This is a genomic window from Anaeromassilibacillus sp. An200 (assembly GCF_002160025.1).
Lineage (GTDB): Bacteria > Bacillota > Clostridia > Oscillospirales > Acutalibacteraceae > Caccousia > Caccousia stercoris.
On sequence record NZ_NFJU01000015.1, the window covers coordinates 1 to 57,671 of the forward strand.

The 57,671-nt window shown below is 55.8% G+C and carries 52 protein-coding genes, 1 tRNA gene and 1 other annotated feature (1 of these 54 running past the window's edge); of the genes, 20 read left to right on the forward strand and 33 right to left on the reverse strand.

From position 1 onward, the window contains the following. The first annotated feature begins 645 nt into the window (after positions 1-645). The 3 genes from B5F35_RS08845 to B5F35_RS08855 all read left to right on the forward strand — a co-directional run bounded on the left by B5F35_RS08845 (position 646) and on the right by B5F35_RS08855 (position 2,701). Positions 646-1,182 (forward strand): type II toxin-antitoxin system PemK/MazF family toxin, encoded by a 537-nt coding sequence (locus B5F35_RS08845; RefSeq protein WP_087240117.1) that lies wholly within the window; start codon positions 646-648, stop codon positions 1,180-1,182. Then, positions 1,179-1,397, forward strand: coding sequence for a helix-turn-helix domain-containing protein (locus tag B5F35_RS08850; RefSeq protein ID WP_087240119.1), 219 nt, complete (start codon positions 1,179-1,181; stop codon positions 1,395-1,397). The genes B5F35_RS08845 and B5F35_RS08850 overlap by 4 nt, the downstream gene beginning before the upstream one ends. 98 nt (positions 1,398-1,495) lie before the next feature. Beyond that, positions 1,496-2,701: a tyrosine-type recombinase/integrase gene (locus B5F35_RS08855; protein ID WP_087240121.1), complete on the forward strand. Its 1,206-nt coding sequence runs from the start codon at positions 1,496-1,498 to the stop codon at positions 2,699-2,701. A gap of 149 nt (positions 2,702-2,850) precedes the next feature. Here B5F35_RS08855 and B5F35_RS08860 read toward each other — a convergent pair. From B5F35_RS08860 to B5F35_RS08875, 4 genes are all read right to left on the reverse strand, one after another. Then, positions 2,851-2,937, reverse strand: a tRNA-Leu gene (locus B5F35_RS08860). Positions 2,938-3,297: 360 nt separating this feature from the next. Beyond that, positions 3,298-3,726 carry a DUF2871 domain-containing protein gene (locus tag B5F35_RS08865; RefSeq protein ID WP_087240123.1) on the reverse strand — a complete coding sequence of 143 codons (429 nt, stop codon included), beginning with the start codon at positions 3,724-3,726 and terminating at the stop codon, positions 3,298-3,300. Positions 3,727-3,958: 232 nt separating this feature from the next. Beyond that, on the reverse strand, positions 3,959-4,243 hold the full coding sequence (locus tag B5F35_RS08870; protein WP_087240125.1) for a DUF6171 family protein: 285 nt from the start codon (positions 4,241-4,243) through the stop codon (positions 3,959-3,961). Positions 4,244-4,248: 5 nt separating this feature from the next. Continuing rightward, positions 4,249-5,724 (reverse strand): alpha-N-arabinofuranosidase, encoded by a 1,476-nt coding sequence (locus tag B5F35_RS08875; protein WP_087240126.1) that lies wholly within the window; start codon positions 5,722-5,724, stop codon positions 4,249-4,251. A gap of 164 nt (positions 5,725-5,888) precedes the next feature. On the opposite strand from B5F35_RS08875, the gene B5F35_RS08880 reads away from it, so the two are divergent. Both B5F35_RS08880 and B5F35_RS08885 read left to right on the forward strand, forming a co-directional pair. Then, positions 5,889-6,659: a helix-turn-helix transcriptional regulator gene (locus tag B5F35_RS08880; protein ID WP_087240128.1), complete on the forward strand. Its 771-nt coding sequence runs from the start codon at positions 5,889-5,891 to the stop codon at positions 6,657-6,659. A gap of 99 nt (positions 6,660-6,758) precedes the next feature. Continuing rightward, positions 6,759-7,547, forward strand: a complete 789-nt coding sequence (locus B5F35_RS08885; protein WP_087240131.1) for a ZIP family metal transporter — start codon at positions 6,759-6,761, stop codon at positions 7,545-7,547. A 1-nt stretch (position 7,548) separates the two neighbouring features. On the opposite strand, the gene B5F35_RS08890 is transcribed toward B5F35_RS08885, so the two are convergent. From B5F35_RS08890 to B5F35_RS08925, 8 genes are all read right to left on the reverse strand, one after another. Next, entirely contained in the window at positions 7,549-8,082 is a 534-nt protein-coding gene (locus B5F35_RS08890; RefSeq protein WP_162611386.1) for a GNAT family N-acetyltransferase, read from the reverse strand. A 21-nt stretch (positions 8,083-8,103) separates the two neighbouring features. Beyond that, a complete protein-coding gene (locus tag B5F35_RS08895; RefSeq protein ID WP_162611387.1) occupies positions 8,104-8,742 on the reverse strand; it encodes a manganese efflux pump in 639 nt (212 codons plus the stop codon). A 58-nt stretch (positions 8,743-8,800) separates the two neighbouring features. After that, the gene (locus B5F35_RS08900; RefSeq protein WP_087240250.1) at positions 8,801-9,157 is read right to left on the reverse strand and encodes an arsenate reductase family protein; all 357 of its coding nucleotides are present in this window, start codon (positions 9,155-9,157) and stop codon (positions 8,801-8,803) included. Between the two features lie 17 nt (positions 9,158-9,174). Further along, entirely contained in the window at positions 9,175-9,516 is a 342-nt protein-coding gene (locus B5F35_RS08905) for an arsenate reductase family protein (protein WP_087240135.1), read from the reverse strand. A 7-nt stretch (positions 9,517-9,523) separates the two neighbouring features. Continuing rightward, positions 9,524-9,724 (reverse strand): DUF896 domain-containing protein, encoded by a 201-nt coding sequence (locus B5F35_RS08910; RefSeq protein WP_087240137.1) that lies wholly within the window; start codon positions 9,722-9,724, stop codon positions 9,524-9,526. A 432-nt stretch (positions 9,725-10,156) separates the two neighbouring features. Beyond that, positions 10,157-11,008, reverse strand: coding sequence for a helix-turn-helix domain-containing protein (locus tag B5F35_RS08915; protein ID WP_442856450.1), 852 nt, complete (start codon positions 11,006-11,008; stop codon positions 10,157-10,159). A 136-nt stretch (positions 11,009-11,144) separates the two neighbouring features. Beyond that, positions 11,145-11,684: a class I SAM-dependent methyltransferase gene (locus tag B5F35_RS08920; protein WP_162611388.1), complete on the reverse strand. Its 540-nt coding sequence runs from the start codon at positions 11,682-11,684 to the stop codon at positions 11,145-11,147. Between the two features lie 144 nt (positions 11,685-11,828). Then, a complete protein-coding gene (locus B5F35_RS08925) occupies positions 11,829-13,367 on the reverse strand; it encodes a glycogen synthase (protein WP_442856451.1) in 1,539 nt (512 codons plus the stop codon). 37 nt (positions 13,368-13,404) lie between these two features. On the opposite strand from B5F35_RS08925, the gene B5F35_RS19195 reads away from it, so the two are divergent. Further along, positions 13,405-14,205, forward strand: coding sequence for a hypothetical protein (locus tag B5F35_RS19195; protein WP_242969457.1), 801 nt, complete (start codon positions 13,405-13,407; stop codon positions 14,203-14,205). Here the strand turns inward: B5F35_RS19195 and B5F35_RS08930 are convergent. The 5 genes from B5F35_RS08930 to B5F35_RS08950 all read right to left on the reverse strand — a co-directional run bounded on the left by B5F35_RS08930 (position 14,177) and on the right by B5F35_RS08950 (position 19,276). Then, positions 14,177-14,638, reverse strand: a complete 462-nt coding sequence (locus tag B5F35_RS08930; protein WP_087240145.1) for a DUF3795 domain-containing protein — start codon at positions 14,636-14,638, stop codon at positions 14,177-14,179. The two genes, B5F35_RS19195 and B5F35_RS08930, sit on opposite strands and share 29 nt — an antisense overlap. 36 nt (positions 14,639-14,674) lie before the next feature. Next, a complete protein-coding gene (locus B5F35_RS08935) occupies positions 14,675-16,717 on the reverse strand; it encodes an FtsX-like permease family protein (protein WP_087240147.1) in 2,043 nt (680 codons plus the stop codon). Continuing rightward, a complete protein-coding gene (locus B5F35_RS08940; RefSeq protein ID WP_087240149.1) occupies positions 16,707-17,474 on the reverse strand; it encodes an ABC transporter ATP-binding protein in 768 nt (255 codons plus the stop codon). The genes B5F35_RS08935 and B5F35_RS08940 overlap by 11 nt, the downstream gene beginning before the upstream one ends. A gap of 105 nt (positions 17,475-17,579) precedes the next feature. Continuing rightward, on the reverse strand, positions 17,580-18,614 hold the full coding sequence (locus B5F35_RS08945) for a sensor histidine kinase (RefSeq protein WP_087240151.1): 1,035 nt from the start codon (positions 18,612-18,614) through the stop codon (positions 17,580-17,582). Beyond that, positions 18,611-19,276, reverse strand: coding sequence for a response regulator transcription factor (locus B5F35_RS08950; protein ID WP_442856453.1), 666 nt, complete (start codon positions 19,274-19,276; stop codon positions 18,611-18,613). Before B5F35_RS08950 ends, B5F35_RS08945 begins: the two co-directional genes overlap by 4 nt. Positions 19,277-19,444: 168 nt before the next feature. Between B5F35_RS08950 and B5F35_RS08955 the strand changes: the two genes are divergently transcribed. Beyond that, entirely contained in the window at positions 19,445-20,167 is a 723-nt protein-coding gene (locus B5F35_RS08955) for an SGNH/GDSL hydrolase family protein (protein WP_087240154.1), read from the forward strand. Between the two features lie 59 nt (positions 20,168-20,226). Here the strand turns inward: B5F35_RS08955 and B5F35_RS08960 are convergent, their stop codons facing one another. From B5F35_RS08960 to B5F35_RS08970, 3 genes are all read right to left on the reverse strand, one after another. After that, positions 20,227-20,994 carry an amino acid ABC transporter ATP-binding protein gene (locus B5F35_RS08960; RefSeq protein WP_087240156.1) on the reverse strand — a complete coding sequence of 256 codons (768 nt, stop codon included), beginning with the start codon at positions 20,992-20,994 and terminating at the stop codon, positions 20,227-20,229. A 13-nt stretch (positions 20,995-21,007) separates the two neighbouring features. Continuing rightward, positions 21,008-21,622 carry an amino acid ABC transporter permease gene (locus B5F35_RS08965; protein ID WP_087240252.1) on the reverse strand — a complete coding sequence of 205 codons (615 nt, stop codon included), beginning with the start codon at positions 21,620-21,622 and terminating at the stop codon, positions 21,008-21,010. A gap of 144 nt (positions 21,623-21,766) precedes the next feature. After that, the gene (locus B5F35_RS08970; protein WP_087240158.1) at positions 21,767-22,684 is read right to left on the reverse strand and encodes an amino acid ABC transporter substrate-binding protein; all 918 of its coding nucleotides are present in this window, start codon (positions 22,682-22,684) and stop codon (positions 21,767-21,769) included. Between the two features lie 241 nt (positions 22,685-22,925). Here B5F35_RS08970 and B5F35_RS08975 point away from each other — a divergent pair, with 241 nt between their 5' ends. From B5F35_RS08975 to B5F35_RS09015, 9 genes are all read left to right on the forward strand, one after another. Next, positions 22,926-23,300, forward strand: coding sequence for a GntR family transcriptional regulator (locus B5F35_RS08975; protein ID WP_087240160.1), 375 nt, complete (start codon positions 22,926-22,928; stop codon positions 23,298-23,300). Next, positions 23,297-24,196 carry an ABC transporter ATP-binding protein gene (locus B5F35_RS08980; RefSeq protein WP_087240162.1) on the forward strand — a complete coding sequence of 300 codons (900 nt, stop codon included), beginning with the start codon at positions 23,297-23,299 and terminating at the stop codon, positions 24,194-24,196. Before B5F35_RS08975 ends, B5F35_RS08980 begins: the two co-directional genes overlap by 4 nt. After that, complete coding sequence (locus tag B5F35_RS08985; protein ID WP_087240164.1) at positions 24,171-26,039, forward strand: hypothetical protein; 1,869 nt, start codon at positions 24,171-24,173, stop codon at positions 26,037-26,039. The genes B5F35_RS08980 and B5F35_RS08985 overlap by 26 nt, the downstream gene beginning before the upstream one ends. 126 nt (positions 26,040-26,165) lie before the next feature. After that, a complete protein-coding gene (locus B5F35_RS08990) occupies positions 26,166-26,726 on the forward strand; it encodes a glycerol-3-phosphate responsive antiterminator (protein WP_087240166.1) in 561 nt (186 codons plus the stop codon). A gap of 251 nt (positions 26,727-26,977) precedes the next feature. Next, positions 26,978-28,417, forward strand: a complete 1,440-nt coding sequence (locus B5F35_RS08995) for an NAD(P)/FAD-dependent oxidoreductase (RefSeq protein ID WP_087240168.1) — start codon at positions 26,978-26,980, stop codon at positions 28,415-28,417. Beyond that, positions 28,414-29,688, forward strand: coding sequence for an NAD(P)/FAD-dependent oxidoreductase (locus tag B5F35_RS09000; protein WP_087240170.1), 1,275 nt, complete (start codon positions 28,414-28,416; stop codon positions 29,686-29,688). The genes B5F35_RS08995 and B5F35_RS09000 overlap by 4 nt, the downstream gene beginning before the upstream one ends. After that, complete coding sequence (locus B5F35_RS09005; protein ID WP_087240172.1) at positions 29,685-30,038, forward strand: DUF1667 domain-containing protein; 354 nt, start codon at positions 29,685-29,687, stop codon at positions 30,036-30,038. Before B5F35_RS09000 ends, B5F35_RS09005 begins: the two co-directional genes overlap by 4 nt. 170 nt (positions 30,039-30,208) lie before the next feature. Continuing rightward, positions 30,209-31,609 (forward strand): MATE family efflux transporter, encoded by a 1,401-nt coding sequence (locus B5F35_RS09010; protein ID WP_242969454.1) that lies wholly within the window; start codon positions 30,209-30,211, stop codon positions 31,607-31,609. A gap of 51 nt (positions 31,610-31,660) precedes the next feature. Beyond that, complete coding sequence (locus B5F35_RS09015; RefSeq protein ID WP_087240174.1) at positions 31,661-33,568, forward strand: PTS fructose transporter subunit IIABC; 1,908 nt, start codon at positions 31,661-31,663, stop codon at positions 33,566-33,568. 100 nt (positions 33,569-33,668) lie between these two features. Here the strand turns inward: B5F35_RS09015 and B5F35_RS09020 are convergent, their stop codons facing one another. The 3 genes from B5F35_RS09020 to B5F35_RS09030 are packed head-to-tail and all read right to left on the reverse strand — an operon-like array spanning position 33,669 to position 38,226. Beyond that, complete coding sequence (locus B5F35_RS09020; RefSeq protein ID WP_087240176.1) at positions 33,669-36,137, reverse strand: transglutaminase TgpA family protein; 2,469 nt, start codon at positions 36,135-36,137, stop codon at positions 33,669-33,671. Between the two features lie 3 nt (positions 36,138-36,140). Continuing rightward, on the reverse strand, positions 36,141-37,268 hold the full coding sequence (locus B5F35_RS09025; protein WP_162611389.1) for a DUF58 domain-containing protein: 1,128 nt from the start codon (positions 37,266-37,268) through the stop codon (positions 36,141-36,143). A 19-nt stretch (positions 37,269-37,287) separates the two neighbouring features. Beyond that, positions 37,288-38,226: an AAA family ATPase gene (locus B5F35_RS09030; protein ID WP_087240256.1), complete on the reverse strand. Its 939-nt coding sequence runs from the start codon at positions 38,224-38,226 to the stop codon at positions 37,288-37,290. Positions 38,227-38,433: 207 nt separating this feature from the next. Between B5F35_RS09030 and B5F35_RS09035 the strand changes: the two genes are divergently transcribed. Both B5F35_RS09035 and B5F35_RS09040 read left to right on the forward strand, forming a co-directional pair. Further along, positions 38,434-39,804: an aldehyde dehydrogenase gene (locus B5F35_RS09035; RefSeq protein ID WP_087240180.1), complete on the forward strand. Its 1,371-nt coding sequence runs from the start codon at positions 38,434-38,436 to the stop codon at positions 39,802-39,804. A gap of 14 nt (positions 39,805-39,818) precedes the next feature. After that, positions 39,819-40,547, forward strand: a complete 729-nt coding sequence (locus B5F35_RS09040) for an NAD-dependent protein deacylase (protein WP_087240182.1) — start codon at positions 39,819-39,821, stop codon at positions 40,545-40,547. Between the two features lie 100 nt (positions 40,548-40,647). On the opposite strand, the gene B5F35_RS09045 is transcribed toward B5F35_RS09040, so the two are convergent. The 3 genes from B5F35_RS09045 to B5F35_RS09055 all read right to left on the reverse strand — a co-directional run bounded on the left by B5F35_RS09045 (position 40,648) and on the right by B5F35_RS09055 (position 46,835). After that, positions 40,648-42,399: an ABC transporter ATP-binding protein gene (locus tag B5F35_RS09045; protein WP_087240184.1), complete on the reverse strand. Its 1,752-nt coding sequence runs from the start codon at positions 42,397-42,399 to the stop codon at positions 40,648-40,650. Continuing rightward, positions 42,399-44,123 (reverse strand): ABC transporter ATP-binding protein, encoded by a 1,725-nt coding sequence (locus tag B5F35_RS09050; RefSeq protein WP_087240185.1) that lies wholly within the window; start codon positions 44,121-44,123, stop codon positions 42,399-42,401. The genes B5F35_RS09045 and B5F35_RS09050 overlap by 1 nt, the downstream gene beginning before the upstream one ends. Before the next feature lie 84 nt (positions 44,124-44,207). Next, positions 44,208-46,835: a valine--tRNA ligase gene (locus tag B5F35_RS09055; RefSeq protein ID WP_087240187.1), complete on the reverse strand. Its 2,628-nt coding sequence runs from the start codon at positions 46,833-46,835 to the stop codon at positions 44,208-44,210. Positions 46,836-46,918: 83 nt separating this feature from the next. Then, positions 46,919-47,150: a binding site (T-box leader), on the reverse strand. 220 nt (positions 47,151-47,370) lie between these two features. Here B5F35_RS09055 and B5F35_RS09060 point away from each other — a divergent pair. Next, positions 47,371-48,639, forward strand: coding sequence for a glycosyl hydrolase family 18 protein (locus B5F35_RS09060; RefSeq protein ID WP_087240189.1), 1,269 nt, complete (start codon positions 47,371-47,373; stop codon positions 48,637-48,639). A gap of 328 nt (positions 48,640-48,967) precedes the next feature. Here the strand turns inward: B5F35_RS09060 and argF are convergent, their stop codons facing one another. The 7 genes from argF to B5F35_RS09095 all read right to left on the reverse strand — a co-directional run bounded on the left by argF (position 48,968) and on the right by B5F35_RS09095 (position 57,090). Continuing rightward, a complete protein-coding gene (gene argF / locus B5F35_RS09065; RefSeq protein ID WP_087240191.1) occupies positions 48,968-49,879 on the reverse strand; it encodes an ornithine carbamoyltransferase in 912 nt (303 codons plus the stop codon). Between the two features lie 44 nt (positions 49,880-49,923). After that, complete coding sequence (locus B5F35_RS09070; protein ID WP_087240193.1) at positions 49,924-51,102, reverse strand: aspartate aminotransferase family protein; 1,179 nt, start codon at positions 51,100-51,102, stop codon at positions 49,924-49,926. A 16-nt stretch (positions 51,103-51,118) separates the two neighbouring features. Continuing rightward, the gene (argB, locus tag B5F35_RS09075) at positions 51,119-51,976 is read right to left on the reverse strand and encodes an acetylglutamate kinase (protein ID WP_087240195.1); all 858 of its coding nucleotides are present in this window, start codon (positions 51,974-51,976) and stop codon (positions 51,119-51,121) included. Positions 51,977-52,007: 31 nt separating this feature from the next. Further along, entirely contained in the window at positions 52,008-53,222 is a 1,215-nt protein-coding gene (gene argJ / locus B5F35_RS09080; RefSeq protein ID WP_087240197.1) for a bifunctional glutamate N-acetyltransferase/amino-acid acetyltransferase ArgJ, read from the reverse strand. 66 nt (positions 53,223-53,288) lie between these two features. Continuing rightward, the gene (argC, locus tag B5F35_RS09085) at positions 53,289-54,335 is read right to left on the reverse strand and encodes an N-acetyl-gamma-glutamyl-phosphate reductase (protein WP_087240199.1); all 1,047 of its coding nucleotides are present in this window, start codon (positions 54,333-54,335) and stop codon (positions 53,289-53,291) included. Next, on the reverse strand, positions 54,328-55,713 hold the full coding sequence (argH, locus tag B5F35_RS09090) for an argininosuccinate lyase (protein WP_087240201.1): 1,386 nt from the start codon (positions 55,711-55,713) through the stop codon (positions 54,328-54,330). Before argH ends, argC begins: the two co-directional genes overlap by 8 nt. 141 nt (positions 55,714-55,854) lie before the next feature. After that, the gene (locus B5F35_RS09095) at positions 55,855-57,090 is read right to left on the reverse strand and encodes an argininosuccinate synthase (protein WP_087240203.1); all 1,236 of its coding nucleotides are present in this window, start codon (positions 57,088-57,090) and stop codon (positions 55,855-55,857) included. 270 nt (positions 57,091-57,360) lie between these two features. Here B5F35_RS09095 and B5F35_RS09100 point away from each other — a divergent pair, with 270 nt between their 5' ends. Beyond that, positions 57,361-57,671, forward strand: the 5' portion of a protein-coding gene (locus B5F35_RS09100; RefSeq protein ID WP_087240205.1) for a flavin reductase family protein. The gene runs 196 nt beyond the window's last position; the window shows 311 of its 507 coding nt (coding positions 1-311); its start codon is at positions 57,361-57,363; its stop codon lies off the right edge, out of view.

The following is a 57,671-nucleotide window of genomic DNA, read 5'->3' on the forward strand; positions in this document are numbered from 1 at the left end:
GCAACCGGACTACGCCTGCTGACTTTAGTGTAGCAGATGCCGCCGTCCTATGCACTGCCTTTATTTTCATTCTCAGCTGTGATGGCATTTCATGAGGCGTTGAAAACTGCATACCCATTCATCAAGCACATTCCCGCTGCTTTGGCGAAAGCCAAAGCCCAGGTAGCGGCTGCGCGGCGATCTGCCGGGAGAAAACAACGAGACACCACCGAAAAAAGAAATTGTAGGTCTTTGGTTTGTTCTTCCCGGCAAGGAGCGAGAAACAGCAGGCTGCCAGTACCGGGCGGCTCCCGGTACGGCCATGACCAGCAGCGGGGACAATGATACTCCCGTCCAGCCTAATGTCCGAGCGTTGAAGCGGTTTACTGCCGTGATCCGTCGCAGGCAATGGGGGCGGTTGCGTGAGAACCACGCGAGGGGTGAGATTCCCCGTGGAGCTGGTGAGCCGCCAGCCGTTTGATGACTTCCCGCAGTGTTCCGGGGTGTCGAGGACAAATAGGAACACTTTGAAATATGGGCCGTACAGCAGGACGGGCCAATGAAAACAGAGGATTGTTTTATCTATCCCCGGCCTTCATTCTGTTCTGCTGTCCGGCTCTACATAGGCGGCACTTGCCGCCTGCATTTCAAAGGGAGGTCATAAGCATGAACAGAACATATCATCGCGGCGATATGTACTATGCCGATTTGGGCCGGGGAATCGGCTCCGAGCAGGAAGGCTATCGCCCTGTCCTTATTATTCAGAACGATACTGGAAACAAGCACAGCCCCACGGTCATTGTGGCGGCCATATCCAGCAAAGTGGACGCCAAGGCCAAGCTGCCCACCCATTACCTTCTCAAAGCAGAGAACGGCCTGGAGCTGCCTTCTCTGGTGCTGATGGAGCAGCTCCGCACCATTGATAAAAGGCGGCTGGAAACGTACATCGGACATCTGGAGGAACCGCATATCCGCCGGCTCAACCGCGCTCTGGCAGTCAGCGTGGGATTGATTGAAGAAACGCCGAAAAATTTAATCATGTGCCTTTGTCCGGCCTGTGCCAATAACTTCTACGGCACAGGCTCTTATTATTTGCGCCGGGTCCACCCTGGCCGGGTGGAAAAGGACATCTGCACCTACTGCGGCCAGCGGCCCGGTTTTGACTATGAAGTGATAAAGAGAAAACAGGAGGCTGAAAAATGACCATAGACAGCGCATATCAGCTTATGTTTTCGGAATATCCCGATATAGTTACGGTTCCGCAAATGTGTAAAATGCTTGGAGGAATCAGTCTAAAGACCGGATACCGGCTTCTTAAAAAAGGCGAGATCGAGTCGTTCTCTATCGGGCGAATCTACCGTATTCCCAAAATCAGCATTCTCCAATATTTGGGGTTGAACGAAGAATCCAATGCGTAAAACCTCGTCGCACATTTGCCGTGTTTAGAAACTCTTGCTACAATAAAAGGGTCAACGGCAGATGAATTGCGCTGCACCACCAAAGGAGGTTTTATTTTATGGTTGCAGGACATCTGCGTGAAAAAAGAGGATACTATCATATCGTCCTCAGTTATACAGACGAAAACGGAAAGCGTCAAACGCCTTCCAAATCCACAGGGCTGCCCGTCAAGGGCAATAAAAAGCGTGCCGAAGCCATGCTTCAGGAGGCGCGCCGCACGATGGAGGCTGAATTACAGCTCCGTCAGATGGAAAGGGAAAAAGGATACACCGACAACCCTGCGGACATTCTTTTTACCCGGTTCCTACTGGATTGGCTGGAAATGATGAAGGCCAGCGTGGAAATCACCACTTATGCGGCTTATTCATCCGGTATCAAGAATCGGATTGTCCCTTATTTTGAGGAACACCATCCAGGGCTTCGGCTGAGGCAGGTTACGCCTAAGCAGTTGCAGGACTACTACACTTACGAAATGAAGGTAAATGGAGTGTCGGCCAATACGGTGATCCACCGCCATGCCAACATCCGAAAGGCCCTGCAATATGCGTTTAAGACGGGGCTTCTGTCGAGCAATCCGGCGGATCGAATTGAACGCCCCAAAAAGCAGAAATTTGTGGGCAGCATTTACGATGAGCATGAGCTGGAAAAGTTATTCCAGATCGTGCGCGGCGATCCGATTGAACTGGGCGTCATACTGGCGGCTTTCTACGGGTTGCGCCGGAGCGAAGTCGTGGGTTTGAAATGGGACGCTATTGACTTTAAGAAAAAGACCATCACCATCCGCCATACCGTGACCCAGGTGACGCTCAACGGGAAAAGTACGATCATTGAAAAGGACCGTACCAAAACCAAGTCCAGCTACCGCACGTTGCCGCTGGTTCCACCCTTTGAGGAATTGCTGCACCGGTTAAAACTCCAACAGGAGCAAAACCGAAAGCTCTGCGGCAAGTCTTACAACACCGAAGCCGAAGGATATATCTATGTCAATGAAATTGGCGAACTTGTGAAGCCGGGTTATATCACACAGCACTTTCCGCTGATTTTAGAGAAGTATGGCCTACGAAAAATACGATTCCACGATCTCCGTCATAGCTGTGCGAGTCTGCTTTATGCCAACGGGGTCAGCCTGAAGGAAATACAAGAATGGCTGGGCCACAGCGATATTTCTACGACCTCTAATATCTATACTCATTTGGATTTCAATTCCAAAGTGGCGTCTGCCAACGCGATCATGGGGGTATATCCTACGGTGGTCCATGACTGAAATGGACCTCCAAATTTGCCTCAAAACAGGAGGTCCATTGTCAAAAAAGCCTGATTTTGCTGATGTGCATGGAGAAGAATCCAATGCGCCAAGCAAAAAAGAAAGCCCGCAAACCCTTGATTTTACTGGGTTTGCGAGCCATTGAATTCTGGTGCCGGTGGTGGGACTCGAACCCACACACCCTTGCGGATAACAGATTTTGAGTCTGTCTCGTCTGCCAATTCCGACACACCGGCATTTATATTTTTAAGTCTTACCCCGGATGGAGCCTCTGAGAAATCGGAGGTCCATCGTGGGGGGACATTAAAAATCACTTACATATTGAATTGTCAAATTTCCTTGAAAAATCAAGGGTTCCGGCCGAAGTGGTAACAATAGACGAACAAGATTTTGAGTCCACTACGTCTGCCAATTCCATCACACCGGCAAAAGAACGAAAATAATTATATCTGATTTTCCCTCAAAAAGCAAGAGGTTTTCAAAATATTTTACAGATTTGCAAACCGGTATTTTAAAAATCCGGAAGCGGCGGAAGCCGATCCGTGATCATGCAACAGGAGGCGTCTCAGCGTTTTTACGCCGCAGACGCCTCCTGTTTACTTTGCCGCCTTTTTGCCGCCGCACGCCGCTGATCGAATCCGGAGAAGCAGCAGAACGATACTCACACCCAACAAAATGTGGCCAATCCCCGCAAACCCGGAAATGGCCGCGCTTGCTCCACTTGACAAAGAGATTTCCAACGTCTGAACAATCCCCCTCACAACCAGCATCGCACTTGTCAGGTTCAGTCCCACATGGTAAACTGCCAGCACACGCTTTGTTTTTTCGGCGGTAAAAGAAAAATTCCGCTCCAACAAAAGCAGCATCAGAAACCACACCATTCCCAGCAGAAAATAATGCGTATGTACCATTGACAATGTGGTTCTGCCGGTAAAGCCATTGAATTTGGTAAATTCCTGGTAAAACACACCTCCCGCCATGGCAAGAATCGCATACACCAAAGCAGCATTACAATACCGTTTCATCGAATTCCTCCTTCTTAACCTCTCAAGCGCTGCCGCAAAACACATTGGTGCAGGCAGACGCTTCGCAATATGAACATTGTTCATTATAACAGATCCGGCATATCCTGTCAATTTTTCTTGCTAAATTCCCACCATATTACGCTCCTCCCTCACTCGGGGACGAAAGCATTAAAAAGCATGCTGTGGGAATGATCTCACAGCATGCTTTTTCTCAATTTGTATTGTACCGGGGCTACTGCACAGCGCTCCAGTGCGCGGGGACAGCGGGACAGGCGGAAGAGCGGCGGGCCGCCCGAATTTCCACATAGCATCCGCACAGATTACAGGTGGCGTTCACAAGTTCCGTGCACTCCTTACAGGCGGCAAGCCTTGCATCATACACATCGTCCGGTGTGCGCTCTTTCTCCGGCAAACGCGCGCGATAACGGCGGACGCTCTCCAGATAATCGCCTTCTCCCAGTTCCTCCAGCAAACAGCGTCGGCAAACGCGGCCGGATGCTCCAACTGTACGGTCCATCGCGGTTATTCCAACGCGATGGCAGCGACACTGCACGCGGGAAGTGTCATCTTCACACTGCCGCCGCAGCGCTCAAAGCCAGTGAAATTCTGCGGCTTGACCGTCTCGGGAGCCTCAAAGGTATTGTGGGCGCCCATCGCTCCTGCCAACAGGCGAACAGAAATGGATGCATTCTCTTTGCCCGACACACAAAGCTCAATCTCCTGACTCTCTGTCGCGGAGAGGTTTGCTACTGTGACGTGGATGCGGCCTTCGGCATCCATGGAAGCAGACTGGTGCAGTGAGGGAACCTTCTGATCGCCCACACCAATTTCATGCGCCTCCACATAGCTGTCAAGCAGCGTGGCGTCCTGATGCTCCTTGTACAGATCAAACACATGGTAGGTCGGCGTCAGCAGCATTTTCTCGCCCTCGGTAAGAACAACGGCCTGCAAAACGTTGACCATTTGGGCAATATTGGCCATAACGATTCCGTCGGCGTGGCTGTTGAAAATATTCAGTGTGACAGCAGCCAGAACAGCATCGCGCATGGTATTCTGCTGGTAGAGGAAGCCGGGATTGGTACCGGGCTCCACATCGTACCATGCACCCCACTCGTCCACAATCAAACCGACACGGCCTTCGGGATCGTGGCGGCGCATGATGCTCAGATGGTTGCTTACCAGTTCCTCCATCCGCAAACCCTTTTTCAGAGTACGGTAGTAGGTTTCCTCGTCAAAGCCTGTCGCCGCACCTTTCTCCTGCCAATTATCATTGGGAAGCGTATAATAATGCAGCGTCAAAGCGTCGGCATACTTGCCGGCGATCTCCATCACCTTGTCCGTCCACTCATAATCCCCTGCGTTCGGGCCGCAGGCAATCTTGAATACCTTGTTGTCGCCGTAATTGCGCACATACGTCGCATACCGGCGGAACAGATCGGCGTAATACTCCGGGCGCATATTGCCGCCGCATCCCCAGTTCTCGTTGCCCACGCCAAAATACGTCAGCTTCCAGGGCTCCTCACGGCCGTTCTGCTTTCTCAGCTCCGCCATCGGGGATACGCCGTCGAACGTCATGTACTCGACCCACTCGCTCATCTCCTGCACCGTGCCGCTGCCCACGTTGCCGTTCACATACGGCTCGCAGCCGATCTGGCGGCACAGCTCCATAAACTCATGCGTGCCAAAGGAGTTGTCCTCCACCACGCCGCCCCAGTGGGTGTTCACCATGCGCTTGCGGCCCTCCTTCGGGCCGATGCCGTCCTTCCAGTGGTACTCGTCGGCAAAGCAGCCGCCCGGCCAGCGCAGAACCGGTACACGAATCTGCCTGAGCGCCTCCACAACATCCGTACGCATTCCGTTCACATTCGGAATCGGGCTGTCCTTTCCCACAAACAGTCCGTTATAAATGCAGCGGCCCAGATGCTCGGAAAAATGGCCGTAAATATTACGGTTGATTTTCGCTCCCTTTTTTTCTGTGTTTACAATCAGTTTTGCCAATGAGGATTCCTCCTTTTCCCCTATGCGCGGCGCGCCTGAATTTCATGGATTCAGTATAGCGTCTTGCCCTTTTTCCGGCAATGATTTATAATAAGGAGAAATTGACTTATCCTATGATTTTTCAGGGCCTGCCTTATGGATAAGGAGGTGTTTGTACGTTTACTGTGATTCAATGCGGCTATCGTTTTCTTCACCGCGAACCGCTTCGGATCGATCGCTCCGGCCTTCCCTTTTATGTCTTTGTCTATTTTCGGGCGCAGGCGCAGGCGGAGCTGGACGGCAGAACCGTTCCCCTGCATGGACATTGGATCCTGTTTCCTCCAGGCTCCACACAGCACTACCGTTCCGCTTGCCTCCCCTATGAAGATGACTGGGTGCATTTTACTGCTCCTCAAGCGGAAACCTTTCTGCGGGATCTGGGAATTCCGCTGAGCTGTCCTGTCCTTCTGCCCGATCCTTCGCCCATTGACAGAGCCATTTTAAGCATGCAGAATTTACAGGGACAAAAGGCTGCCTGGATGGATTCCCTGATCGCTTCCTACCTTTCCTGCATGTTTTATGATCTCAGCAAGCTGTCTCCCAGCATCGGCGTGCAAACCGGTTCGCACCGCTACTATCAGGAACTGTCACAGCTGCGTACGGAGCTGTTCAGCAATCCATCCGCAGGTACGACTGTGGAAACTCTGGCTGCGCGCATCGGTCTGAGCGGTTCCTATCTTCAAGCTCTGTATAAAACAGAATTTGGTGTATCCATCGGAGAGGATATCATCCGCGGCCGCTTGGATCGGGCCAAGTATCTGCTGGCCAACAGCGAAACTCCTGTGGCCAGAGTCGCGGAAGCCAGCGGCTACCGCTGTGAGGCCCATTTCATGCGGCAATTCAAGCGTATGACTGGTATGACGCCGGGTGAATACCGCCGCAGCACCCGTATCTGAAAAGACTCATTTTATTGACTTTTCTCACCCCCCATGATACGATAGCGTCACATAAGTTAGAATTTTCTAACCATAACCGATTCGGAAAGGAGAAATTCTATGCAGCTTTCCCTTTTATGGGCGGCGGGAGCAACCGGCTTCACCTTTGCGATGACAGCTCTGGGCGCCGCTCTTGTGTTTTTCTTCCGCAAGGAGATCCGTCCGCAGATTCAGCGTCTTTTTCTCGGTTTTGCCGCCGGTGTCATGATCGCTGCCTCTGTGTTCAGCCTTCTGATTCCGGCTATTGAGCAATCGGAGGAGGCCGGAATCCCCGGCTGGATCCCGGCGGTGGGAGGATTCGCCCTGGGCGTTGCCTTCCTGATGGCGATGGACGCCTTTCTCCCCCATCTGCATCCCGGCTCAGAGGAAGCGGAGGGACAGGCCTCCTCCTGGAAACGCACCACCCTGATGGTCGCCGCTGTGACCCTGCACAATATCCCTGAGGGAATGGCAGTGGGCCTAACCTTCGCTTTGGCTGCACAGCAGGAGCCTGCAAACCTTTCGGCTGCCGCCGCGCTTGCCCTGGGCATTGGCCTTCAGAACTTCCCCGAAGGCGCCGCTGTCTCCCTCCCCATGCGGCGGGAAGGCACCCCGCCCGGCCGCGCCTTTTTATATGGGGCATTTTCGGGAATTGTAGAGCCTATTTTCGGAATTCTGATCGTGCTGGCCGCCCCCGTTCTTCAGCCGCTCATGCCCCTTCTGCTGAGCTTTGCCGCCGGAGCCATGCTGTATGTGGTGGTGGAGGAGCTTGTCCCAGAGGCTCATCTGGGCGACCACTCAAACACCGGCACCCTGAGCGTTATGGCCGGCTTCCTTTTGATGATGCTCCTCGATATTGCTCTCGGCTGAATCAACCGCCGGAAAACTCCTCACGGCTCAACCGGTATACATCATGAGGCATTTCCTTTCCTCTCACCAGTTTCACAAAACGCTCTCCGGTAGGGCGCATGCCAAGCCGGCGCGCTACCGCGATGGAGGAGGTATTTTCAGGCCGGATATCTGCCCACAGGTCTGAAATTCCATACTTGGCAAACGCATAACGCGCCAGACCGGCGGCTGCTTCCGTCGCATAGCCGTTCCCCCAGAAGGCTTCATCAAAAATCCAGCCAAGCTCCCAAACGGAACGGCCTGCCATCTCTCCCCGCATCAGGCCTGCCTGCCCTACACAGACCCCATCTTCCCGCCGCAGAGCAAGGAAATAGCCCGCTCCATCGCGCGCGTACCGCTCCTGGTTTCGCGCGATCCACGCAAGCACTTCCTCTTCGGTAAATGCATACTCCCACGCATACATAACGCGAAGGTTTCCCATAAAATGGAGCAAAGCGGGGGCATCCTGCTCCGTCATCTGCCGCAGCGTTAGGCGCGGCGTCTGCAAAAATTCCATACGATCCATTCTCCTTCGTTTTCAGCGTACCAGGGCAAGCAAAAGCAGAAGAGCTCCGCCCGCCCAGGACAAATCTTTTTCCGTTCGTCGGGCAACACGCCTGCCCAAACGGCAGCCACCAGCCACCGCACCGGCCGTGGCGGCAAAGGCCAGCATAAAAATCAAAATGGCTCCGCCTCCCGCAAGACCGGATCCGAAACCTGCCGCTAAACCGTCCAAGGAAAGTGCCGCGGCCAAAGCAGCCGCCTCCCTGGGGGACAACACACGGGAATCGTCCGCATCCGCTTCCTGCGGATCCGCATAAATCTGCAAAATAAAATGGAGTCGGAGCGCGGAAAAACGAATCTCGCGCTTCCCTCCCTGCCGTTTTCGAATCCAGCGTTTCAGCGAGCTGTCAAACAGCTTGCACAAGCCCAAAGCAGCCAGAATCAACACGCTGAGCCAGTGCGTGACACCCTCCGGCAGAAAAGGCGCGAGAATTCCTCCCAGCAGATGCGACAGCGCCAACGTGGAGGCGCAGATCGCACTGACCGCCAGCAGAGAAGCGCGTGGGACGGCGATCCTTGCCGTTCCATAGGAAAAGCTGGCCGCGAAGGCATCCACCGACGAGGCCAAAGCCAGCAAAAGGGCCGGGAGAACGGCCCGCAAATATTCACCCACAGAAATTCCCCCTTGTGCCGTATCTTATTCGGGACAAGGGGGTTTTTGTGCATCCGAATTACAAACCGAGCGCCTCCGCCCACTTCTCGGGCCGGAAGCCTGTCAGAACGCGATCCTCCAGAACCAGGATCGGTCTTTTGACCAGCATCCCGTCCGTAGCCAGAAGGGCAAGCTGCTCCTCTTCGCTCATGCCGGGTAAACGTTCCTTGAGATTCATGGAACGGTACAGCTGACCGCTCGTATTGAAAAAGGATTTGAGCGGAAGCTTTCCCTGCTCCTTCCACGCAGCAAGCTCCTGCGCGGTAGGATTTTCCTCTACGATATGGCGGGCGGTAAAGGATACGCCGTGCTCCTTGAGCCAGGCTTCCGCCTTCCGGCAGGTGGAACATTTGGGATACCATACAAACAAAGCCATTTTCTGTTTCTCCTTTCTCATTCCCAGGTTTTCCAGATCTCCGGGCAATACCCAACCGTCGCCTGGCGACCGTTGCGCACAATCGGGGTGCGAAGCAGCGTCGGGAATTCCAGCAGCTTTTCTTCCTTTGCCTCATCGGAGGACAGATATGGAAGAAGAAGGGCCTGCTCCCCCTTCGCTTTGGGATCGATGAGAGCATCCAGGCCGCCAACCGCCGCTTTCACGGAGGTCAGTTCACCGCGGCTCATTCCCTTCTGCGACAAATCGATCCGCTGAAACCGGATTCCTCTTTCCTTAAAGTAACGTTCGGCCTTCTTGGTGTCAAAACATTTCGCCTTTCCAAAAATCTGAATATTCATTAGCCATTCACTTCCTTTTCAGCGGATGCTTTGTGCCATCCGGCTCCAGCACGGTGATCCCGTCCAATTGAGAGCGAAGGCTTTCCCGAAATGCCTTAACATACTCTGTGCGAAGGGCCGCACGTTCTTCCGTCTCTTCCGGTGTTAAGGGGCCTTCCTTTGCCTTTCGAGCCAGTTCATTGATTCGATCGATTTTTTTCTGATCCATTGCGTTTCCGCCTTTCCGGGCAGGAGATCCCACCCTGTATTGTCTGAGCGTATCACACGGGCTTTTCCTTGTCAAGGCATAAAAAAGCGGGGATCGTGTGGTCTGGTGGCCATCGATCCCCGATTCTATGAAAACCTCCTGGGAGGATTGCTTTTGGTCTGCCGGGTGTACCGGGCCGGTATTCCGTCCACTCTCCGGTTCCTTCAGCAGTAAAATAAATATGAGAGAGATGAGAGATTTTTCTGTTCCTATCTCTAAGGTACGAGTTTAGTATACCCACCCTCTGTGACGGCTGGATGATGGAAAAACAAACAGTTTTGGCTTTTTTTATGAATGAATTGTTTCGGTTCCCGCGAAATCTGTATCTTTTTCCACCTGATTCCTCCTTCCCCGTTTCTTCCGCCTGGATATTGTATGGAAAAGGCTTCCTGGTTATGACCGGGAAGCCTGGCAATTCCCCGCGCCCTGCAGAATGGCGGACAGAAACAGACATACGCAGACGAACGCCCCCACTATCGACAAATACTCCATGCCAAAGAGGAGAGGCGCAAGGGACAGGACTGCCGCCGCTGCTGTGCACAAAAACACCGCGTTCCTCAGGCGAAGCAAGCGCAGCGGATGTAACGCGGAAATAATTCCGGCAAAGAGACTGAAAACCGTCAGCAATCCCACCAAAAGCGGAAAGAAATTGGCATATCCGAACACAGTGAGATCAAAAAAGGAAAAGGTTCGCACGATCCGTTCCGTTGGGCCCGGAGCCATCACCAACACAGCGCCAAACGGCAGAAGCTCCAGAATCAAGGCTAATACCAGACACCCCATCCCAATCCGATAGAGAAGCTTCCCATTCCCACCGCCTCTTTTCAGAAAGAGACATACCGCCGCGCCAATCGGCGCGAGCCCCAAAACCCAGACGCCGCTTTCGCTTTGTGTGGTCACCACCAAGGGCGTGAGAAGAAACAATATTCCCACAATCACCAGACAGAGACCGGCAGCGCGTGCAGCTGTCCGATGGGAGTAACGCATGGCCTCCACAAGAATGGAATCTGTCTCCTCCTTTGTCTGCTCCGGCGGCATCCGTTTTCCTGCCAGGAGCTCTCCCACGGAAACCCCTAAAATATCGCTGAGAGGTTTGAGCAGTGAGGTATCGGGCAGCCCCTTTCCGGTTTCCCAGCGCGAGATTGCCTTGTCCGTCACCATCAGCTTATCGCCAAGCTCCTTCTGCGTATATCCTTTTTCCTTTCTGAGTTCCGCCAAAAAGCGGCCTGTCGTTTTGGCATCCACTTGCATCTCCTCCTTTCGCTTTCATCATAGCATATCAAAGGCGAGAATGCACTCTATGAATCGTAGAGTGCAGAAAATGTCCTATTTTTTCGCTGCCTGCGCAAGCTCTGAACTTTGCTGCTTAAAATGGATGAAATCACAAACTGGCATTATGATGGCTTATCTTTTTGAAACACAGATAGAATCCTTCCTCCCCCACTCGTTCCGTCACACTTTGTAACCCAGCATTCTCGCAGATTGTTTGAATGGAGGTTTTGTCCTGCGCATCCAGTTTTCCGATCCCATAGGTTGTAGAGATCTGTTCTGTGGGCAGCTGAACCTGCACATCCACGCAGAACGGCTCTAGGTACGCAGATGCAATCTCGCAATCCCATATATGAATTTCACCGCCGCATTTCAACACCCGTACCGCTTCCATGATAGCTCGTCTTTGTTCTTCCGCGCTCATAAACATCAAAGAATAAAAGAATGTTGCATGGTCAAAAGAACAGTCGGAAAAGGTCAGATTCACTGCATCCATCAGCACTTTCACAAATCCCGAAGGCGCTTCGTCCAACTCCTCCTGATATTTGTCAATCGCTGTCACCTGTTCCCCGTAAAGACGGCCGATGATCCCTTCCCCTCCGCCGCCAACATCCAGTATTTTACCCGACAAATCCTTGTTCAGCGTAATCACGATTCACATTCCTTTCTTGCCCAAACAGAGCAAAAGGGGCTTGCCGCCTGCTTTCTGTTGGCAGCAAGTCCATTTTGCATTTCTCTTTTCTGTTAGTTTCTGTTGGAATGACTGGGGCGGCTGTTTCTTACGCCACAGGTGCAGTTACCACTGCGTCAGTTCCAGATACAGATCCTTATACTGTTTTGCCGAATTCTCCCACGAGACATCCTTTTCCATATCCCGCCGGACCACCTGGTTCCACTGGTCACGGTTGGTGAAATACAATGTCTTGGCCCGGTTGATGGCGTCGAGAAGCAGACCCGCGTCATAGCGGTCAAACGTGAAGCCGTTGCCGTCTCCGGTAAAGATATTGTAAGGCTGCACGGTATCCTTCAGGCCACCGGTCTCGCGAACGATGGGAAGCGTGCCATAATGCATCGCGTTGAGCTGCGTCAGGCCGCACGGCTCAAAGCGGGAAGGTACCAGAAGCGCGTCCGCACCGGCATAAATGCGGTGCGCTCTCGCCTCGTCGTACTGGATGCAGGCGCTGAACGTCCCACGGTTTGCCCCCTCATAATAGCGGAAGGTATCCTCATACTGCTTATCGCCGGTACCCAGCACCACCACCTGGGTATTGCCGTCGAGAACCTGCGGAATGATGGAGCTGACGAGATCCAGCCCCTTCTGATTGGTCAAGCGGGAGATCAGGCCGATGACAAACTTGCCCGCGTCCTCCTCCAATCCGAGCTCCTTCTGAAGGGCCAGCTTGTTTTCCATCTTGTGCTCCAATACGGTATCGCGGTTATAATGAACCGTCAGCGCGGAGTCGGTCTCCGGATTCCACATACCGTAATCAATACCGTTGACAATTCCTCTGAGCTTTCCGCTGTGGTAGCGCAGATGGTTTTCCAGATGCTCGCCATACTCAGCCGTCTGGATTTCATACGCATAGGTCCCGCTGACGGTGGTAATGCGATCCGCATAAGCGAGACCGCCCTTGAGCATGTTTGCGTCCACATAATTCTCCTTGAGAGCGCCCATGCCGAACACACTGTCCGGGAGACCGGACCAATACTGAATGGTCGGAATGTTGTAGATACCCTGGAAACGAAGGTTGTGGATCGTCAGAATGGAGCGCGCATGACCAATCGGAGAATCCTGGAATAAGGTGCGCAGATACACCGGCACAAGAGCCGCCTGCCAGTCGTGGCAGTGAACAATATCAGGAATCCAGTTCAGATAATTCAGCGCGGCAAGGGCAGCCTTGCTGAAAAAGCAGTATTTCGGGATATCATCCACAAGATTCAGATACGGATTTCCGGAGGAGAAAAACTCCTGATTGTCAATAAAATCGTATACCACGCCATCACAGACATACTCCATGATGCCTACATAATAGTTGCGTCCGGTCTTTCCCAGATCCATGTAGAATTCGCCGCGGTAAACCATCTGATCCTGATACTTCTGCGGAATGCAGGCATAGCGCGGCAGGATGACGCGGACGTCACAGTTCAGGCGCACCAGCTCGCGGGGCAGCGCATACATGACATCTCCCAAACCGCCTGTTTTAACAAACGGATGGCATTCCGAACCGATAAACGCAACACTCCGGCGAGGCAAATTCGACATCACATTCACAGCTGAAACCTCCTCCACAGCAGATGCGGCCTCCACTGCGGCAGGAGCAGATTTTTCTTCCACAGACGCCGCCTTTTTCGCAGAGGTCCTCTTCTTTCCCTTGGCAGGTACGGCCTTCGCCGCAGCAGAAACAGCTTTTTCCTCTGCAGATGCAGCTTTTTTTGCAGAGGTTCTTTTCTTTCCCTCAGCAGGTGTGGTTTTTGCCGCGGCAGGATCCATCTTTTCCTTCGCCGGCGCTGTCTTTTTAGCAGGAGTCTTTTTCTTCTCCTCCACAGGAGGAGCCTCTGGTGCGGCAGGAACGGTCTTTTCCTTGGCAGACACTGTTTTCTTTACAGGAAGCTCCTTCTTTTCCTCAGGAGATGCGGCTTTTTCCGCGGCCACAGCCGTTTTTTCAGCAGCAGGTACTGTCTCCTTCACAGCGGAGACTTTCTTTTCCTCAGCAGGTGCGGCTTTCTCCGCAACCGGAGCTGTTTTTTTCTCAGCAGATACCGTCTCTTTTGCAGCGGGTTCCTTCTTTTCTTCAGTCGGCGCGGTCTCTGTCACAGCAGAAATGGCTTTTTCCTCCACAGACGCTGCTTTTTCCGCAGCCGGAGCGGCAACCTTCGTTGTTGCCGGTTTCTTTTTCACAGAACTTGCCTTTTTTCGTGCCATACCCAAACCTTCCTTTCACCTATTCAGAATCATTGAGGTCCTTTTCGCTGCCTCCAATGGATCTGGAAGTCATGCAAGCGGGAGAGAGCCGCCCGAAAGCGTGCGGTGTTTTGGGTACACACCTGCGTCTCTCCTTTCTTACTATCATACCATATTGGACGCGGAAATGCACTCTATGAATTGTAGAATAGGGGAAAATTTGGCAGTTCTTAATGTTTATCTCATGTCTGTCTTTTTTGATACAAAATAATCTCCGGATCGGCGCCATTGTCGCCATATTCACACACCAACAGGTGCGTTTCATCCGCTGTCAGCCCATAACAACGATTGCTGTCTGCCTTACAAATCTGATTGCCCAGATAAATTTTATTGTCGTCCCAGAAACGGATCGTCTGCCCGCTGGGGAGAGTATATTCCAGATTAACAAACGAACCTTTGAGGCAGTTCAGCCCGGTCACCCGCGCCATACCGGGAATTTTCAGAGCGTTGTATTCCGCGATCAGCGTTTCTTTCAGCTTACAGTGTCCGTCACATGCTTCACAGGTTTCCTGCCCTCTTTCCCGGCAGCATTGCGCCACCATACATGGCCCGCCAAATGGATGTCCCTGTGTTGCCGCACACCCGGCACAGCTTTTCGACATAGGACAAGCGCCACAGTCAATTCCGCAAACGGATGTTTTCATAAAATCCCTCCTTGGTATCGTTTGGTATTTTCCACCCTATTCCCCGCGCCGCGAACGGATAATTCCCTGTGCGGCAAAGCAGGTCGCAAGCAAATAGCCCCCATAGATCAAAAGGAGAACTCCTGCCGTTGCAACTGCTCCGGGAAGGATGTTGATTTCCATTTCAGAAAGAAAAGTCCGGCGCAGCACCTCCAGTCCCACGGCGGAGTGAACCAGCGCCAGCGCCAGCGGGAGGCAGACATACAAGGCAATCTGCGAGAACAGGGCACGCCGCACCGCTTTTTCTTTCGCTCCCAGGCGGCGCAGCAGCCGGTAATTCTCGGCGCAGTCCGCCGTTTCCGAAAGCTGCTGCAAACCCAGGACAGCGGCGCTTGTGATCAGGAATACCAGCCCAATATAAATTCCCAGAAACAGCACAATGGTTTTGGCGCCAATGCTGCTGTTCATCACTGTCTTGCGGGTGATTTTTTGATCGTACGGTCGCCAATTTTTCTCCATATCATCCCGGGGCCGGGTGTAAATTTCATCCAGAACCTCGACAAAATCCTCCTCTTCCACCTCATCCAACAGCTGAATGTTCAATAGCTCCGCCAAAACCGGCAATTTCTCTGCCGCTTCATCCGGCAGAATAACCGCCAGAATATGGATCGAATTCACGCCTGTGCTGAGCGGCTCCGATACGCATGCTTCCTGTGCCGGAAAGAAAGTTTCTCCCTCCACCGTCACCGCAAGACCGGATGCGCAAAAGGAGCCAAGCTCCTGCGCGACCGCCGGTTCCACCCAAAGCAGATATTCCCCTTCTTCGACAGACACCTCCGGCTGGTTGGCAAGCCGGCGCATGGCGTTCCATTCACTTTCCGCCAAAACGTCGCAGAACGGGGCAAAAACCGAATTTCCCTGCTTGCGGAAGGGCCCTTCCTCATCGGGAAGTCCAACTTCCAGAAAAAAATGCAGACCGTCCTCAAACACCACTTCGGCCGTGTGAATTTCCATCTGGCTGGAGGAACGGACAAATTCATCGTACGGCACGCCATCCGCCCGCAGCTGCTGCTCCATGTCCAGCGACGGTTTCGCCCCCTGATCCACATAATAGAGAAGGCTTGCGCTGTATGGGTTATTCGCGCGCGCCTGTGTACTGAATCCCTCCGATGTGCTCACCCCACCCGCCAGCGCGCTGATGGTCAAAAAGAGCATCAGACAGATCACGCTCATGGAGAGCGCTGCCGTGTTGACGCGCGCGTTGACCTGGCGCAGAACAAAGCAATTCAGCCCGCGAAAATAAAAACGCGGGAACAGGCGCGGGAGCGCGGAGAGAAAACCGGAAAGGGAGAAAAAGAAAAGAACGGTACCAGCACATCCCAGTACTATCTGTTTTCCAAGCTCCGCGCTGAACAGGCCCGTATGAAGCACCCAAACATATGCCGCTCCAAGCGACAGCACGGAGAGCAGAAACAGGATGAGCGATACCCTTCCTCCCCGCACGCCGGAGCTTTCGTTTTTCCGGCCTGCTGTCAAAAGCTCCGACAGACGGCAGCGCGACACAGACACCATATTAAATACAATCACAACGGCGAAAATCACGGCGAAGCAGAGCACCGTTTTCCCCACCGCCTCCGGGGAAAGAATGAAGTGAAAGGACGTCAGATCTGCTTCAAAAAGCCGCGCGGTAAACACGGAAACAATCTGCGAGAGGAACACACCCGCTGTCAATCCTGCCGCAAGGGCAAACAAACCGATCAGAAACGTTTCGGCAATCAGGATCCTCGAAATGCCGCTGCGCTCCATCCCAAGCAAAAGATACATGCCCAGCTCCCGCTTTCTGCGCTTCATCAAAAAGCGGTTGGCGTACACGACAAGCAGACCGAACACCACGGCCACAAACACGGAGACATAGGCCATGATCTCTGTCATTTGCGCCACATAAAATTTCTGGGAATCGCTCAGGGCAATCATTGCCTGCTGGGCGTCGATGGAATTGAATACGTAAAACAGGCACACACCAAAGGCAAGCGTCAGAAAATAGACGGTAAAATCCCGGATGCTGCGGGTGACATTGCGGAAGGCCAGCTTACAGAGCATGAGCGCTGTCACCTCCCAACAAAGACACAACCTCCATGATGCGGTCAAAAAACTCCCCGCGTCCCGCCTCTCCTCTTCTCAGTTCACTGAACAGCTTTCCGTCCTTGATGAAAAGGATACGGCCGCAGTAGCTCGCGGTAAAGGCGTCGTGCGTTACCATGAGAATGGTGGCTTTTAAAGCGCTGTGCAGCGTACCAAGGCTTTCCAGAAGAACGCGTGCACTGCGGGAATCGAGCGATCCTGTTGGCTCATCCGCGAGGATCAGCGAAGGGTTTCCCACAATGGCCCGTGCCGCCGCGATGCGCTGCTTTTCCCCGCCGGAAAGCTGGTACGGATATTTCGGCAGGGCGGAGAATACGCCAAGCCTTTGCGCCACCTCCTCCACACGCACCCGGATTTCCTTTGGCGGTGTGCGGCGGATGGTCAGCGCAAGCGCGATGTTTTCAAAAGCCGTCAGCGTGTCCAGAAGGTTGTAATCCTGAAAAATGAAGCCAAGCTCCTCCCTGCGGAATGCGCTCAGACGGCGCTCTCCCAAAGCGGTCACATCCCGGCCTCCAACAAAAATATGCCCGGCACTTACACGGTCAATGGTGGCAATGCAGTTGAGCAGCGTTGTTTTGCCGCTGCCGGACGCGCCCATGACACCGACAAACTCTCCTTTCTCCACGGTAAAGCTGATGTCATCGACCGCCTTTGTCACACTGCCTCGGCTGCCGTAATACTTTTCCACGTTGCGGACTGTCAGAACAGGTTCCATGTCATCCTCACTCCTTGCCGGATGGGTGCACCAAAGCCGCGGCACAGCCTCACCCTGATACCTCTATTGTAACAGAATGGCACTTGCCCCTTCCATCGATCCGCCTTACGGTTTTCTTACATTTTCGTAACATACACCCTCAATCAGGCTGCTGCGCGGAAAACGAAGCAGTGCGCGTGTGCCGCCCTCCGGCGGCGATTCCACCGCGAAGTTCATTCCCATTTTTTCACACAGCACACGGCACAGGTAAAGCCCCATTCCGCTTGCCCGTGTACCGCTTCTTCCGTTTTTTCCCGTAAACCCCTTTTCGCAGACACGGGGAAGATCCTCGGGCGGGATTCCCGGCCCGTTGTCTGTCACGGCGAGAACGACGCATTCCGGCTCCGCTTTGCCCTCAAACCGCAGGCGCAGAGGCTGTCCGGCGTATTTGACAGAATTGGTCAGAAGCTGCGACAGGATAAAATCAATCCATTTGGGATCCGCCGCGACCGATTCGTCCAATCCCGCGCGCTCGACAGCGGCATGACTCTCAATCAAAAGCCCCGCGCTCCGCCGCAGAGCGGAGGAAACCAGCTCACTCAGTGTAATGCGGCGCAGAAGATAGTCCTTTTCCACCTGGCGGCTTCGCGCATAAAACATGGACTGCTCCACCAGCGCGTCAATACGCCGCAGTTCCCGGATCATTGCGCTGGACACCTCGCCCGGATGATTTTCCGCCAGCAGAAGCGCTGAAGCGATCGGTGTTTTGACCTCATGCACCCAGACCTCGACGTATTCGCGGTATTCCTCCTCGGCACGGCGGCAGGCGGCGATCTCGTCATTCATGCTCCTTCCCGCCTCACACAGTGCCCGCCAGCAAAGCTGCCCTTCCGGAAAATCCGGCTCTTCCAATGTTTCCGCCAGCAAATATTTCCGGTCAAGCGCCTGAAGATTCTGCTCAAGCTCCTGATAAAAGCGCCGTTTCTGCAAATACTCCAGAAGAAGGGCTGCAAACAACCCTGCCACAAACACCCCACTGACAAAGAAAGAAGCATATAAGTCCGCCCCAAGGCCTGTCAGCAGCACACCGCAGAACAGGGCCGTGAAAAGGGAAGCAACCAAAAACAACCATTTGCCCTTTAAAAAACGAAACAGACTCATATTTCGTACCCTTTCCCCCGCCGTGTGGTGAGGAAATCCCGCACACCGATCCCTTCCAGCGTCCGGCGCAGACGGTTCATGTTGACCGTGAGTGTGTTGTCGTCAATAAATTCATCCGACTGCCACAGCTCATTCATCAGTTCCTCTCGCGAAACAATCTGTCCCGCGCTTCGGAACAGGAGGGAAAGAATCCGGCTTTCATTTTTTGTCAACTCCGCCTCACGGCCCTCAAAGGAAACCGTGCCGCGTCCCGGATCGTATGTCACGCCCCGGTGTGTCACAGTCCCTGCGTGCAAACCGCTGCGCTTGAGGACAGCGGCGGTATGCGCCAGCAGGATCTGGCGGTTGAAGGGCTTGGCGATAAAGTCGTCCGCTCCAAAGCTCATGCTCAAAAGCTCATCGGCCTCCGTGTCACGGCTGGTCAGCACAATCACAGGGACGCGCGAGACAAGCCGCAGTTCCCGGCAGATGCTGTAGCCATCCTTGCCGGGAAGCGTCAAATCCAGCAATACCAGATCGGGATTTTCCCGCAGGATCGCTTCGGGCATATCCGTAAAATTGGTCGGGGCCGCGCAGGTATATCCGTATGTTTCCAAAAGCAGCTTCAATTCCCGGCGCAGGACCGCGTCATCCTCCACCAGCACGAGCTTTGCCATGTCAATTCCTCCTTGGGATCAGGTTTCTGCTTCATGATAGCAAAATATATCCGGTTTGTAAAATCGCTGTGAATTTCCTTGTATAGATGTTGACATTTATAAAATAATAATATATAGTATTTAATACTAGATAAAGAGAAATACACTCTGTCTGTCAGAGAGAAGGAGGCTGCTATGAGTTATTCCGTTTGTCTGTTTGGAGATTCTGTGGCAAAGGGTGTGATATTTGACAGCATCCGGCGCAAATACCGTGTGATCAAAGATTGTTTTGCGGCCTCGATGGAAACACAGGATCACCTCCGTGTCACCAACTATTCCAAATTTGGCTGCACCATTACCAAGGGTCGGGAGCTTCTGGAGCGCCATGCCGCGGAGCTTTCCTCTTATGATTTTGTTGTTTTTGAATTCGGCGGAAACGACTGCGACTTCGACTGGCATACCATCGCGGAAAATCCCGACGGCGAGCATCTGGCAAAAACGCCGATCGCCGTTTTTGAGGAGGAATACCGCAAAGCCGTGCGTTTCACCCGTGAGAACGGCGGGAATCCTGTACTGCTGAGTCTGCCGCCGATCGACGCCCACCGTTATTTCAACTGGTTCACACAAGGCGAAAACGCGGAGAATATCCTGAAGTGGCTGGGAGATATCGATCGGATCTACCGCTGGCATGAGATGTATAATCTCGCCGTGTGCCGCGTGGCTATGGAGGAGCAGGTTCTGCTTCTGGATATCAGCAGCCGTTTTCTGGAGCGCAGCCACTACGAGGAGCTGCTCTGTGAGGACGGAATCCATCCGAATGAAAAGGGACATGAGCTGATTTTTGCCTCCCTGCGGGAAGAGGCAGAAAAGGCTTCGCAAAGGACGCCGCAGCTCTCTCCGAGATTGGCGCTGGCATAAATATGGATACAGGAAAACGGCCGGAACACAGGATGTTCCGGCCGTTTTTTTGCTCTGTGTCAGCCCTCATTATAGCGGGCCAGGAAAGTTTTCAGACGCTCGTTCTGCGTATTGCCAAACACGTCCTCCGCGCTGCCCTGCTCCACAATCACGCCGCCGTCCATAAAAATAACGCGATCCGCGACGTCGCGGGCAAACTTCATCTCGTGGGTGACAACCACCATGGTCATATGCTCCGCCGCCAGTTCCCGGATAACACGCAAAATCTCTCCTGTCAGTTCCGGATCCAGCGCGCTGGTCGGCTCGTCGAAAAACAGGATATCCGGATTCATGGCGAGCGCGCGGGCAATGGACACCCGCTGCTGCTGCCCGCCCGAAAGCTGGCAGGGGTATGCGTCCGCTTTATCGGAAAGTCCCATCTTTCCCAGAAGCGCACGCGCCGTCTCTTCCGCTTCCGCACGGCTCTTTTTCAAAACGCGCACCGGAGCTTCTGTGATGTTTCGCAGCACGTTGAAATGCGGGAACAAATTGAAGTTCTGAAAGACCAGCCCCAGATGCAGACCGATCTGCACGCAGGTTTTCCGATCCGCGTATTTTGCTTTCCCGTTTTCCTCCCGGGCCAGCTGTTCCCCGCAGATGGTGATGCTGCCGCTGTCAATCTGCTCCAACTGTGTGATACACCGCAGCAGCGTACTTTTTCCCGAACCGGACGGCCCGATGACCGCCAGCACCTCTCCTTGATTCACATGGCAGGAGATGCCCTTGAGCACCGGCTGCCCGCCAAAGCTTTTCCGGAGGTTTTCCGCCAACACCATTTCCTTTGCCATCGTCCGCACCTCCTCAGCGATAATAGGAGAATTTCTTCTCCGCCACGGTAAAGCAGCGTGTGACAACGCCGTTCATCACCAGATAGAACACAGCCGCCACGAAGAACGGAACGGTCGATACGGAGGAGCTTGCAAATTTTTCGGTGACATGCATCAACTCCTGGACCGCGATCACCTGTGCCAACGAGGTATCTTTCACAAGGGTGATAAATTCATTTCCCATCGGCGGCAGGATCCGCTTGACCACCTGCGGCAGGACAATATGGAAAAAGGTCTGCGCACGCGTAAACCCGAGCACCTTCCCCGCTTCATACTGGCCCTCCGGGATCGACTCAATGCCGCCGCGGTAAATCTCCGCGAAATACGCCGCATAGTTGAGCACAAACGCAATGATCGCCGCCTGCATGCGCTGCGGCTGGATGCCGAACAGCGGGTTCAGCCCATAGAACACAAAAAACAGCTGAAGCATGAGCGGCGTTCCCCGCATGATCAGAATGTAAAACCGCACCGGGAGACTGATGATTTTATAGCGGCTTCTGCGTCCGAAGGCAACCAGAAGTCCCAGCGGAAGCGAAAAAAGAAGCGTCAGGAAAAAGATCAAAAGAGTGCTCAGGCTGGCCTCCCCCATCTCCTGGAACAGCGTTTGCAAGCTGGCTAACGTTTCCGGATTCAAGATTTCTTCCCTCCTCTGTTTCCCGGCGCTGTCCGCGCCGTGCAAAAGGGGACCCGCCCCGGATCTACTCCGGCGGCAGGCCCCTGAGCTCTGGTTTGATTACACCTCGATGGTTGTAACGTCCTCTCCGAACCACTTTTCGGAGATCTCGCCAAGCGTTCCATCGGCTTTCATTTCGCTGAGCGTCTCATTCACTTTATCGCAAAGCGCCTGATCGCCCTTGCGGAAACCGATCACATAATCCTCCACCGCAAGAGACTCGACCGTTCCGTCTTCCTTCTCCAGGATCCGGTAAGCACCCGGATCGTTGGTCAGATAGAAGCGGGCCACCACCTCGTCGATGGCAATGGCTTCAATCAAGCCGTTCTGGATTTCCAGAATAGCCTTGCTGTAGTCGTCAATCGGTACAATCTCCGAGAGGGATTCCCGGAATTCCGTGGCTTCCTCACTGTTCAGCGCCGTTTCCGCCGAGGAATCGGACTGCACGCCCAGGCTTTTGCCTGCCAGATCCGCAAGGCTCTGATAGGAGGAATCCTCCTTGACCAGAATCACCTGATTATTCTTCATATACGCGTTGCTGAGCGTCTGCTTTTCCGCACGCTCATCGGTGTAGCTGTATCCGTTCCAGAGCAGATCCACGTTGCCGCCGTCCAGCTCCATTTCCTTGGTGTTCCATTCGATCGGCTGAAGCTTCAGTTCCACACCGAGACGGCTGCACACCTCCTTGGCTACATCCACGTCAAAGCCAATGATCTCGCCTGTCTGCGTATCGGTATAGCCCATGGGCGGGAAAGCGTCGTCCAGTCCCATGACAAGCTCACCTTTTTCCACTATCTTATCCCAGGAGTCGTCGGACGCAGGCTCCTCCGAATTTGCCGCGGCGCTTTCCGTTGTGTTCGACGCATCGTCTCCCACCGCGTTCGAATTCGTCTGCGCTCCGCTCGAACCGGTGCAGGCCGCCGCGGAACACGCGGTCAAAATCGCCAGCAGCAAAGCCGCTATTTTCTTTTTCAACATAGCAATAACGCTTCCTTCCCACCGTGCCCACGGCACGGATCTTTAATAAAATGCAGGAGCCAATCGATTTACCGAACAGCTCGAGTGGTATTGTAGCATATTATCACGCTAAAGTAAAGAGGAATTTTTCTTTATCACATGACAAGCAAACGATCCTGTGGTATTCTCAAACTGTACTAATCGAAATAGAACAGTTGAGTACACATCATACAGTTGAACTCAGCGGAAAGGAGGCCGCGCCATGCTTCTTCTCGACCACAAAAGCAGGCTCCCCATCTACACACAGCTTTACCAGGAAATTCTGCGTCTTTCCGCGCTGGGAGCAATGGTTCCCGGGGAACAGCTCCCCTCTGTGCGGGCGCTGGCGCAGGAGCTGGGGGTCAACCCCAACACCGTACAGAAGGCATACCAGCTTCTCGAGCACGACGGCTATATCTGTTCCGTGCCGGGAAAAGGCTCGTTTCTCTGCGACATGGGCGACGAAGCCGCGAAAAAGAAACGGGAAGCGGAACAGGCGCTGGAACATGCCATCCGCAGCGCTCTGGAAAATGCGGTGAGTCCCGATGAAATCCGCGCTCTGGTGGAACGCATACTGACAGGAGGCGAAGCGACATGATTGAAGTAAAGCATTTGACAAAACGGTTTGGGGCGATTACAGCCCTGGACGACATCAGCTTTCAGGTGGACAGCGGATCCATTTTCGGGCTGGTGGGCAGCAACGGAGCGGGCAAATCCACTTTCCTGCGCACGGCGGCGGGCGTATACCGTCCGGACGCGGGATCGGTTCTCATCGACGGCGGCGAGCCGTTTGAAAATCTGTCTGTGAAAGGCAATGTCTGCTTCATCTCCGACTATCCGTATTTTCCCCGCGCCGCCACCCTGACCGATATGGAGGATTTATTCTCACACACCTATCCCCATTGGGACAAAGAGCGGTTTCACTATCTCTGCTCCTGCTTCCCGCTGGATACCAAGCAGCGGATTCTGAACATGTCCAAGGGTATGCAGCGTCAGGCGGCAATCCTTTGCGCGCTTGGCGCACGCCCGACGCACCTTCTTCTCGACGAAATCTTCGACGGGCTGGATCCGGTGATGCGCCAGCTGCTCAAGCGGATTCTCTCAGGCGAGGTATCCGATCGCGGAATGACGGTGGTGATCGCTTCGCACAATCTGCGCGAACTGGAGGATATCTGTGATCATGTGGGACTGTTCCACCGCGGCGGCGTGATCTTTGACCGTGAACTGGATTCGCTCAAACTCGGCATCAGCCGCGTGCAGGCCATGTTCCGCCCGATGCCCGACCGCAGCGCGTTCGACTCTTTCGACCTCGTGACGCTGCGCACGCAGGGCTCTCTCGTCGATTTTGTCGCGCGCGGAACGCAGGAGGATATTCTGGCGAAGCTCAGCGCCATGAATCCCGTATTTTCCGAGCTTCTCCCGCTGACGCTGGAGGAAGTATTTATCAGTGAAATGGAGGCTGCCGGATATGACATCGACAACATTCTTTCGTAAGCCGGGCGGATTTTTCCAATCATACCGCGCGGCTCTGCGCCAGATCCGCGGCATCGCCCTTCTTTACACCGCCATCCTCGCGGTGGTGCTTCCCCTTCTGATGACGCTCACCGTCACACAGGCCAGAAGCAATTTTTCGTATTACAGTTCGGAAATGCCGATGGAGTACTACCTTTCCTCTCAGGCTTCCAGCTTTCTGTACAGTATTCTGTCCCTGTTTGTTTTGCCGCTGCTGTGGCTGTTCGCTCTGATTTTCACCGTCTCTTTGTTCCGGTATCTGCATGACAAGCGCAGCGTGGATCTGTTCCATTCCCTGCCCATCCGCCGGGAAACGATGCTTCTCAGCCGTCTGACCGCGGAACTGACGGCGCTGGTGGTTCCGCTTCTTGCAATGCTCATTGTCTGCTTTGCCATTCTGCTCTGCTTCGGCATTCCCATGCAGGCTGTGCAGGATGGGATGCTGGATCCCGGTCTGCTGTGGCTGCGTGCGCTGTTCCTGATCGTCAACGTCTTTGCGCTGATCGGGCTGATGATTTTCTTCCTCATCTGCTGCGGCACGGTCTTTGACGCTACTGTCAGCACGATTGCTTTCTGCGGCGGTCTGCCCCTTCTGCTGGCTCTCAGCCTGTCTTATCTCGGCTCCGCCCTGCCCGGCTTTTGCGGGAGTGATCTTCCCCGGTTTGTCTATGAAGGGATGAACCCGCTGATCGGCGCTTTCAGTCTGGCAAACGAGCCTGTTGTCCCGTGGCTGCTGTGGTGGCTGGGATACGGCGCTGTCCTTTTGATCGCCGCCGTGCTGCTCTATCGCAGAAGAGCGAGCGAAGCCGCGGAAAACGCCTTCGCCTTCCCGCTGCCGCGTGTGCTGATCCGTTTTCTTGTCTCCGCCTGCTTCGGCATGTGCCTGGGACTTTTGATTCACGGCATCTACTCCTCCTTCCCCTTCCTGCTGGGGGCTTTGCTCGGAGCATTTCTCTCCCATCTGGCCATTGAAATGGTCTACCGGCGCGGCGTGAAAAACATCTGGAAAACCATGCCCTCTCTCGGTGTGGTGGCCGGACTGTTTGTGGTATTCTATCTGATCTGCGCCACCGGCTGCTTCGGCTACACCTCTCGTATTCCCGCCGTGGAGGATGTGAAATCTGTCACCTTCACCACCTCCTTCGGCCAGACTCACAGTGCCAGCTTCTTCACCGGAACTCCACAGAGCCGCAACTACTACGGCATGATGGAGCCCATTGTGACGCAGAAAGAAAATGTCGAACAGATCGTTGCGCTGCACCAGGATATCATTGATTCCTACCACGCGATGGGGCCTCTGTATCCCATGTCGGAAGGCAGCGTGTTTGAAGTTTCCTATGAGCTGAAGGATGGCAGCAAGCTTCGCCGCCGCTTTTACAGCGCCGCTTTCCCTGAGGGCTTTCTCCAGGAGCTCGACCGCATCAGCCTGCTGCCCGAAGTGATCGAAAATACCACAGACTGCTTCTTCCTGACGCAGGACAGCTTTGACACGGTCTCCTTCTGGAATTCCAAAGAAAACGATGAATACCAATCCTTCACGCCGAACGCGGAACAGCGTTCCGCTCTCATCGAAGCGCTGCAACAGGATTTTCTTTCGGGGATGCCGCAGAGCAGCCAGTACGATGAGCGCTGGTTTGAAATGACGCTCTCCTATCAGGGAGACTCCTCCCTTCCCGCGTTTGCGGCGGAGGACAGTCTTGCCGCTTCCCTTTTCCACTTTGATCCAAACGCATCTCTCTATCTGGACTCCGGAAGCTATCTGATCTCTTCGCAGCACTACCCGAACACGACGGCTCTTCTGGAAAAATACGGATGGATCGAGTAAAAATGACAGAAAACGCGGCGGGTGCAAGCCTCCCTTGCACCCGCTTTTCGGGTGTGCTACAATAAAAGCGACAGGTCCGGCGCGCCACCAAGCCGCCGTAAACGATGGAATCAGGGGGAACGGAAAATGGATTTCAAGGAGATTATGGCGGACTGCCCCGTGATCGCGGCGGTCAAGGATATGGACGAGCTGGAACAATGTTTGAAAGCGGATATCAAGGTGGTATTTATTCTGTTCGGCACGGTGTGCAGCATCCCGCGCATCGTGGAGCGTGTGAAGGAAACTGGCCGCTATGCCATGGTGCACTTGGATTTGATCACCGGCCTGAGCGCGAAGGAAGCCAGCGTCGATTTTATCCGGGAATACACAAAGGCAGATGGGATCATCAGCACGAAGCAGCCGATCATTGCCCGAGCCGCGGAGCTCGGCTTCTGCACCGTGCAGCGCTTCTTTGTGATCGATTCCATGGCGCTGTCGAACGTCACGCGCCGCCACGATTCCTGTCATCCCGATTTCATTGAAATTCTGCCCGGCGTGATGCCCAAAATCATCCGGCGGATTTGCCGGGAAACACAGACTCCCATTATCGCGGGCGGCCTGATCGCAGACAAAGAAGATATCATGGCGGCACTTGGCGCGGGAGCCTGCGCCATCTCCACCACCAACCCCAGCGTCTGGTTTATGTAACGGTTCGTACAAAAAATCAGGAATTTCTCCTGTTTTTCAGATCTACTTGCAATCATTGCTTTTGTGTGCTACAATACAGATAGAATCGTGTGGAAAGCAGCAGAAGATTCCGCACGGCTTTGAGACGAACTGAATCTGTTTTGCGAGAGAGAGTTGAGTCAAGCAAAAAGAAACCCGTAAAGGGTTTCTTTGGCTTGGCTTTTTTTGCGTCCTCACGCAGCTTTTCCGGTTCGGGAACAGGAGGAAAGAGAATGGTTGACGTAGTCATCGTCGGAGGCGGCGTATGCGGCTGTTCGCTGCTCTACGAGCTGAGCCGCTATAAGCTCAGCGCTGTGCTGGTGGAAAAGGAGAACGACGTTTCCGTCGGTACCACAAAAGCCAACAGTGCCATTGTACACGCGGGATATGACCCGCATCCGGGCACCACAATGGCTCGGTATAACGTGGAAGGCAATGCGCTTGTCAAGGAGCTTTGCGAAAAGCTGGACGTTCCCTATAAGCAAATCGGCAGCCTTGTGCTCGCCTTCGACGCCGATCAGGACGCTCTGGTCCGCGAGCTGTTTGACCGCGGCACACAAAACGGTGTGCCTGGCATGAAGGTGCTCTCCGCCGCGGAGGTGCGCGAGATGGAGCCGAATGTGAGTCCCGAGGTCACCAGTGCCCTTTACGCTCCCAGCGCCGGAATCGTCAGCCCCTGGGAGCTGGCCATCGCACTGGCGGAAACAGCTGTGAAAAACGGGGCACAGGTAGAGCTGAACAGTGAAGTCACATCCATCCAGCCAATCGACGGCGGCTTCCGCGTTACGGCCGGCGGCAAGGAGATTGACACCCGCTTCGTCGTCAACGCCGCCGGAATCTGGAGCGATAAAATCAACGACATGGCGGCCCCTCACACCTTCACCGTCTCCGCGAACAAGGGCGAATATTTCCTGCTCGACAAGAGCCAGGGAACGCTGGTCAACCACGTCATTTTCCAATGCCCCAGCAAAGTGGGCAAGGGTGTGCTTGTCTCCCCCACCGTACACGGCAACCTGATTGTCGGCCCGAACGCTGAGGACGCGGAAAAGGACGATCTTGGAACAACAGGCGATGGGTTGGCCTTTGTCCGCAAAATGGCGCTCCGGTCTGTCCCCGACATCAATTTCCGGGACTCCATCCGCAATTTCGCGGGTCTGCGCGCCAACACGGAGATCGATGACTTCCTTGTGGGCGAGACGGAGCAAAAAGGATTCTTCAATATCGCAGGCATCAAATCCCCTGGCCTGACCTCCGCCCCGGCCATCGCGCGCGATGTGGTGCGGATGCTCGGGAAAGCCGGTCTGACGCTGGATCCGAAAGAAACGTTTGTGGACGAGCGCCATGTGGTGCGCTTCAAACATCTTTCCCACGAGGAACGCGCCGCCGCCATCGCGAAAAATCCGCTGTACGGACAGATCGTCTGCCGCTGCGAGACCATTACCGAGGGCGAGATCGTCGACGCCCTGCACCGTCCGCTCCCCCCCTGTTCCATTGACGGCGTAAAGCGGCGCTGCGGTTCCGGCATGGGACGCTGCCAAGGCGGCTTCTGCGGCCCCAGAGTACAGCAGATCATTGCCCGTGAACTTGGCATCCCGCAGGAAGCGGTCATGATGGATCGCGCCGGAACGGCTGTTATCACCGGCGAGACAAAGATGGGAGGGCGTACAGAATGAACGAAACCCTGTATGATGTCATTGTGGTCGGCGGCGGCCCCGCCGGTCTTGCGGCCGCGCTGGAGGCTGCGAAGGAAGGCGCCGGTAAGGTGCTGATCCTGGAGCGCAACAACGAGCTGGGCGGTATTCTCAACCAGTGCATTCACAATGGCTTCGGCCTGCAATTTTTCAAGGAGGAGCTGACCGGCCCTGAATATGCCAGCCGCTTTATCGACAAGCTGGCGGACGCGGGTGTGGAAGTGATGCTCGGCGCGATGGTCCTCGATGTGTCTGCGGATAAAACCGTTCACGCGATGAGCCGTGAGCACGGCTATATGCAGCTTCGCGCGAAATCCGTCGTACTGAACATGGGCTGCCGGGAACGCACGCGCGGCGCGATCGCCATTCCGGGCGATCGTCCCGCTGGCGTCTTTACCGCTGGCGCGGCCCAGCTTTACATGAATATTGAGGGCTATATGGTCGGCAAGCGCGTGGTTATCCTCGGCTCCGGCGACATTGGCCTGATTATGGCCCGCCGCATGACGCTCGAGGGCGCCAAGGTGCTGGCCTGTGTGGAGCTTATGCCGTACTCCAACGGCCTGAACCGCAATATCGTCCAGTGCCTGAACGACTATGACATTCCGCTTTATCTCTCCCACACAATCGTTGACATCAAGGGCGACAAGCGGGTAGAGCAGGTAGTGGTGGCGAAGGTGGATGAAAAACGCAATCCGATCCCCGGCACGGAGATCACCTTTGACTGCGACACTGTTCTGCTCTCCGTCGGTCTGATTCCGGAAAACGAGCTGTCCCGCCAGGCTGGCGTGGAAATTGACCGGCGTACCAACGGTCCTGTTGTCTATGAAAACATGGAAACCTCGATCCCCGGTGTATTTGCCAGCGGCAACGTGGTGCACGTCCACGATCTGGTCGACTTCGTGACGCAGGAAAGCCAGCGGGCAGGACGGGCCGCCGCGCTTTACGCAAAAAACGGCGAACCGCAGGGGCCGTGCATCGCTGTGGAAAACGGCAGCGCTGTCACCTACACCGTGCCGCAGAAAATCCGTACGGAGAACGTGGATAAATTCGTGGAGATTTTCTTCCGCGTGAACTTTGTCTATACCAATATGGTGATCCAGATCTCGTCCGGCGGCGAGGTGCTGGCTCGTTTCAAGCGGGAACATATGGCTCCGGGCGAGATGGAAAAGGTCGCCTTCCCGAAGGCCTTGTTCCCGAAAATCCGGGATGGAAAAATCACGGTTTCCGTCGTGAAGGAGGAGGATGCAGAATGACCGAGCTGATTTGCATTGTCTGCCCGAAGGGCTGCCACCTGAAGGTGGATGAGGAAAACGGCTTCTCCGTAACGGGAAACAGCTGTCCGCACGGCGCGGAATACGGCCGCAAAGAATTGACCAACCCCACACGCGTTATCACCTCCACTGTCTGTGTGGAGGGCGGAACACTCCGCCGCGCCTCTGTTAAAACAAGCTCTGACATTCCGAAGGGAAAAATTTTCGAGGCGATGCGTTTGCTGGACAATGTAACCATCCCGGCTCCCGTCGCGATCGGGGATGTGGTGGTGAAGGACATTCTTGGACTGGGAGTTGATTTTATCGCAACCAAGAATGTTCCCAAGCTTTGAGAAAAAACAGCCAAACAGCCGGGGGATCCGATCCTCCGGCTATTTTTATCCGAGATTTTTTATCCATTTGCAAAAAATTTGTGGAAGATTTGACGAAAGAGTGAGAATGGAGTACAATGAAAAAAATAAGCGAATAAAGCGAAACTGCAAAAAGAAAAGGTGAATGGAACGTGATTCTCTCAAAACTGCTGCGAACACACGCCATGGTGCGCGGCCATGAGCTGGAAGGTCCAATTCCCACAGACGGTGCGCTCTTAAAGGAAACGCTTCGGATCGCCTGGCCCTCTATGTTGGAGTCCTTTCTGGTCGCTCTGGTAGGCTTCATTGATACCATCATGGTGAGCAGCCTTGGTACAGCGGCAATTGCGGCAGTCGGCCTGACAACGCAGCCCAAATTTATTTGTCTGGCCGTCTTTCTCTCGCTCAACGTCGCGGTTTCCGCACTTGTGGCACGGCGGCGCGGTGAGGACGATTCCGCCAAAGCTAATCGTGTGCTTGTGCAATCCATCCTGATTACGCTCGGCCTCACACTTGTGATCAGTACAGCCGCCGTGGTCTTTGCCGATCCTATCATGCGGCTGGCGGGAACCGCACCAGACACACATGAAGAAGCCACGGCCTATTTCCGTATTATCTCGGGCGGCATGGTGTTCAACACGCTGACCATGGTGATCAACGCCGCACAGCGCGGCGCGGGCAACACCCGCATAGCCATGAAAACAAACATTGTGGCAAACGCGGTCAACATCTGCTTCAACTATCTTCTGATCGGCGGAAATCTCGGCTTTCCCCGTCTCGGCGTACGCGGCGCGGCGATCGCAACCGTACTCGGCACCGTCGTGGCCTGCGGCATGAGCCTGCGCTCCGCCCTGCATCGCGACCATTTCATCAGCCTGCGCGGGAGAATCCGCATTTCCTTTGATCGGGAGACTCTGCGCGCCATTATGAACATCGGTTCCAGCACACTGGCCGAGCAGATGTTTCTGCGCATCGGTTTCCTTACCTACAGCATCATTGTGGCGAACCTCGGCACGACAGCCTTTGCGGCCCATCAGGTGGGCATGAATATCATGAGCATTTCCTTTTCCTTTGGAGACGGGCTTTCCGTGGCGTCTGTCGCGCTGGTCGGGCGCAGCCTTGGCGAAAAGCGGCGGGATCTCGCGCGTATTTACGGTGGGATCTGTCAAAAGGTGGGCGTCTTTTTCTCTGCTGTGCTCTCCATTATTTATCTGGTATTCAGCCGCCAAATCTTTCTCCTGTTTTCGGATGAAACCGATATTCTCTCCTATGGCGATATGATCATGCGGCTCATGGTTGTTGTGGTATTTCTGCAAATTTCTCAGGTGGTATTCACCGGCTGTCTGCGGGGTGCGGGTGATGCGAAATATACAGCTCTTGTCTCCCTGATCAGCGTTGCTTTTGTGCGCCCGTTCAGCGGCTGGCTTCTCTGCTACCCGCTGGGACTGGGACTGTTTGGCGCCTGGCTGGGACTTGCCACCGATCAGCTGGTACGTTTCCTGATGACTTATATCCGCTTCCGCAAAGGAAAGTGGGTCAATCTCAAAATTTAAACGATGGGTTCAACCGGATCCATGGGTACATAGGGAAAGGAGGGAAAAGGCTTGCAGCTTCTTGATCTGCTGCGGGAGGAATTTGTTCTGCTGAACCGCCGGCCCGCTTCCAAAAACGAAGCGCTGCTCCTGATGACACAGGCTCTGGAACGCGGAGGGGTACTGGAAGACTCCATGGAATTTTTGCGCTGTGTCTTGCAGCGGGAGCAAGAGGGCACGACAGGCGTGGGAGACGGCGTGGCGATCCCGCATGCGCGTTCTCCCGCGGTGCGCGTTCCCGCGCTGGCCGCTATGACTGTACCGGAGGGCGTGGAATTTGATGCTCTGGACGGACAGCCGGTGCGCCTGCTTTTTCTCATTGCCACACCGCCGGAGAAGGGTTCCGGAACACACCTTGAAGTTCTCAGCAGCTTAGCGGCCCTTTTGATGGAAAGCTCCTTTCGGGAAACACTGGAACGCGCCGGTTCACCGGAGGAATTCCGCTATATCGTTGAGCAGGCCGAGCATCGCAAAGCCTCCTCCTCCCTCTCTTCCGGCGAATTGCCGCGCGTGCTGGCTGTGACCGCCTGCCCAACAGGAATTGCTCACACGTATATGGCCGCGGAACAGTTGGAAAAAGCATCCGCACGCCATGGCATCTCCGTGAAGGTAGAGACAAACGGAGCGGCTGGGCGGCGCAACGTCCTGACCGATGAGGAAATCCGCGCCTGCGAGGGAATTATCGTGGCGGCGGACGCGGCTGTGGAGTTGGACCGCTTTCGGGGAAAACCAGTTCTGTTTGTACCAGTCAGCGAAGCGATCCGCCATCCGGACAAGCTTCTTTTTCAGGCGGTGTCCGGTGAAATTCCCAATTATGAGGGAGGCGTCTCCACCGGGCTGCACAGCATCTCACGCATTGCACACACCATTTACAGCCACCTGATGAACGGTGTCTCCCATATGCTCCCCTTTGTCATTGGAGGAGGCCTGTTGATTGCTTTGGCCTATCTGGTGGACTCCATTTTGGCCCCGGATGGGCCTGCACTCACCTTTGGCAGCAATTCCGCACTGGCCTACTTTCTGAAAGAAGAGGCCGGAGAAATAGCCTTTGGTTTCATGCTTCCCATTTTATCCGGCTACATTGCGAAGAGTATAGCCGATCGCCCCGGTCTTGTGGTGGGATTTGTAGCAGGCGCTCTGGCCGGAAGCGGAGGCGGCGGCTTCCTGGGAGCGCTTTTAGCCGGTTTCCTCGCCGGATATGTCATGCAGCTTGTGAAACGGATGCTCCGATTTCTCCCGGCGGGAATGGAAGGAGCCAAGCCTGTTCTGTTTTATCCGGTGATCGGCCTGCTTTCTGTCTGCGCTCTGACGGTGCTGGTCCTGGATCCTCCCATTTCCCACGTTAATGCCGCTCTCACCAACTGGCTTTCCTCTCTCGACGACATCGGCACGGTAGCTCTTGGGGTTTTGCTTGCGGCGATGATGAGTGTGGATATGGGCGGACCTGTCAACAAGGCGGCTTACGTTTTTGCGACTGCTTCCCTGGTGAACGCGGCGGGCAACCCGGTTTCCTCCCCGCTCATGGCCTCCGTTATGCTGGGCGGCATGGTACCGCCTCTTGCTATCGCGCTGGCAACCGTGCTGTTCCGTTCCCGCTTCACAACGCGCCAGCAGCAAACAGGCATGATGAATTTTATCATGGGGCTTTCCTTTATCACAGAAGGCGCCATTCCCTTTGCCGCTTCGGATCTGCGCGTCATTCCGGCATGCATGCTGGGCTCAGCGGTGGCAGGGGGAATTTCTGCTTACTTCCGCTGCTCGCTTCAGGCTCCCCATGGAGGAATTTTTGTGTTTGCTCTCGTGCCCAACTGGCCGATGTACTTTCTGGCTCTGGCTGCGGGTACTTTGATCTCGGCTCTGGCACTTGGGCTGATGCGGCATCCTAACCAAGGAAAGCAGGACGAAGAAAACGGCCGATAACACCACAGAATATGAAATAATAAAACCGGCGGCTTCCTGAGCTTTGTGTGCTCAGAAAGCCGCCGGTTTTTCTCTTGATCCAAAGGCTCTGGAAGCAGAATCATCCTTTCCAGAGGAAAAGCAGGACGCGTTTCCAAAGCGGAAGCTTTTGGGCCGCCTTCCCATAAACCTGAGTCAGAAGGCTGCGGGCCTCCCTGCGCTCCTCCTCTGTCACACCATTGCGGCTGAACTTCGCCTTTTCCGCCAACTCACGCAGCCTCGGCTCCATCTCCGAGCCAAAACGCACAGCGCCGAGCGCATGGCGGTACATCAGCGCAACGGAACGGTTCGCAGGCAGACGGAGATACCGCTTTTCCCGAAGCGAGCGGCGAAGGAGGAAAAGCAAAACCAGCAGGGCGCAAAACAAAATCACGCCCAGTACACAGAGCAGAACCTGCCAAACAGGAGAAGCGCCCTCCTCTTCTTGCTCCGCATAAGACATCAAAGACGAGGAATTTTCCTGCACAGGATGCGAACTCACCGGCTGGGAAGCGGAAGAAGCTTCTTCCGGTGCGGAGGAAAGCTCTTCCGGTTCAGAGGATACCGGCTCGCTTTCCGTTTCATTGGAAACCATGGGAACCGTGCCGCCGCCTGGGGTCGCTTCCACAGGAACCCAGCCGAAGCCGGGGCAATAGGCTTCCGCCCACGCATGGGAGCGGCTGTCCTTAACTTCCACCCAACCCTCTGGCCCGGCTTCCTCCAGCTCATCCCAGGAAAGGGCAAAACCCTCCACATAGCGGGCCGGAATTCCCATGGAACGCAGCAGCATCACCGCGGTACTTGCAAAATGGACACAATATCCCTCATGGCTTTCCGTCACAAAATATTCGATGAAATCCTCACCCTGCGGCGTTTGCGGCGCGTCGAGAGAATAAGTCGCCGATGTGGAAACCATCAGCTCCACCTGGGAGATCACATTGTCAAACGGAAGGCCCTCCGACTGTGCGCCCGGATAGAAGGAATCCAGCAAGGTTTCCTTGAGATCCTCCGGCACATCCAGGTAATGATCATAGACAAAGGTGGAGTATTCCGTTTCCTCCTCCATCCAGGTATGCAGCGGTTCAGGCAAAGCAGCCAGAAGATCGTCCGGCACCGGCGTGCAGTACAGCTTCCGCATCTCCTCGCGGGCATATTCCGAGCCGTCCAGATAGTACAGGCCCTCAGGGAAAGGAAGCTCCTGACTGCTTGGATCATTCGTCTGGACACATTGCAGATAGGCTTCCGCCGCCAGCTCCCGATCTCCATACAGAAACGAACTCTGCACATCCAGGCAGTCCATGCTGTACTCCAGAGGAGCCGTCAGCCAATCCCCCCGTAAAAATGAGTCATGAACATAGTCCGCTTCCGGAAATTCCTCGGGCGTGGTGGCAAGAGCATATGGGGCATAAAGGATTTCCCGGCTTGCCCCCACATTGCGCACGCTTACCCGAATGCTGGAAAACAAATCCTTCCCCAGAAAACCGGAAAGATTTAACGGGGAAGTCCCGGCAAGGCTCTCCTCCAAAAGCGCATACTCGTCTTGCGGAAGCTGGCTCCAGCTGCTTCCGTTGTAAACGCTGCCGGTAAATCCACGCAGGCGCAGGTCGGTTCCCCGGCTGCTCTGCACCTCCAAAACGGTTTTTCCGGAAAAGCCATCGGTCTGGTTTTCCAAATTTGCCTGATCCCGGCTGCCGGAAAACAGAAGGGAATTGGTGACCTGCTCAACCAGCCTCTGTCCTGTTGTCTCTAAAGAAACACGCAAATCATCCACCTGTTCCGGACGCTGGTATTCTTCCGCCGGAATGGCAAAAAGGAGCAGGGACACCACCCCGGCCATGAGAGTCAGCATAAGAAAGGAAGCTGCCGGCAAGCGCTGTATTCCCGAGGAAAAGTTTTGTTTCCCCACACAGCAGCGCGCCCGGGAAGGCAAAAATGCCAGCCCCGCCCAAAACACCAGGAGCATTGCCATCGCACACAGATTCGGCGTAATGGTAAACATCAGCGCGGCAAGCAGGAACGGGAATGTAAACACAAAAGCACACACAAAGCTTCTGCGGCGGAACACCGCCCAGGAGAGAGCCCCCGCCACTGGAACCATACAGGCTCCCACAAACATCGTGCAGCATCTCTGCCGCTCCAAATCCGTCATTTCCTCCACCAGAAAAGTGGGGAATTCAAACGGAGAGTTTTCTGTATATGCCTTTGTGATACAGTTGACGGTACAGAGAAAGCCCTGTACAATTTCGCCCTGAAACCTCCACAAAAAAAGGCAGAGCGCGGCCGAGAGCAGGAACAGGAGGATATCCGCAAAACGCCAGCGGTACCCGGCTGTCAAAAGCAGGCTGAGACAGGCTGCAAGCGCTAAAAGCAGCGGCAGATGCGCCGGAAGGGCAAAGCTGCTGACAAAGGCCCATGCCGTACCGGCCAAACCAAGAAACAGCAGCAAGCATCCAATCAGCAGGCTTCCCCAGCCATGCCCGCCCCCCTGCCGAACCTCCGGCGCCTGCATAAAGAGGGCAGAATATGTTTCATGTCTTTTCTTCCATTTCATAGGCTATAGTTCCACTTCCGCCAGACAGTCATCCAAACGATCCGGCCTGACGGGAATCACAACGTCATGCGAAATTTCCTGTTCCTGCTTTGTTCCGCAGAGAAGGACGGTAACACGTTCCGCATTTCCCGCTTCCAACAAACCCGTCAGCCGCTCCGGCGAACACTTCGGCGTAATATAAATCAAATGCGCGCATTTTTTCCAGTGCTCCTCCCGGAACAGCTCAAGGACCGGAAAAGCCGGAGGCACGCTTCGTGACAACAGGACCTCCAAAATTTCGGAAGCCTCCTCTTCCCCGTCAAAGCCCTGTGAGCCAAGCTCCGCATCCTCCGGCCAGAATACCTGTGCCGGGATCCCATGTTCCACCAAAAGAAAGGCCAGACGGGAAAAGGTCTCCATAATACAATCATTTTCCAGCAGCTGAGACCCACACTCCACCAGAAAGCGGATGGATCGCTCCGCGGAGCTTCCTCCCTCCCGCACGATCCATTCTCCCTGCTTGGCAGACAGCTTCCAATGAATCCGGCTCAGCGGATCACCGGGCTGGTAGGAACGAACGTCAAAGGGATCCGAGGGATCGTTCCCCGGCGCCGTGGGCAAAGACAGCTCCGCAAAATCCGGGAGAAGACAGTTTTCGGTGACAGCGGCAGGAGCGGGAGTGCGGGACGGAAGAACAAACACCGCCGCGGATTCCTTCACACGGACAGGAAGGGAAAACAGCCGCAGAAAGTCAAGCCCTCTTGCCCGGCGGACAGTACAGGACAGCTTTCCGCAGCACGCGGACCGGCAGGGCTGCTCCATCACAGCTTCGCCCGCAAAAAAGGGGAATGACAGCAGCTCCCGCTCCGTTTCCCCGCCAAGTGCGTTGGAAATCTCAATGGTTACACGCAGACAGGGAATCGGAAACAGCCGGCTGCTTTTCGCCCGGATCATAAATGAAAATGGCTCTTTCTTCTCCACCGCCGCCTTGGATGCCTGCGCACGCACTCCGGCAAAACGGAATGACAGCAGAAGCCAGACAAACGACAGCACCGGAAGAATCAGCAGAAAAAGGAATACAAGATAAGACAGATATCCCCGAAAGAAAATAAAAAACAAACCGCCCGCCGCAAGGACGGCCAGATATGCCAAACGCCTGCCCCACATAGCTTTACTTGTGGAGCGCGGGCTGCGGCACCGCGCGCAGAATCTCCGCCAGCACATCGAAAGCCGTCTTTCCGCTGATGCGCGCTTTGGCGCTGAGCTTGACGCGGTGCGACATCACATCGAGGAACACCGCGGCTGCATCCTGCGGCACGACATAATCTCTCCCCTCCAGATACGCACCCGCGCGGCTCATGGCGGCCAATGCCAGCGTTGCGCGGGGGCTGGCTCCCAGGCGCAGTTCCTCGCTCTCTCTGGTCGCGTTCGCAAGCCGGACCAGATACCGGCTCATTTCCTGGGAAAGATAGATCTGATCGGTTTCCGCGCGCATCCGCAGAAGCTCCTCGCTTTGGATTACCGTCTCAGCGGCCGGTTCCGGCTCGGAACCGGGTTGGCGGCTCATCAGAATCCGCTCCTCATCCTCCGGGCTGGGATATCCCATGCTCAGCCGCACCATAAAGCGATCCAGCTGGGACTCCGGCAGCGGCTGCGTACCCGCCGATCCCTCCGGGTTCTGCGTGGCAATCACGATAAACGGAGGGGGAATGCGGCGCGTCACGCCGTCCACGGTCAGCTGCCCTTCCTCCATTACCTCCAGCAGCGCGCTTTGGGTTTTCGGGCTGGCACGGTTGATCTCGTCTCCCAGGAACAGATTGCACACCGCCGCACCGGGACGGTATTGCAGCTTACCCGTTGCCGGATCCGGCACGGAGTAGCCCGTGATATCCGACGGCGTAACATCCGGCGTGAATTGGAGCCTGCGAAACCGAAGTGCCATTGCCCTCGCAAACGCGAGCGCCAGCGTTGTTTTGCCGACGCCGGGAATATCCTCCAGCAAAATGTGGCCTCCGGCCAGGATGGTCATATAAACCTTTCGGACGATGTCATCCTTTCCGATCACCGTCTTTTTGACTTCTTTGAGAATTCTCTGTGATATTTCCTGCATAAAAACGTCCTCCAAAAAACAGCTGCCAAGCAGCTGGGTCAACCTGTCACTGAGGGTATTATAGCAAATTCCTCCCTCCCTCTCAACCAATTCTGTCAACTTTCCCAATGCTTCACAGAAAATTTTCTTGCAAAGCGCCCGGTGCTCGCCTACAATAAAGACAGATGGCGCAAAACAACGCGCGCCGGAACAGGAGGAAGAATTGATATGGAACATTGCGAAGAAGCCCTCAGCCGCCAGCGGCGCTTTTTTGAATCCGGGGTGACGCTTTCCGCCGGTTTCCGGCTCGCCGCCCTGAAACGTCTTGCCGACGCGATGAAAGAATATGAAACCCGACTGCTCACCGCCCTGCGGGAGGATCTCGGAAAATCCTCCTTTGAAGCATATGCCACGGAGCTTGGCGTGGTTTATGAGGAAATCCGGGAACTGCGCGCCCACCTAAAAAACTGGATGCGGCCAAAGCCGGTACGCGGCCCGCTGACACAGTTTCCCTGCGTGTGCTCCGTCCGGCCGGAGCCGCTTGGCGTGGTGCTGATCCTCTCCCCCTGGAACTACCCCGTACAGCTCACTCTGGCTCCGCTTGCCGCGGCTCTCGCCGCAGGAAACTGCGCCGTGGTAAAGCCCTCCCGCTATGCCGCCAAAACAGCCGTCGTTCTGGAGGACATGCTGCGAAGCGCTTTCCCCTCCGGCCTTGTCACGGTTTTCCAGGGCGGAGCGGCCGTTAACCAGGAATTGCTTGCCCTGAAATTTGATCATATCTTTTTTACCGGAAGTCCCGCTGTCGGACGTGTGGTGATGGAAGCTGCTGCCAAGCATCTCACACCCGTAACGCTGGAGCTGGGCGGAAAAAGCCCCTGCATCGTGGACGAAACGGCGGATATCGCGCTGGCCGCACGGCGGATCGCCTGGGGAAAGCTGCTGAACGCAGGCCAAACCTGCGTGGCTCCCGACTACGTACTGATCCACGAAACCATGCTGCACAGCTTCGCACGTGAATTTGCCGGGGCGGTGCGCCGCATGTACGGCGAGGAACCGATACAGAATCCCGAATACGGAAAAATTATCAACGAAAAACATATGGAACGCCTCAAGCTTCTTTTGCAGCGCGGTACGCCCATTACCGGCGGCACCTTCTCCGACCGCAGCCGCAAAATTGCCCCTACTCTTTTAACAGGCGTATCCTGGGACAGCCCTGTGATGCAGGAAGAAATTTTCGGACCCATCCTGCCCCTGATTCCCTATCGCAGTTTTTCGCAGGCATTGGCCGAAATTCGCAAGCGTCCGAAGCCGCTGGCTCTGTATCTCTTTACGCATGATCCCGATCACGAACGCCGCGCGCTGCGCGAAGTCAGTTTCGGCGGCGGCTGTGTCAACGATGTGGTCGTTCACCTGACCAACCCGCACATGCCGTTCGGCGGCGTTGGGGAAAGCGGAATGGGCGCGTACCACGGCAAGGCGGGATTCCTCACCTTCTCCCACCAAAAAAGCATCCTGAAAAAATCCACCGCCGTCGACTTGCCCGTCCGTTACCCGCCCTACGCCGGAAAGCTGCCGATCGTACGGCTTCTCATGCGATAAAGGAGGCCTTTCAGATGAATGATATCGAACAGCTGCAAGCATGGATCGATGAAAGCTGCCGGATTGTCTTTTTCGGCGGCGCAGGCGTCTCCACGGAAAGCGGAATCCCGGATTTCCGGAGCACAGACGGCCTTTACAACCAAAAATACAAATATCCGCCTGAAACCATGCTGAGCCACACCATGTACGAGCGGCACACGGAGGAATTTTACGAGTTTTACCGGGACAAGCTTCTGTACCCAAACGCACAGCCAAACGCGGCGCATAAAAAGCTCGCGGAACTGGAACAGGCCGGGCGGCTCTCCGCTGTGGTGACGCAGAATATCGATGGGCTTCATCAGGCCGCCGGCAGCCGTACCGTCTATGAGCTGCATGGCTCTGTGCTGCGCAACTATTGTTTGAAATGCCACAAGCAGTATGACCTCGACTTCATGCTGCACAGCGAGGGAGTGCCACACTGCACCTGCGGCGGCGTGATCAAGCCGGATGTGGTTCTGTATGAAGAGAGTCTGGACGAGGCCACGATTCAACATTCGGTACAGGCCATCGCGTCCGCCGATATGCTGATCATCGCGGGAACCTCTCTGGCGGTTTACCCGGCAAGCGGGTTAATCCGTTACTTTGAGGGAAACCGCCTCGCCGTAATCAACCGCAGTCCCACCCCGATGGATGAACAGGCCGGCCTGCTCATCAACGGAAGCGTCGGCCAGGTACTGAGCCAAATCAAGGTCCACCCGGTTTGACCAAACGGAAAACAGGAAGCCCCTTTCCCGCAAACGGCATGAACCGCATGCGGGAAAGGGGCTTTTCCATTTTCCTATCAGGGGTGGGGTCGACACCAGATTAATGTGCAAACTGGCTGTTGTAGAGCTCCGCGTAAAAGCCGCCCTTTTGCAGCAGGCTTTCATGGTTGCCCTGTTCGATGATGCTTCCATCGCGCATCACGAGAATCACATCGGCCTCGCGGATGGTGGAAAGGCGGTGCGCCACAATGAAGCTGGTGCGGCCCTCCATCAAGCGGGCAAAGGCCTCCTGCACCTTCAGCTCCGTGCGGGTGTCGATCGAGGAGGTTGCTTCGTCGAGAATGAGCATCGGCGGGCGGCAGAGCATCACACGCGCAATGCAGAGGAGCTGCTTTTGTCCCTGAGACAGGCTTCCGCCGTCCTCGGTGATCTCCGTGTCATAGCCCTTCGGCAGGCGGCGGATGAAACCATGCGCATGGCTGGCCTTGGCAGCGGCGATCATTTCCTCCTCCGTTGCGTCCGGGCGTCCCATCATAATATTTTCCCGGATGGTGCCGGTTTTGAGCCAGGTCTCCTGCAACACCATGCCGTAGCCGCTGCGCAGGCTCCGGCGCGTCACTTCACGGATGTCCTCCCCTTCCACGCAAATGGAACCGCTTCGGACATCGTAAAAGCGCATCAGCAAATTGATGATCGTGGTTTTGCCGCAGCCTGTCGGGCCGACGATCGCCACACGCTGGCCGGGCTTGACGGTCAGGTTAAAATCCCGGATCAGAGGACGCTTGGGATCGTAGGAGAATTCCACATCATGCAGGGACACATTTCCCTGTACAGCCTTGAGCTCCACGGCGTTTTCCGCGTCCGGGATCTGGGGCTCTTCCTCGATCAATTCAAAGATACGCCCCGCGCACGCAAGTGCGTTTTGCAGCTCCGTGACAACACCGGAAATCTCATTGAATGGCTTGGTATACTGGTTTGCATAGCTGAGCAGACAGGTCAAATCACCCACGGTAATCGCCCCGCCGATCGCGATAAGCGCACCGGTCAGGCCGACCGCCGCATACACCACACTGTTGACAAAGCGGGTGGCGGGATTGGTGATGGAGGAAAAGAACGTCGCGCGAAGCGAACACTTTTCCAGCTTTTCATTGATCTCATCAAACTGCTCCAGCGCCTCATCCTCATGGGAAAAGGCCTGCACCACCTTCTGATTGCCGATCATCTCATCGATCAGCGCCGTCTGGCGGCCGCGCGTTTCCGACTGAAGCTTGAACATCGCATACGTCCGCCGGGCAATAAAGCTGGCGACAAAGAGTGAAATCGGCGTAAGCAGCACCACCAGAAGGGTGATTCCCGCATGAATGGACAGCATGAAGCCCAATGTGCCGAGAATGGTGAGCACACCGGTGAACAGCTGCGTAAAGCCCAAAAGCAGACCGTCGGCAAACTGATCCACATCTGCAATCACGCGGCTGACAATCTCGCCGTGCGAATGGGCATCCAGATATTTGAGCGGAAGAATCTGGATTTTGCGGAAGGCTTCCGAACGCACATCCCGCACCACCTGAAAGGTGATCTTGTTGTTGATGGTGTTCATCAGCCATTGCAGCAGCGAAGTAATTGCCACCAAAACTCCGATTTTCAAAAGGATCGCCGCAATCGCGGCGAAATCCACCTGTCCCGCACCGAGAATCCGATCGATCGCGTCACCGACCAGCACAGGAACATACAGCGTGAGCGCCACCGTAACAGCAGCAAACAGGATGGAAAGAACAATGAGGACACGGTATTTTTTGAGACGGTGCAGCACCTTGCGCAAGGCTTCCCGCTGCACATACGGATTTTTCTCCATCACGCATCCTCCTTCCGGAACTGGGAATTGTAGATCTCGCGGTACACACCGCAGCTTTCCAGAAGCTCCTCATGCGTGCCGATGCCAACCGGGCATCCGTCATCCAGCACGATGATCCGATCCGCATACTGGATGGAGGAAGCCCGCTGGGAGACCAGGAACACGGTGGGCGAGTACGGCAGTTCGCGGATGGCTTTGCGCAGCGCCGCGTCCGTGGCAAAATCGAGCGCCGAGGAACTGTCATCCAGAATCAGGATACGCGGACGGCGCACCAGCGCGCGAGCAATGGTCAAACGCTGACGCTGACCGCCGGACAGATTCCGTCCCGCCTGCTCGATGACAAAATCAAGACCGCCCTCCTTGCTTTCCACAACCTCCTGCGCCTGTGCGGACGCAAGAGCGTCCCAGATTTCATCGTCTGTCGCGTCGGGATTGCCCCATTTCATATTGTCCCGCACGGTCCCCTGGAACAGGACCGCTTTCTGCGGTACAACGCCGATCATGCCGCGCAGCTCATCCAGCGGATAATCCCGCACATCGGCGCCCTGGACCAGGACGGCCCCCTGTGTCGCGTCGTAAAAACGCGGGATCAAACCGACCAGAGACGATTTGCCGGAGCCGGTACCGCCGATCACACCGATCGTCTCCCCTGCCGCCGCAGTAAAACTCAGACCGGAGAGAGAATCCTCGCCCGCATTTTTGTATTGCAGGGCAACGTCCCGAAATTCCACCAGCGGCGCGTCCTTTTTCGTCTCAGGAGAGGCGGAAGACTGTTCCTGACTCGAAGTGATATCAAACACTGCGGCAATCCGGTTTCCGCAGGCCACCGCCTTGGTGATGTTGATAATCAGATTTGCCATCTTGATCAGCTCAACCAGGATCTGCGACATGTAATTGTAAAGAGCCACCACCATACCCTGTGTCAGGATCCCGGACTCCACCCGGAGCGCACCCGTCCAGATCAGGGCGATGACGGCAAAATTGATGATGAGATAGGTCACCGGATTCATCAGGGCCGAGATACGGCCCACAAACTTCTGCACGCCGGTCAAATCCTCGTTGCGCGTTTCAAACTCCGCAATCTCCTCGTTTTCCTTGCAGAAAGCCCGCAGGACACGGACACCGGTGAGATTTTCGCGCGTAATGCCGAGCAGGCGATCCAACCGGGACTGCACCTTCCGGTACAGCGGGATCGAGACAAGCATAATGCCGAACACCACAATGCACAGCAGCGGAATGGTAGCGACAAACACCAGCGCCGCCTGCCAGTCGATGGTGAAGGCCATGATCATCGCACCGAACACAACAAAAGGCGAACGCAGCAGCAGGCGCAGCGTCAGGTTGGTGCCGTTCTGCACCTGGTTGACGTCGCTCGTCATGCGGGTGATCATAGTGGACGCGCCAAGCGTGTCCAGCTCTGTATAGGACAGGCTCTGAATATGGCGGAAGAGGGCGTGCCGGATCTTTTTGACAAATCCGACCGCCGCCTTTGCCGCGAAATACTGGGCAGTGATGGAGCACACAAGGCCAATCACACCAAGCGCAACGAGAACCAGGCACATACGGATGATATAGCCTGTATCCCCTGTTTTGATACCCACATCAATCATGGACGCAACAACGAGCGGCACAAACAGCTCAAAGGACGCCTCCAAAAGTTTAAACAGCGGACCTAGAATGGTTTCCTTTTTATAATCCTTCAAATAGACAAATAAGCGATTCACGATATCCCCCCGTCAATCGGGCGGCGCGTGTCATTCAACCAAACCAGCTGGAATGCCGCCCGATTTCCTGTCACGTCACAATGTTCAGCGTCCCAGTGCCTCCAGACTCGAACGGATCAGCGCGATATGCTCCTGCAGCCGGGCAGCGTTCTGACGCACACCCTCAACCACGTTTGCGGGAGCCTTGCCGGTAAACTTTTCATTGGAAAGCTTGGCCTGCGCTGTGGCATACTGCTTCTCCGCGCTTTCAAGCTCCTTGGTGAGACGTGCGATCTCTGCTGCTTTGTCCACCAGCTCATCCATCTGGATATAGATTTTGGCGTCGGGCGTTACGATGGTCACTGCGCCATCCAGCGTGAACGAATCCGCAACCTCCAGCTCTGTCGCGTAGGCAAGGCGCTGGAAAATAGCCGTGCCTTCCACGAATACATCGGGCTTTGCTGTGGCCAGATACAGCTTAGTGCGGCGGCTGGGCGCGACGTTCATCTCGCTGCGGCGGTTACGCACAGCACGCACGGCGGCCATAACGCTCTCCATACGGGCGGAAGCCTCCGGGAAATCCAGCGCGGGATCGTACGACGGATAGGAGTTGACGATCAGAGCCTCTCCGTCGTGCGGCATGGTCTGCCAGATCTCCTCCGTGATATACGGCATGAAGGGATGCAGCATGGCAAGCGTGCGGGTCATCACCCACACGAGCACCTGGCGCACCTCCTGCGCGGCCTGCTCGTCGTCTCCTGTCAGGCGGATTTTCGCAATTTCAATGAACCAATCGCAGAACTGATCCCACAGGAAGTCGTACAGCTTCTGTGCGGCGATGCCGAGCTCAAATTTCTCGAGATTCTCGTTGACCTCCTTCGCCACACGGTTGAAGGCGGATACGATCCATTTGTCCTCCGTTGCAAGGCGGGCGGGAAGCTCATTTTTGACCTCCTTGCCTTCAATGTTCATAAGGATAAAGCGGGAAGCGTTCCACAGCTTATTGGCAAAGTTGCGGCTGGCCTCCACACGCTCGGTCGAGAAGCGGGTATCGTTTCCGGGGCTGATACCCGTCACCAGTGTGAAGCGCAGAGCGTCTGCGCCGTACTGGGCAATCACCTCCAGCGGGTCGATGCCGTTGCCAAGAGATTTGCTCATCTTGCGTCCCTGCGCGTCACGCACCAAACCATGGAAGAACACGGTCTTGAAGGGAACCTCTTTCATGTGCTCGAGACCGGAGAAAATCATGCGTGCCACCCAGAAGAAGATAATATCGTAACCGGTGACAAGCGTATCCGTGGGATAGAAATATTCCAGCTCCTTCGTCTTTTCCGGCCAGCCGAGGGTCGAGAACGGCCAGAGCGCCGAGCTAAACCAGGTGTCCAGCGTATCCTCGTCCTGATGCAGATTGGTGCAGCCGCATTTCGGGCAGGCATGCGGTTCTTCGCGGGCGACAATCATCTCACCGCAGTCCGGGCAGTACCACGCCGGAATCCGGTGGCCCCACCAGAGCTGGCGGGAAATACACCAGTCTTTGATATTTTCCATCCAGTTATAATACGTCTTATTCATACGTTCAGGAATAAACTGGATCCGTCCGTCGCGCACACAGTCCACCGCGGGCTCCGCCAGCGGCTTCATCTTGACGAACCACTGCTTGGATACGCGCGGTTCGACCACCGTACCGCAGCGGTAGCAGGTGCCGACGTTGTGCTTGATGTCCTCTACACGGACGAGGAAGCCCTGCTCCTCCAAATCGCGGACAATCGCTTTTCTGGCATCCAGTCCGCTCATACCGCAGTACTTGCCGCCGTTCTCGTTGATGCTGCCGTCCTCGTTCATCACGTTGATGATTTCAAGATTGTGGCGCAGACCGACCTCGAAATCGTTCGGGTCATGGGCGGGGGTGATCTTCACAACGCCCGTTCCGAAATCCTTCTCCACATAGGTATCGGCCACGACGGGGATCTCACGGCCAACCAGCGGCAGAATCAACGTCTTGCCGATGATACTCTGATAACGCTCGTCCTCCGGGTGCACGGCAACAGCGGTATCGCCCAGCATCGTTTCGGGACGGGTCGTCGCCAACTCCAGATAACCGGAGCCGTCCTTGAAAGGATAGCGCAGGTGCCAGAAATGGCCCGCCTTCTCCTCAAACTCCACCTCCGCGTCGGAAATGGAGGTTCTGCAATGCGGGCACCAGTTGATGATGCGCTCACCGCGATAAATCAGGCCCTTTTCATACAGGCGGACAAAGACCTCGCGCACCGCCTTCGAGCAGCCTTCGTCGAGCGTAAAGCGCTCCCGCTCCCAATCGCAGGAAGAGCCCAGCTTTTTCAGCTGCTCCACAATGCGTCCGCCGTACTGACGCTTCCAGTCCCAGGCGCGCTCCAGGAAAGCTTCGCGGCCGATTTCCTCCTTCGTCACGCCCTCCTGACGCATAGCTTCGACAATCTTGGCCTCCGTCGCAATGGAAGCGTGGTCCGTACCGGGCAGCCACAGGGCGCAGTACCCCTGCATCCGGCGCCAGCGGATCAGGATATCCTGAAGCGTTTCGTCGAGCGCGTGGCCCATGTGAAGCTGGCCGGTAATATTCGGCGGGGGGATTACGATTGTATACGGTTTTTTCTTCGGATCGGGCTCAGCGTGGAAATAGTTTCCCTTGGTCCAGAATTCGTAAATTCTGTCCTCCACTTCCTGGGGCTCATACGTTTTGGCAAGCTCCTTGCTCATGGTTTGGATTCCTCTCTTTCTCTTTCAATCATCTCTGCGCCCTCTTCGGGGATCAAAAAAGCCCCGGCACGGCGCTCTGCCATGTCCGGGGCGAATGCTTGCATCCGCGGTACCACCCGTATTCAGCCGCAAGGCGGCCCTCAGCCTGCTTTCACAGGACGGCCTTAACGCGGCCACACGTCCGCCCTTATCCACACGGATTCGGGGCGGCGGCTCCAGGGCGACTCATCCACAGCGCACTTTCTCCGGCTCGCACCATCCGCCGGATCTCTGTTGGAAGCTCCGCGCCGTCTTTTTCCCTTTCCTCGCCTTTCACTCGTGCAGCAGGAAATTCTCCTGATACAATTCTTATTATATGCAAAAAGAAAACCGTTTGTCAAGCATACAGCCGTGCAGAAATTTCCTTCTTGTCCCCTGCTATTTTTCTCCAAAAGCCGCATACATATTCGGTAAGGAGGCAGCGCGCTTTCCGCGGGACAACGCTCCGGCATCGTCCCATCCGGGAAGAAGCGGGCAGTAAAAGGGAGGTTCCACGATGCTGATTCATGTGACAAAGCCGGGCGAAACACTCGCTTCGATCGCCCGCGCCTATACGGTTTCCGCCGCCCGGCTCGCCCGGGAAAACGGGCTGGCTGAGGGAGAAGAACCCGTCGCGGGGCAGGCGCTCGCCATTCTCTATCCGGCACGGGTGCATCTGGTACGGCAGGGCGACACCACCGCTTCCATCGCGCGCCGGTATGGTGTAAGCGAACGGCAGCTCTGGCGCTGCAATCCAGGTTTGATTCTGACCGGGCCGCAGCCGGGGGAGCGTTTGATTATCTCCTGGAGGCAAAACACACTGGGACGCTTTGAAACAACCGGGTATGCCTATCCGGCGACCAAACGGGATCTTTTGCTCGATTCCCTGCCCTCCATGCGGTATGCGATCCCTTTTACGCATGAGGTGTCGCGCTCCGGGTCTCTTTCCGCCCTGAACGACAGTGCCATGCGGGAAGCTGTGCAGGAAAGCAAGGGCTCCACCCTTCTGAGCATATCGAATCTGCGGGAGCCGGAGGGCTTTGACAGCGAGATTTTGCACGCGATTCTGAACAGTGACGAAGCACAGAACCGCCTGATCACCGAAACCCTGGCCCTGATCCGCGAGCGCGGCCATTGCGGGGTGGATGTGGATTTTGAATACATTCCGGCAGTTGACCGCGAACGGTACCCGGCGTTCCTGCGCCGCCTGTCCGCCGCGCTCAAGCCGGAAGGGTATCCTGTGTATGTCGCGGTGGCCGCGAAAAACGCGGATGACACCACCTCCCGCCTGACCGCCGGACTGGATTACAAGGCCATTGGGGAAGCCGTTTCCGCCGTCCTGATTATGACCTACGATTACGGCTATGTTTCCGGACCGCCCATGGCCGTCTCCCCTCTCCCAAAGGTACAGGAAACGCTCTCTTACGCTGTAACGTGCATCCCGCGTCAGAAGCTGCTGATGGGGATCCCGAATTACGGCTACAACTGGCCCCTGCCATTCGAGGAGGGAAAAACGCGCGCCCGTTCCGTCTCCAATGAGGAAGCTATCGCGTTGGCCCGGCAAGCGGGAGCTTCGATTCAGTACAGCGAGGAATCGCAAGCTCCCTGGTTCCGCTACCGGGAAAACGGTGTGGAGCGCGAGGTCTGGTTTGAGGATGCACGCAGTTTACGGGCGAAGCTGCGGCTTGCCGCCCGGTTCCGCCTGCGCGGCGTGGGATTCTGGAATCTTTCCCGCCCCTTCCGGCAAGGTTGGACAGTGCTTTCCGCCTTATACCGAATGGAATAAATTAAACATGAAAAAAGCGCTTCACGCCAATCAGACGGGAAGCGCTTAATCTGTGTCGTTTTGAGTCTGGTGATCAACATCCGGAAAAAATCGCTTTGCTCTTTTCCTGGCTTTTCCGTGGCTTCGCGTAGGTTCTGAAAGGGGGTTGTCTCGCCTGCCGGCTCGGTCGGCGCTAATCCGTGCGCCACTGGCGCACCGCGCCCCCCTTCACCCCCGCATGGTCTACGCTGCCGCTCCGGTCGGCGCCTTGTTTGTGTGCCACCGGCACACGGCGCCCTTTTGAAAAAGGCTGGCGAAAACTTCACATTTGCACGCAGTCAGCTGATATTCAGTGCTTATCCTCCATCAGAGTCACCATAACCGCTTTTTGTGCGTGCAGGCGGTTTTCCGCTTCGTCGAAAATTTCATCGGCGTGAGCCTCAAAAATTTCGGCGGTAATCTCCTCGCCGCGATGGGCGGGCAGACAGTGCTGCACCATCGCGTCCGGCTTCGCGAGCGCCATCAGCTCTGCGTTGATCTGATAGCCGTCAAATGCCTTGCGGCGCTTCTCGGACTCCTCCTCCTGGCCCATGGAGGTCCACACGTCGGTGATCACCACATCAGCCCCGACGGCAGCCTTCTTCGGATCGTCCGTCAGCTCAAAGCAGGAGTACTGTGCGGCAAACTCCAGGATCTCCTGCGGCGGGCGGTAGCCCTCCGGGCAGGCAACGCTCACGGCCATCTTCGTTTTCAGGCAGCCAACGATCAGGGAGTTCATCATGTTGTTGCCGTCCCCGATGAAGCACATTTTCAATCCTTCCAGCGTTCCTTTATGTTCGCGGATGGTCATGAGATCCGCGAGAATCTGGCAGGGGTGGCAGAAATCCGTCAGGCCGTTGATGATCGGAATAGAGCCATACTGTGCCAGGGACTCCACTTCCTCCTGATCAAAAGTGCGGATCATGATGCCGTCCAAGTAGCGGGAGAGAACGCGCGCCGTATCCTGCACCGCTTCCCCGCGCCCGATCTGCAAATCGTGGGAGGAGAGGAACAGCGCATGCCCGCCAAGCTGGTACATACCCGTTTCAAACGAAACGCGCGTACGGGTCGAGGATTTCTCAAAAATCATGCCGAGCGTCTTGCCCTGCAAACGCGGATGCGGGATTCCATGCTTTTTTTCGTATTTGAGCTGATCCGCCAGATCGAGAATGGAAAGGATCTCTTCCGGTGTCAGATCCAGCAGCTTGAGTAAATGTTTCATGGCAGTTGCCTCCGTTTCTGAAAATGATTCCGTGTATGCGGCCATCAATGAGCGGCGCTGAGTACCTTTTCAAGAATCGCCAGCCCCTTGTCCATTTCCTCGCGGGTAATGGTCAGCGGGGGCAGCAGGCGAAGAAGGGATTTCGCGGTAAGAATCAAAAGGCCGTTTTCCACACAGGCCGCGGAGAGAGCCGCAGCCGTGCTGCGCGCGGGAACAATGCCAAGCATCATACCCATGCCGCGCACCTCCGCCACGCCGTCCATCTGCTCCAGACGGGAGCGCAGGTATTCGCCCTTTTCCTTCACGGCAGCCAGGAATTCCGGCTGTGAGACACGGCGCACCACCTCGAGGGCACCGGCACACACCACCGGATTGGCTCCGAACGTCGAACCGTGGGAGCTTCTTCCCATCACGCCGCGCAGCTCCTCCGTGCAAAGGCACGCGCCGATCGGTAAACCGCCGCCGAGTCCCTTGGCGCTTGTCAGCACATCCGGCTTCACGCCGTACTGTTCCCAGCAGTAGAAGCTTCCGGTACGCCCCACGCCCGTCTGCACCTCGTCCGCAATGAGCAGAACACCACGCTCCTTGCAGAGAGCCGCCAACTCCTTGACAAACTGGGGATCGAGCGGCATCACGCCGCCCTCACCCTGAATGAATTCTATCATCACGGCGCAGGTGTTTTCCGTCATATTTTCCCGCACGCTCTGGACGTTCGGCTCCGCGTAAGCAAAGCCCTCCGTGAACGGGTAAAAATAATGATGGAACACATCCTGGCCCGTTGCGGCCAGCGTGGTGACGGTGCGGCCATGGAAGGAATTCTGGAGCGTGAGGATTTCGCAGCGGGATTTCCCATACTGCTCCACACCATGCTTACGCGCCAGCTTGATGGCGCATTCGTTAGCCTCCGCGCCGGAGTTGCCGAGGAACACGGCGCTGTAGCCGGATACCTTCAAAAGCTCCGCAGCAAAGGTGGCGGAAGCAGGATTGTAATACAGATTCGAGGTGTGCTGAAGCGTCCCGGCCTGCCGTGCCACGGCGGCTGTCCAGCCTTCGTCGGCCCAGCCAAGGCTGTTCACGCCGATACCGCTGCCAAAGTCGATGTATTCTTTTCCCTCGCAGTCCACACCGGTCGCGTTTTTCCCGCTGACAAGAACGGCGTCAAAGCGGCCATAGGTAGGCATAAAGCTGGATTCATCCAGCTGCTTGATTTCTTCCGAAGTCATGAAACGTCCCTCCCGTTCAGTACAGCATCGTTCCGATGCCTTCATCTGTCAGAAGCTCGATCAGAATAGAGTGCGCAATGCGGCCGTCAATGATATGAGCACGGCTCACGCCACGGCGCACCGCCTCCACACAGCACTGGATCTTCGGGATCATGCCGCCGGAAATGATCCCGTCGTGCTGAAGCTTCGGCACGGAGCTGACATTGACCACCGGGATCAGCGTGCTCTCGTCGTTGCGATCGCGCAGCAGGCCGCGGATATCCGTCATGAGGATCAGCTTTTTCGCGTTCAGCTTGGCCGCGATATGCGCCGCCGCGATATCGGCGTTGATGTTGTAGGCGTGGCCGTCCACACCGGCCGCCACGGTGGAGATCACGGGGATGTAGCCCTTGGCCGTCAGGTCCTCAATGATCTGCGTATTCACGTCGATGATCTCTCCGACATAGCCGAGGTCCTCGGAGGCCGTCAGCTTTTCCGCGCGGAGCAGGTCGCCGTCCATGCCGCACAGTCCGACGGCGCGCCCGCTGTTGCGCTGGAGCAGCTGCACCAGATCCTTATTGACCTTGCCCGCGAGAACCATCTGCACGATGTCCATGGTTTCCTCGTCGGTATAGCGCAGGCCGTTGACAAAGCGGCTTTCCTTGCCCGTCTTTTTCAGCATGGCGCTGATCTCCGGCCCGCCGCCGTGCACCAGCACAACGTTGACGCCAATCAGCTGCATGAGCACGATATCGCTCATGACCGCCTGCTTCAATTCCTCGTTGATCATGGCGTTGCCGCCGTACTTGATCACGATGGTCTGTCCGTAATACTGCTGGATATACGGCAGAGCCTGTACCAGCACCTTCGCGCGATCCGCGTTTGTGATATCCATGGGTGTTCCCTCTCCCTTCCCTCTCCGCGCCTCAGGTGCGGTAATCGCCGTTGATTTTCACATAATCGTAAGTGAGATCGCAGCCATACGCCTCGGCCGAAGCGTCGCCGTCTCCCAGCGTCACCAGAATATCGATCTCGTCCTGCGTCAGGATCTTCTTCGCCTTCTCCTCGCTGAAGGGGATGCCCGCGCCGTTTTTGCAGACGTCAATCGTTCCGGCTTTCGAGCGGAAGGACACGTCGACACGGTTCACATCCGTATTGGTTCCCGCGTAGCCGATGGCGCACAGGACGCGGCCCCAGTTGGCGTCCGCGCCGAACATGGCGGCCTTGAGCAGGCTCGAGCAGATCACGCTCTTTGCCACCGTGCGGGCATCAGCCAGATTGGCGGCTCCCGTTACCTTACAGACCAGCAGCTTCGTCGCGCCCTCGCCGTCCTTCGCCATCTTGCGGGCCAGGTCGGTGCAGATAGCGCGCAGGGCCTGGGTGAACTCCTCGTACTCGGGCGTATCCGCCTGAATTTCCGGGTTCTCCGCGAGACCGTTCGCCATCACGGTGATGGTGTCGTTCGTGGAGGTATCGCCGTCGATGCTGACCATGTTGAAGGTTTCAGCCACCACGCCGCGCAGCGCCTTGTCCAGCACGGGAGCGGCGATCGCCGCATCCGTCGTCAGGAAGCAGAGCATGGTGCACATGTTGGGATGGATCATGCCGGAGCCCTTGCAGATGCCGCCGAGACGCACCGTTTTTCCGCCTACGGTGAATTCCGCCGCCGCTTCCTTGACCACGGTGTCCGTCGTCATGATAGCCCTGGCCGCCAGCTCAGAGCCGTCGCCTTTGAGGGAGGACGCCAGCAGCGGAGCGGTCTCCTCGATCGGCTCAATCGGCAGCACCTGGCCGATCACGCCGGTGGAAGCGACGATCACGTCGGACGGATCGATATTCAGCGCCTTTCCGGCGATCTCGCACATGCGCCACGCCTTTTCCTCGCCGTCCGCGTTGCAGGTGTTGGCATTGCCGGAGTTGCAGATCACGGCTCGTGCCACGCCGTTTGCGAGATTGCGCTTTGTCACCAGTATGGGAGCACCCTTGACAAGGTTGCTCGTGTACATCCCTGCTGCCGCACACGGAGCGGATGAATAGATCATCGCCAAATCCGGTTTTGTTTTATTTTTGCGGATACCGCAGTACATACCGCCCGCGGAAAAACCTTTTGCGGCAGTCACGCCGCCCTCAATCATTTTCATACCCTGATCCCCCAGACCATATGCGGACGCTCTCCGCGCCCGAATTGTTTCTAAATTAAAATATGCTCAGAATGCCGGCGGGAAAAGACGCAGGCCTGCTGTCTCATCCAGACCAAATGCAAGATTCATATTCTGCACCGCCTGTCCCGCCGCACCCTTGACCATGTTGTCAATGGCGGAAATGGCGACCAGCGTTCCCGTGCGGGAATCCAGATGCAGCGAAATATCGCAGAAATTCGAGTACCACACATTCTTAATGTCCGCCACGCGGTCTTCCGGCAGCAGACGGATGAAATACTCTTTGTCATACCGCTCGTGATACACGCGGCTGAGCGATTCCATCGTGACGCCCGGCTTGAGTCTGGCGTAGCAGGTAGCGAGGATGCCGCGGTTCACGGGAAGCAGGTGCGGCACAAAGGTCAGCTTGACCGGCGCGCCCGCCGCCTTGGAAAGCGTCTGCTCCATTTCCGGCGTGTGACGGTGCGCCGCCACCTTATAGGCGGTGAACGCCTCATTCAGCTCCGGGTAATGCGTGTTCTGCGTCATCTTGCGGCCCGCGCCTGTCACACCGGATTTGCAGTCGGCCACAATCCCGTCCTTCTCAATCAGCCCGGCTTCCAGCGCAGGATACAACGCGAGCGGAACAGCCGTTGTGTAGCAGCCGGGATTCGCAATCAGCTTCTTGCCCCGGATTTGCTCGCGGAACAGCTCCGGCAGACCGTAGACCGCCTTTTCGTGCAAAGCGGGATCGAGGAAGGAATTTCCGTACCATTCCTGATACTCCGCTTCGCTCTCCAGACGGAAATCTGCGCCCAAATCGATAAACGTCTTCCCCTTTGCGTCGCACTCGGCGGCCAGCTCCTGAGACAAGCCGTGCGGCAGGGCGGCAAAAATCACGTCGCACTGCTCCACGACCTCCTCCTGCTTGCCGCAAACAGGTTCGCACACCTGATAATAGGAGGGATAAATATCAGAAAGCTTCTTTCCTTCAAAGCTGACGGAGCTCACGGCCGCCAGCTCCGCTTCGGGATGGCCGGTCAAAATCCGGCACAGCTCCGCGCCCGCGTAGCCTGTCGCCCCGACGACACCCGCCTTGATTTTTTTCTCACTCATGCTCTTTTTCCTCCATTATCGCCAAGACACGGTCGGCCTCACGGCGGACATTTTCCGGCGCCGGGCCGCCGATCACCTTTCTCTCGTTGACACAGCGATCCAGTGAAATGGCTTCATAAACATCCCGGTCAAACAGCTCATGATGCTCCTTGTACTGCTCGAGGGGCAGTGTTTCCAGCGTTTGGTCATGGTCGATGCAGTAAGCCACCAGCGCGCCCGTGACCTTATAGGCGTCGCGGAACGGCAGCCCCTTGCCGACGAGGTAATCGGCGCAGTCTGTCGCGTTGATGAAGCCGCGCGCGGCCGCTTTCCGCATATTCTCCGGCAGCACCCGCATGGTGTCCAGCATGGGGATGAAAGCTGTCAGGCACATATGCAGCGTATCCACCGCGTCGAAAATGGCTTCCTTATCCTCCTGCATATCCTTGTTGTAAGCCAGCGGCAGACCCTTCATCATCGTCAGAAGCGTGGTCAGATCCCCGACAACGCGGCCCGTTTTACCGCGTACCAGCTCCGCGATATCCGGGTTTTTCTTCTGCGGCATGATGCTTGACCCGGTGGAAAACGCGTCATCCAGCTCGATGAATTTAAACTCCCACGAGCACCACAGGATGATCTCCTCCGAGAAGCGGGAAAGGTGCACCATGCAGATCGCAATCGCGGAGGCCAGTTCCATGCAGAAATCACGGTCAGACACGCCATCGAGACTGTTGTGTGTCGGCCCGTCAAAACCGAGCAGCGAGGCTGTCATCTCCCGATCCAGCGGGTACGTCGTTCCGGCCAGAGCGCCGGAGCCGAGCGGGCAAACATTCATGCGGCGCTGTGCGTCCTCCAGTCTCGACAGATCCCGCAGAAACATTTCCGCGTAAGCCATCAGATGGTGGCCGAAGGTGATCGGCTGGGCACGCTGCAAGTGCGTGTAGCCCGGCATTACGTCCCCGCTGTGCTCCTTCGCCTGTTTGCACAGTACACGCACCAGCTCCGTGACCTGCCCGCGCAGCGTCTCGCACTGGCCGCGCAGATACAGGCGGACATCGAGCGCAACCTGATCGTTGCGGCTTCGGGCCGTGTGGAGCCGTTTGCCGGAATCCCCCAGACGGGCGGTCAGCTCCGCCTCCATAAAGGTGTGGATATCCTCCGCGTTCGGATCAATGCTGAGAGCACCGCTTTCCAGATCGGCCAGAATCCCTTCGAGCCCTTTGCAGATTGCGTCCGCCTCCGCCTTGTCGATCACGCCGCACGAGCCAAGCATCGTCGCGTGGGCAATGCTTCCCTTAATATCCTCGCGCGCCATACGGCTGTCGAACGAAATGGAGGAATTGAAATCATTTGTGGTTTTGTCCAGCTCCTTGTGGAACCGTCCCGTCCAGAGCTTCATGCGCAGATTCTCCTTTTTCGCGCCCCGAGCGGGGCGGTTGGTATCTCTCTTTGGAAAAGGAAAGCGGGGGATCGAATCCGGGATCGATCCCCCTGAACTTTCCGAAACAACACGCCGGGCCGTCCGGCCCTTATCGCGTGATTACTTGCCGGCCTTCTCCAGCTTCTGGCGCTTCATCGCCTGCACCTTGATCGGCAGACCGAAGAGGTTGATGAAGCCAGCGGAATCCGCCTGATCGTAAACTTCATCCTCGCTGAAGGTCGCGATCTCCTCGTCGTACAGCGAATACTCGCTTGTCACACCCGCGTCAATGATATTGCCCTTGTAGAGCTTGAGTTTGACGTCGCCCGTCACCGTCTCCTGTGTGCTGGTGACAAACGCACTCAGCGCCTCGCGCAGCGGGGTAAACCACTCGCCGTTGTAAACCATATCGGCAAACTTGAGGGCAACCTGCTGCTTATAGTGGTAGGTCGCCTTATCCAGGCAGATTTCCTCCAGCTTGTTGTGCGCGTGATACAGAATCGTGCCGCCGGGAGTCTCATACACGCCGCGGGACTTCATGCCGACAAGACGGTTCTCGACGATATCGGCAAGGCCGATGCCGTTCTCGCCGCCGAGACGGTTCAGCTCCTCGATCAGCTCCACGCCGCTGAGCTTTCTGCCGTCGAGCTTCGTGGGCACGCCCTTTTCAAAATGCAGGGTGATATAAGTCGGCTTGTCGGGAGCCTGTTCCGGCGAGACGCCGAGCTCCAGGAAGCCGGGCTTGTTGTACTGCGGCTCGTTGGCCGGATCCTCCAGATCCAGGCCCTCGTGGGACAGATGCCACAGGTTCTTGTCCTTGGAATAGTTCGTCTCACGGGTGATCTTCAGCGGAATGTTGTGCGCCTCCGCGTAGTCGATCTCCTCGTCGCGGGACTTGATATCCCAAACTCTCCACGGAGCAATGATCGTCATCTCCGGGGCGAAGGCCTTGATAGCCAGCTCAAAACGCACCTGATCGTTGCCCTTGCCGGTGCAGCCGTGGCAGATGGCATCCGCGCCCTCCTCCTTCGCGATCTCCACCAGACGCTTGGCGATCAGCGGACGGGCAAAGCTGGTACCGAGCAGATAGCTGTTCTCATAGACAGCACCGGCCTGCAGCGTCGGCCAAATGTAATCCTCCACAAAGGAATCCTTGAGATCCGCGATATACAGCTTGGAAGCGCCGGTCTTTTTGGCCTTCTCCTCCAGCCCGCTCAGCTCGCTGCCCTGTCCGACATCAGCCGCGACCGCGATGACCTCGCAGTTGTCGTAATTTTCCTTCAGCCACGGGATAATGATGGAGGTATCGAGGCCGCCGGAATATGCCAGTACAACTTTCTTGATTTTCTGTGCCATGGTGATGCGTCTCCTTTATGTTCCGTTTCATTGATTGTACAGTGATTGGGTTTCTGTGTTTTATTATACGCTGTTTTTGCAATAAATCAAGCTTTTTCTGTATAAATATTCAGTTTGTAGAGAATACACAAATTCTTTTTTCATTTTTCCAAAAAACTGATCGCCGCCTCCCTGTTTCCTCTTTCTTTTTTTCCTGATTTTGTATACAATAGAATGAAGAAAAAAGAAACAAATCCGGGAAACGGGTTTTGTGCGAAGGAGGATATTTGGATGGCAAACTGGAAGGAAATCAGCGTTTCCGAATGGAACGACAATCTGTTCGACCGTATCGGAAAGGACTGGATGCTGATCACCGCGGGAAACCGGGAAGCCTGCAATACCATGACGGCAAGTTGGGGCGGCGCAGGAATCCTGTGGAACCGGCCTGTAGCGTTCTCGTTTATCCGTCCGCAGCGGTACACCATGGAATTCATTGAGCGCGAGGAATATTACAGCCTGGCTTTCTTTGGCGACGGCTTCCGCGACGCTCTGAATTTCTGCGGAACCAAAAGCGGCCGTGACTTTGATAAGTGGAAGGAAAC

Excerpts from the sequence above, each read along its gene's own strand:
- argC (WP_087240199.1), bottom strand. The coding sequence starts at position 54,335 with ATGAGTGAGAAAAAAATCAAGGCGGGTGTCGTCGGGGCGACAGGCTAC.
- B5F35_RS08865 (WP_087240123.1), bottom strand. The coding sequence starts at position 3,726 with ATGAAACGGTATTGTAATGCTGCTTTGGTGTATGCGATTCTTGCCATG.
- B5F35_RS08955 (WP_087240154.1), top strand. The coding sequence starts at position 19,445 with ATGAGTTATTCCGTTTGTCTGTTTGGAGATTCTGTGGCAAAGGGTGTG.
- B5F35_RS08885 (WP_087240131.1), top strand. The coding sequence starts at position 6,759 with ATGCAGCTTTCCCTTTTATGGGCGGCGGGAGCAACCGGCTTCACCTTT.
- B5F35_RS09000 (WP_087240170.1), top strand. The coding sequence starts at position 28,414 with ATGAACGAAACCCTGTATGATGTCATTGTGGTCGGCGGCGGCCCCGCC.
- B5F35_RS08910 (WP_087240137.1), bottom strand. The coding sequence starts at position 9,724 with ATGGATCAGAAAAAAATCGATCGAATCAATGAACTGGCTCGAAAGGCA.
- B5F35_RS08935 (WP_087240147.1), bottom strand. The coding sequence starts at position 16,717 with ATGCTCTGTAAGCTGGCCTTCCGCAATGTCACCCGCAGCATCCGGGAT.
- B5F35_RS08990 (WP_087240166.1), top strand. The coding sequence starts at position 26,166 with ATGGATTTCAAGGAGATTATGGCGGACTGCCCCGTGATCGCGGCGGTC.
- argJ (WP_087240197.1), bottom strand. The coding sequence starts at position 53,222 with ATGAAAATGATTGAGGGCGGCGTGACTGCCGCAAAAGGTTTTTCCGCG.
- B5F35_RS09070 (WP_087240193.1), bottom strand. The coding sequence starts at position 51,102 with ATGACTTCGGAAGAAATCAAGCAGCTGGATGAATCCAGCTTTATGCCT.
- argH (WP_087240201.1), bottom strand. The coding sequence starts at position 55,713 with ATGAAGCTCTGGACGGGACGGTTCCACAAGGAGCTGGACAAAACCACA.
- argF (WP_087240191.1), bottom strand. The coding sequence starts at position 49,879 with ATGAAACATTTACTCAAGCTGCTGGATCTGACACCGGAAGAGATCCTT.
- B5F35_RS09020 (WP_087240176.1), bottom strand. The coding sequence starts at position 36,137 with ATGAAATGGAAGAAAAGACATGAAACATATTCTGCCCTCTTTATGCAG.
- B5F35_RS08975 (WP_087240160.1), top strand. The coding sequence starts at position 22,926 with ATGCTTCTTCTCGACCACAAAAGCAGGCTCCCCATCTACACACAGCTT.
- B5F35_RS09030 (WP_087240256.1), bottom strand. The coding sequence starts at position 38,226 with ATGCAGGAAATATCACAGAGAATTCTCAAAGAAGTCAAAAAGACGGTG.
- B5F35_RS09005 (WP_087240172.1), top strand. The coding sequence starts at position 29,685 with ATGACCGAGCTGATTTGCATTGTCTGCCCGAAGGGCTGCCACCTGAAG.
- B5F35_RS08890 (WP_162611386.1), bottom strand. The coding sequence starts at position 8,082 with ATGGAATTTTTGCAGACGCCGCGCCTAACGCTGCGGCAGATGACGGAG.
- B5F35_RS08870 (WP_087240125.1), bottom strand. The coding sequence starts at position 4,243 with ATGGACCGTACAGTTGGAGCATCCGGCCGCGTTTGCCGACGCTGTTTG.
- B5F35_RS09055 (WP_087240187.1), bottom strand. The coding sequence starts at position 46,835 with ATGAGCAAGGAGCTTGCCAAAACGTATGAGCCCCAGGAAGTGGAGGAC.
- B5F35_RS08995 (WP_087240168.1), top strand. The coding sequence starts at position 26,978 with ATGGTTGACGTAGTCATCGTCGGAGGCGGCGTATGCGGCTGTTCGCTG.
- B5F35_RS08970 (WP_087240158.1), bottom strand. The coding sequence starts at position 22,684 with ATGTTGAAAAAGAAAATAGCGGCTTTGCTGCTGGCGATTTTGACCGCG.
- B5F35_RS09040 (WP_087240182.1), top strand. The coding sequence starts at position 39,819 with ATGAATGATATCGAACAGCTGCAAGCATGGATCGATGAAAGCTGCCGG.
- B5F35_RS08945 (WP_087240151.1), bottom strand. The coding sequence starts at position 18,614 with ATGAGTCTGTTTCGTTTTTTAAAGGGCAAATGGTTGTTTTTGGTTGCT.
- B5F35_RS09095 (WP_087240203.1), bottom strand. The coding sequence starts at position 57,090 with ATGGCACAGAAAATCAAGAAAGTTGTACTGGCATATTCCGGCGGCCTC.
- B5F35_RS08960 (WP_087240156.1), bottom strand. The coding sequence starts at position 20,994 with ATGGCAAAGGAAATGGTGTTGGCGGAAAACCTCCGGAAAAGCTTTGGC.
- B5F35_RS08850 (WP_087240119.1), top strand. The coding sequence starts at position 1,179 with ATGACCATAGACAGCGCATATCAGCTTATGTTTTCGGAATATCCCGAT.
- B5F35_RS08845 (WP_087240117.1), top strand. The coding sequence starts at position 646 with ATGAACAGAACATATCATCGCGGCGATATGTACTATGCCGATTTGGGC.
- B5F35_RS08940 (WP_087240149.1), bottom strand. The coding sequence starts at position 17,474 with ATGGAACCTGTTCTGACAGTCCGCAACGTGGAAAAGTATTACGGCAGC.
- B5F35_RS08985 (WP_087240164.1), top strand. The coding sequence starts at position 24,171 with ATGACATCGACAACATTCTTTCGTAAGCCGGGCGGATTTTTCCAATCA.
- argB (WP_087240195.1), bottom strand. The coding sequence starts at position 51,976 with ATGGATATCACAAACGCGGATCGCGCGAAGGTGCTGGTACAGGCTCTG.
- B5F35_RS08965 (WP_087240252.1), bottom strand. The coding sequence starts at position 21,622 with ATGGGGGAGGCCAGCCTGAGCACTCTTTTGATCTTTTTCCTGACGCTT.
- B5F35_RS08905 (WP_087240135.1), bottom strand. The coding sequence starts at position 9,516 with ATGAATATTCAGATTTTTGGAAAGGCGAAATGTTTTGACACCAAGAAG.
- B5F35_RS08900 (WP_087240250.1), bottom strand. The coding sequence starts at position 9,157 with ATGGCTTTGTTTGTATGGTATCCCAAATGTTCCACCTGCCGGAAGGCG.
- B5F35_RS09035 (WP_087240180.1), top strand. The coding sequence starts at position 38,434 with ATGGAACATTGCGAAGAAGCCCTCAGCCGCCAGCGGCGCTTTTTTGAA.
- B5F35_RS08980 (WP_087240162.1), top strand. The coding sequence starts at position 23,297 with ATGATTGAAGTAAAGCATTTGACAAAACGGTTTGGGGCGATTACAGCC.
- B5F35_RS09060 (WP_087240189.1), top strand. The coding sequence starts at position 47,371 with ATGCTGATTCATGTGACAAAGCCGGGCGAAACACTCGCTTCGATCGCC.
- B5F35_RS08855 (WP_087240121.1), top strand. The coding sequence starts at position 1,496 with ATGGTTGCAGGACATCTGCGTGAAAAAAGAGGATACTATCATATCGTC.
- B5F35_RS08930 (WP_087240145.1), bottom strand. The coding sequence starts at position 14,638 with ATGAAAACATCCGTTTGCGGAATTGACTGTGGCGCTTGTCCTATGTCG.
- B5F35_RS09045 (WP_087240184.1), bottom strand. The coding sequence starts at position 42,399 with ATGGAGAAAAATCCGTATGTGCAGCGGGAAGCCTTGCGCAAGGTGCTG.